Below are 57,671 nucleotides of genomic sequence, written 5' to 3' on the forward strand. Positions count from 1 at the left end.
TGGGATCGGTATTGCTGTTTTAATACTTTCAATGGTGGTTCTTTACTTTCCAACATGGACTCCGAAAATAAAAGGGGAAAATAGTATTAGTGTACTGGAACAAGTAGAGATCAATGGAACAGGTCATGAAATCATGATCCGCGGTCAAAATGTAGAGAATCCGGTTATTCTGTATGTACACGGTGGGCCGAGCGCGTCTGAAATTCCGCACGCAAAGCAATATCAGGATGTATTGGAATCCAGATTTACCATTGTGAACTATGATCAAAGAGCAAGCGGAAAGTCTTATCATTTTTTTGAGGATTACTCCAATTTATCAACGGACTTGCTGGTTGATGATATACTGACCATCACGGATTATATATCTGAACGGCTTGGCAAGGAAAAGGTGATCCTGATCGGCCATTCCTTCGGTACTTACATTGGTTCTTTGGCTGCCCATAAAGCACCGGAGAAATATGAAGCCTACATCGGAATTGGTCAGGTAGGAGATACCAAGCAGAGTGAGATAGACGGTTGGAATTATGTAATGAAACAAGCTCAGCTTGCAGGTAATGATGATGACATAGCAAGACTTAATCAGGTTTCTGAAGCCATTAATCAAGGGCAGACATTTACACCGAGAGACATTGTTACACGATACAAAGGTGCCGCGAGATTGATGGATAACCCTGATGACAGTTTTCTTGGAATGGCGTTCAGCAGTGAATACAACATGCTCGATGTCATACGTTATCATAAAGGAATGACTTATTCACAAGGAATTCTAATTGGTGAAGTGATGAGTCGTCCATTGCCTTCCTTAATTAAGAAGCTGGATCTGCCATTTTATTTTGTAATGGGAGATTATGACTTTATGACTTCGTCCCATGCTGCCAAACAGTTTTTTGACGGAATTAAAGCTAACAAGAAAGAATTTATTTCTTATAAAGAATCGGCTCACTACCCACACTATGAAGAAAAGGAAAGATTCTTCAATTGGATGACAGATACGTTCACTCCATAACATTTGTTAGAAATTAAAAAGAGAAGTGTGCGTAAATAAAAAGTAATCCGCTGCTGTTTTCAAATAGAGACTGACATTAGGAATCGTTGCAGAAATGCTGACGATTTTTTTGTATACATTTACAGAGCATTATAGAGCTAAAGCCCATAATATTTGATACATTTTTAAACAAATCTTAAACGCAACGTGCATTGGTTTTAAACTCCAGATGTTAGGCTGATATACATAAAAACAGAGGAGTGTCAGCCTAATGAATCAGTTGGTTAGAAAAGTGTTATTGTCTACAGTGGTGTGCAGTTTCAGTGTGATGTCCATTGGTCCGGTGGCATATATGTCTGGATCAACTTTAGTAGACAAGAAGAATACAATATCTTCAGAATTAATTTGGAAAGAGAGCGTTCGCTCAAATGCAAATACGATTACATCCGTTAACGCAGAAAAAAATGATCAGTACTCTGATTTGATGTTTCTAAAGTCTATTTTAGCGGATAAACGAATCGTTAGCTTGGGAGAAGCATCGCATGGAACATCAGAATACAATTCAATGAAAGTAAGACTCGTAAAATTTTTGCATGAAGAACTAGGATATGATGTCATTGCATTTGAATCCAATCTAGCCGATACTACTACTGCATATGCTCAAATACATAATACAACGCCAGAGGAATTGATGAAGAGCTCCGTCTATGGCGTGTGGCAGGTTGAAGAGAACTTACCTTTATTTGAATACATTGCACAACAAAGCTACACGGATCATCCTCTTATATTAACTGGATTTGATTCACAAGGCACGTCGGAGTCTTTTATTCAATTCGTTGAGGCGTGGTTTGCTAAGGTCGACAAGAATAAAGCAACAGCATTTGCGCAAACGGAACGCTGGTATTTAAAGCTTAACATGGTTAACAAAGTAGACGATTTTAATATTCAAAAGAAGAAAATAAAAGAAAAATATATTACTCTCCAAAAGTTTGTAAGAGACAACAAAGCTGAATTAAGCAGGAATCAGAAAGAGCAACTCAATCTGATATCTCTGGTAGATCGCGTCTTACAAAATAGGTTAGACATGTTGGATAACTACCATCCTCATATTGTAAATCTGCTAGCAGGAGTAGACCCTGAGAAGCATTTGAAATTGGGAAGTTATGAACGAGATCGCGTGATGGCTGATAATGTAGAATGGCTTGCAGAAACAGTCTATCCTGAGGAGAAAATTATTTTATGGGGACACAATTATCATATACGTAAGAATAATTCCACAATGATCACAGAGCATAACGGATACGATTATGATAATAATCCATATCCAACCATGGGTGAGATGCTTCCATACTCACTCAAGCAAGCTGGTTATGTTATAGGTTTGTATGCATATGAGGGAAGCGCATATAAAAACAATGGAGAGGAAGAGCAAGTCCTGCCTCACAAAAAAGGAAGTCTTGAAGATATTGCAGGAATTGAAATGGGTCCAGCCCGGTTCATCAACATGAAGGACAAGGAGTTAAGTCCAACAACGGAATGGATGTACACACCTCGAATTGCCAAAGCATGGGGAGTTTTAGATGAAAAGATGATACCTCGCGATCAGTATGATGGAATATTACTTATTCATAAAATCCATCCCTCTAATCACTAGGAAAGAGCGTACTCAAATTTCGAAGTGAGGGTAAGGGCTAAAAATCGATTGTACTTGGTGGTAAACAGTGTTACTCTAAAAGTCTGTGTTCGACAATATATTCAATACTAGCCACCAATTTAGTTGTAAAGAAAGGTAACACTATGATAAAAGTTGAAAACTTATCCTTCTCATTTCCACAAAAGGAACTATATAAAAACATTTCATTTACGTTTGAAGAGGCACAACATTGTGCTTTTATCGGAACAAGCGGAAGTGGAAAGAGTACACTGATCGATATCCTGATGGATCCGGAACGATATTTGTTCGAGGGCAGGTTAGAGATAGACCCTGATTGCAGAATCGGGTATGTGAGTCAGTTTTTGCAAGTAGACAAAACAAAAGAAATGACCGTTTTTGAATATATCGCAGAAGAATTCATCAAGATACAAGATGAAATTACAGCGATTTATGCGGAGATGGCCACCACATCGGATATGGATTCCCTGATGGAAAAGCTTCAATTGGCTTTGGATGCCTTCGAAGCGATGGATGGGGACAATTTCGAAAAAAACATCAATAAACAGTTAAACCTTGCCAACCTCATGAAGCTCAAAGATCTTAGTATATCCGCCATAAGTGGCGGGGAATTCAAACTTATTCAAGTGATGAAGGAAATGCTGAATCGTCCAGACTTCATGATTATGGACGAACCCGATGTATTTCTAGACTTTGAAAACCTGAACGCGCTTAAAAAATTGATTAACTCCCACAAGGGAATGCTGCTGGTCGTTACACACAACCGGTATCTGTTGAATCATTGTTTCAACAAAATCATACACCTAGAAAACACAGAGCTCCAGGAGTTTGACGGGCGATATATCGATTATAACTTCTCACTGCTTCAGTCTAAGATCGAACTGCAAGAAATCGCGGTTGCAGAAGCTGAAGAAATTGAGAGATACGATCACATCATCGACAATCTTAGAGAGATCGCCACATATAATTCGGAAGCCTCGAGAGGCAGAGCGTTAAAAGCCAGAGTCAAGTTTCAAGAGAGATTGGAAGCACGTCGAATAAAAGAACCCTTTGTCGATATCAAACAGCCAAATATCCGTTTTGGGATCGATAAGGAAATGGAAGACACCGTTGTAGTTAACGTCAATAACTATAGCGTTTCCTTTGACGAGTTGCTTTTGGAAAATGTGAACTTTGAGATCAAATCGATAGATAAAGTAGCCCTGATCGGTCCTAACGGTACCGGGAAAACGACTTTACTCCGAGAAATCTTTAAAAATAATCAGGATTCCATTGAAATAGATACCGATGTTAAAGTGGCCTATTTATCTCAGGTTCAAGGCGAAATGTTAAAGGATTCGAATACCATCCTAAATGAATTCATAGATTCCGGGTTTCAAACGTATGATGAAATTAGATCGTATCTTCCAAACTATGGCTTTGATGGAGAAATCCTTGATCAAAAGATTGAATCATTGTCTGGCGGTGAAAAAAACATGCTTCAATTGGCTAAAGTTTCTGCCAGTCAAGCCAACGTATTGCTCCTGGATGAACCAACAAGCCATTTGGATATCTATACACAAATCGCATTGGAGAAAGCCATTGAAGACTACAAAGGTGCGATTATCATGATTTCTCATGATTTTTATTCGGTTGTAAATGGTATGGATTATGTTTTAATTATTGAGGACAGAACGATTAGTAAAATGAGTATAGAAGAATTCAGACAGATGATTTATGCGAGTCATTTTGATGAAAACTATCTAGAAAATGAACAAAAGAAAAAGTCTGTTGAAATGAAAATTGAATTGGCTTTAAAAGATACTAATTTTGAACTTGCAAAAAGTTTGGTTGATGAGCTAGAAAAGCTGATTAAGTTGCTTTAGACAAGGTGAATATTCCATAAATCTAAATCCCCCTGTATGTGGATTAATCCGCATACAGGGGGATTTACTTCTAGAAACAGCTAAACGAGCTGATTCGCTGCAGATCAATGCCGGTGTATAGCCAGAAGAAGCCATTCCAGCGGAAGCCAGCCACCGAATTTCTACCGACAAATACCGGGTACATCCAGAAGCCGGGACCACGATCCGGCCAAATATATGTGTAGCGAAACAAACAGCCGGATATGGCTCTTGGATCTACCGCATATAACGAAGCGGGTTGCTGTGGAATGAATGATGGTGGCGGTCCGGTAGGTGCCTGCACGCCTTGTGGTCCGCCGCCTCCACCCCCGGGGAACGATGGCGGACCAGGAAATCCGCCGGGTCCTCCTGGTCCTCCGGGACCCCCAGGTCCGCCAAATCCTCCACCAGGTCCAAAAGGAGGTAAAAATGTCATATCACATCACTCCTGTTCATTAGTCTAATGTATTGTATGTAGGCAGTTGAGCAGGGGAATGGGTGAAAGCCTATAAAAGGCTGCTAATTTGGTCATGGTCTTGTCAGGCGGATATTCAAAATAAAGACAAGCTCAAGCTGCGACCGTTTATCCTTGGCCATGTGGAGTAGTGAGTTTCTTTCATGTTTTGGGAAAATTGGACAAAACTACGGTGAAGCCATAATAGATTTATACGAACTGCAAAAATGCACTGGGAGCAATCCCGGTGCATTCTCCTTTTAAAATGAGCGATAGGCCAAGACCTTTTTTTTCCATTCATTTCGTTAACGAGTGCGAAAGTCCTGTGGTGTGCAACCATAATGCTTTTTGAATATTTTTATAAAATGCGGCGGAGCCAAAAAGCCAAGCGCCTTGCTGACATCTGCAATTTTGAGGTCTGAGTTCAATAACAGGTAAGATGCTCTGTTCATACGTAAGCTGTACAAATAATCACCAATCGTTTCTCCAGTGACCGTTTTGTACACCTTGGACAGGTAAACGGGGTGCAGGCCGATATAATCGGCAATGACCTGAAGGGAGATACCTTCTGCCAAATGCTCCTGAATGTATGTTCTCACTTTAGACGTAATTTGTTCGTGCGCATTCATCAGCTGATTGGAGGCCTGCTTGCGTCGCTGATTAATCATTTTCTCTGCCCAGCTATATATGCGTTGGCCGGATAACTGGCTTTTTTTCCGAAGCAAAAATTCGAACTCCTCCCCAAGCATTTCCTCAACCGTCGTGTCCTGCGATTTTAGTGAAATCGAGAATGTGGAAGACAGGTAGAGTAGTACTGTAAACAATTGATCGTGGGACAGTTCTTTGCCAACTTCGTTCAAGAAAAGAATTCTGGAAATTTTGCTTATGGCCTCATCCCAATTACCTGATTCCAGCAAGTTAGGGAGCAAGGGTGGCTCATACAAATTAATGAGGTTTTGCTGTTCATGGGAATCCGCATCCTTTTTGTCCAGCGTAATAAAATAGCTTTTGTTGCTGCCCACATTCCGATTGATGGCTGACACGGAGGCTAAATATAGATCGGAGAGGTGGTCAGGGAAGAATTGCTCTTTACTCAGACAAATGGAGATGGCTCCCTTTAAAAATTTTTGCACATTGTTTTGCAGTCTGACCGCGTGGGAGTCGACTGAATCGAGTGCATGTAGATCACTGTTTTTGATCAGAAATACCAGATATCCCTGCTCTGTAATGCAATGCCACAGCTTGAACGGATGCTGAAACACTTCTTCGGCTATATTGGTTACAGCATATTCGAGCAAGGATAATGACCGAAGATCATAACCGGAAAATTCTTCCTCCATCCGAATGACCATCATAATAAAGGGGTCAGAGGACGCAAAGGGAATCTCCAGCATGCTGAGACGCCCGGCCAAAATCTGATGGCTCATGGCTTTGTTCTGAAGAAGTTCCTTGAGCAGCTGATTGCGCAACAAGGGCATATTGGCGTGAAGAGCATGCTGAATTTGCTGAAATGAACTGATGCGTTCCCATTCGTGCTCAATATTGGCGATAGCCTTTGTTACAGCTTGGATGAGCTCATCGGTATTTATCGGCTTCAGCAGATAATTAGCAGCCTGATACTGAATTGCTTTTTGGGCATATTCAAACTCATCGTGACCAGACAAAATAATACATCTAATTTTACTGGAGAATCGCCGAATCTCCAAAATAAGCTCCAAACCATCCATCTCGGGCATACGAATATCGGTAATCATGATATCAACAGCGTATTTGGAAGCGATATCGAGAGCCTCCGCAGCCGAGTAAGCTCTATGCACTTCCTGGATGCCATAATCTTCCCAGGGAATTGTCAGCGCGAGACTATCAACAACCGATTTCTCGTCATCCACTATTAATAAACCGTACAAGCTAATTCCCCCTCTATAGACAAGCTGTTACAACACTTATTGTATTGTATGATGGCCGAACTATCATTTCAATGGATGCCGCCTTGGCTCACCTCAAATCTTAAGAAAACGATACAGATGTTCAGAAATACCTATGCGGATTACCGCTGCAAATGGCTTGCGAGGCATGAAAGCTTTCTTTGTATTCAGATTGCGTTATATCACATTAAGAAAGCGCTATTTCATGTCATTCAACGAGACAGTATTATTAAAAAGAGAACTAAAACAATATTATGCGGGACCTTACATAACCGTTTTGCATGTCAAGGATACCTGCCGATAGATGAAGGAGTGTCTGGATGATGAATCGTGATATCAAGCAAATCGTGAAACAGTTAACTTTAAACGAAAAGGCAACACTATGCTCAGGTAGCAGCTTTTGGACAACGCATGCTATAGAACGTTTGGATATTCCATCCATTATGATGACTGATGGTCCTCATGGATTACGCAAGCAAGCAGGTGATGCCGACCATTTGGGACTGAATGGAAGTGTTCCCTCCACTTGTTTTCCATCGGCGGTTGGGTTGGCCAGCTCCTGGAACCGGGATCTCGTTCAACTTGTCGGAGAAACAATTGGTAAAGAGGCGCAAGCGGAGGATGTCGCCATTCTGCTCGGCCCAGGGGCGAACATCAAGCGTTCCCCGTTATGCGGGCGCAACTTCGAATATTTCTCAGAGGACCCTTACCTGACGGGTGAACTGGCAGCATCTCATATTTCAGGTGTGCAAAGCCAGGGTGTGGGAACCTCACTTAAGCATTTTGCAGTGAACAATCAGGAGCATCGCCGAATGACTACCGATGCGGTGGTCGACGAGCGGACGTTAAGAGAAATCTATCTTACCGGGTTTGAGAAGGCGGTCAAGCAAGCGCAGCCATGGACAGTAATGTCTTCTTACAATAGAGTGAATGGAACGTATGCGTCGGAGAATGAATATTTGCTGAATACCATTCTGAAGGAAGAATGGGGACATGAGGGCTTTGTTGTGACAGACTGGTCCGCAGTGAATGAGATCGCAGCCAGCATCGCCGCGGGACTTGGACTGGAAATGCCTTCTTCCAACGGAGAAGGACCACGTAAAATTGTGGAGGCGGTGAATGGCGGCGAGTTATCCGAAGAAAAGCTTGATCAATCCGTGGAGAGGTTGTTAGCTGTTATTTTCAAGACGGCAGAGCATAAACGTCCAGAAGCAACCTTTGATTCTGAGCAGCATCATCAGATTGCCAGAGAGGTAGCAGGAGAAACAATGGTTTTGTTGAAAAACGAGGACGATATTCTTCCGCTGAGCAAGAATAGCCGCATTGCCGTTATCGGAGAGCTAGCTCAGAAGGTCAGATATCAGGGCGGCGGCAGTTCGCATATCCATCCTACTCAACTGGATAACCCTTATGAACAGATAGTTTTACTTGCTGAAGCGGATGCATCGGTGACTTATGCTGAGGGCTACAAGCTTGCTTCAGATGAAAGTGACCCGCTATTGATGGAGGAAGCCGTCGAGGCGGCCAAGGCAGCGGAAGTCGCTGTGCTGTTCATTGGTCTGCCTGACCGCTATGAATCGGAAGGATATGACCGGTCTCACATGGACATCCCCGCTAACCAATCGGCGCTAATCAAAGCCGTTGCCTCAGAGCAGCCTAACCTTGTTGTCGTATTAAGCAATGGATCACCAATTGTGATGCCATGGCTTGATGATGTGAAGGCAGTACTGGAGGCGTATCTGGGCGGTCAGGCAACTGGAGGAGCCATGGCGGATCTGTTGTTCGGAGAAACCAACCCAAGCGGTAAGCTGGCGGAAACGTTCCCGCAATCGGTGCATCATAACCCTTCGGCTCTGTTTTTCCCCGGGGACGGAGATCGTGTGGAATACCGTGAAGGCATATATGTTGGTTATCGTTACTATGATCGTAAGGGTATTGAACCGTTGTTCCCGTTTGGTTACGGATTGAGCTATACACAGTTTGAATATACCGGTCTGAATCTGAACGATACACAGTTCAAGGATACGGATCGGGTTACGGTAACTGTTACGATTCGAAACACAGGCACTCGTTACGGTCAAGAGGTTGTGCAATTGTATGTGCGGGATCAGCAAACCGTAGTAAGTCGTCCGGACAAGGAATTGAAGGGATTTGCCAAAATCGGACTGGAGCCGGACGCTGAGGGCAGCGTTTCCTTCACACTGGATAAACGCAGCTTTGCCTATTATAATGTTGATTTGAAGGACTGGCATGTAGAGAGCGGTTCCTATGATATTTTGATTGGCTCATCCTCTCGTTCCATTCTCCTGCAACAGACGGTCAACGTGGAGTCCACAACAACCGGGCCAGTACCTACCTTTGACCGTAATACAACGCTGGGTGAGCTGCTCGCCAATCCAAAAACGATGGCTGTCATGAGTCAATTACAGGGACTGGTTCCAGAGGGAACGGAAGAGGCACAATCCGATGCGATATCCTCCGAAATGATTCAGGCAACCATGAAATACATGCCGCTTCGTTCGTTGATTCCGTTTACGGGAGGGGCTTTCACGGAGGAAACTCTTTCCCAGTTGCTTGCTGGATTAAATGCGGCTGTTCGTCAGTAAAATCAAACTTCTGCTTCAACTATAAAACGCTCAAAAACGCCTATAAGTCATGACTTATAGGCGTTTTCCATCTAAGGATGTTATAAGATGTATTCAGGATGTACACATCATCGAGAGGGCTGCTCCATCTGATCTCACAGCGGTCCTCATAGCACAGCTATCAGTTATATCTTAAAATCGGAACCGCTATTCAGGACTTGAGATGATCCAAAAATATGTTCTTGAGGATATTAAATTGCTCGGCTTCGTCCACTTTTGTTTGGAAGGCTTCAATGCCATTGAGCATCGCTGTTTTTTTGGAGAAGTTGCCAAAGACATTAATCATCGTGTTAATCGTTTCAACCACATTGGCATCGTTACGAACAGATCCATCCTTTTGACCAAGCTCAGCCAGCTCTGCACAAAGCATAATAATCTGTTGATAGTTAGAATGATACATCTCGATATCCTCCAACGGGGACTTGGACATTGCGACGTAACACTCAAACGCTTCTATTAATTTGGAGCTTTGCTGGCTTTCTACCTGCTGGAAAAAAACTAGCGAGTCGAAAAGGCGGCCAAGCTTGTCGTAGCAGGTGCCTTCACCTCTGATAATATCGGAGAATACCAGAACCTCGGACTGAACAATATCTGATGCTACGGCAACAATAAGCTGCTCTTTCCGCGGAAAGTAGCGGAAGATTGTTGCCACCCCCAGTATTGCCTCGTCCGCAATATCCTGCATGGTCGCTTGCTCGAAGCCTTTATTCAAAAAAGCAATTTTAGCTGCTTCAATTATAGCTGCTCGTCTTCTTGTTTTGAGGTCACTGCGCTCTTGTTGAAGCCTTTGACGGGGTTCTATTGTAAAAACCTCCTTGTTGGAATGAACTCAAACTATGCTATCAAACTAGACTCTTTTCTGTCAACGTAAGGATTCATTCTGCCAATTGGCGAGCGACCAGTTTAATCGGACACGCATGCCTCCAAGGGGACTCTGTTCAAACTGGATACCCGAATGGGTAGCGTCCTGAATGCGCAGACGCTCCGCAATATTCCAGAGTGCACATCCCATCGTGTCCACAGGCGGCTCGGATATTCTGGCCTTAAGTGCATTAATTTCTTCCTCCGTCATGCCTTTCCCGTCGTCGTCAACCACAATACAGAGCCCGTGTTCCGTGCGCTCAACGGTGATATGAATGGAACCGGAATCCCACTTGGCTTCTATGCCATGGATGATGCTGTTTTCCACCAAAGGCTGAATGAGTAGTTTGGGAATCGGGACAGATCTTAGCTCGTCCGGTAGCTCAATCTGATAAGAGAGACGGTCCATGCGTAAGCTCTGTATCTCAAGGTAATTGCGAACGATACCCAACTCTTTTTCCAAACAGGTCATCGGCTCGTCAAGGCGTGTGGTGTACCTGAAATATTCAGCCAAGTTCTGGGTCATGGCAGTAACCGCTTCCTCATTGCCCAATCTTGTCATATTATTAATGAAAAAGAGACAATTATATAAAAAGTGAGGATTAATCTGGGCTTGTAGCTGTTTCAGCACCGCTTCACGAGCTACGATTTTTTCCTTGTATACCTTTTCAATCAAATCCTCAATCTGTCCGGCCATGTCGTTGAATTGACCATATAAGTAATCAAATTCATTACCGCTCTGCCGCTGAATACGATAAGAGAAGTCGCCATGCTTCAAAAGACGAACACCTTTTAACAGAGCAAGTATGGGGATCTGTACCTTGCGGAAAAGAACAACAATAATCGTGACCCCCGCCATAAACAGCATGACACAGGCAGAGTAAAACCAGAATTGGGTCATTCGTATAGGCTGTAACGCTTTATCAAGAGGCATAAAATCAATTAAATACCAACCGAGCTGATGAGAGTACACATAATTGACAATGTACTGGGCTCCGTTAACCGAAACGGTTTCTGTACCGGAGGATGGTTGTAGATGACCGGTTAGCTCCTTCATGATGAGAGGGGTAATGGAATTAGCCTCTTTGCGAGTAATCAATTGCTCGTCCGGTTTATAGAATAACGTCTCATTCTCGCTCTGATGTGAGTTCTCAACTATATCCTCCAGATTGCTGCGCGGGAACTCCAACCGAATAATGATCTGTGGACTGACCTTGTATTTATAATATTTAGCTGTAGCTGCATCATAGTTCCAGCCTGATTTCAGTGAATCTACAGAGGGAGTCTTCATATCTAACTCCGAAGAAATGATCCATTGATTCAACAGAACCGAGTAGACCGATATTTTGTTATTCCATCCCTCGGACAAACTTTGCAAATTGACTCTCACAGCAACATTTTGAATCAACTGTACCTGCTCAAAGGAACTCATCACGTCAATGGATCGCAGCAGTGCAATAGAATTGTCCGTTTCCATGGAGATGGATAACATATTCAGCCGATTTATGCTCTGATCGAGTGAGTTAACGACAAACTGCACTCGATTGAGATTGTTGGTTTCAATATCCTTTTGAACGGTATCCAGACTGGATTGAACCGAGAAGGTATACATGACCAGGACGGCGACAAGCATAATCAGCGTGATGGCCACTATGTTCATAAAGGTCCTGTATTTCTTTTTCAACCCTTAACGCCTCCTGCCAACGATGTAAATTCACCTTATTGTAGGCTGGCATTGGATGAAATACAAGTGATTTGGAATGTAATATAGATGAAGGTTAAGAATGAATTATCTAATGTTGAAAAAGCGTTATTTCGACTGTATAACTGGCACGATATGATGAAGATGAATTAGATGAAGGAGTGCATTTCGCACATGAGTAGCAAAATATACCTGTTTCTTTCTGTTGCTTGTTTGATTCTGTTTACCGCCGCATGCAGTGGTAAAGCACAAGAGCCTATGCCTGTAAAAACAGGTGTGATCGTAACAACAGTCAAAATGAATGATCCAACCACCATCTACAAAAATGGCGAAACTGCTACCGATAATGTACATATCCGTTGGGCCAGAGAAACGCTTGGCGTGGATATTCGGACCCAATGGAGTGCTCCTGTCGATGACTATGATATGAAGCTTCGATTAATGCTCTCTGCTGACAATACGTTACCTGACGTGTTCTCATCCAATGTCATGGACACAGTCAATGGATTTATGATCTCAGGCAAACTGTTGGACGCTGGACAAGCCTTTGATCGATATGCATCATCCACTTGGAAAGCGGCTATGGCTGAAGTGCCAGAAGCATGGAAGCCTTTTGAGATTGACGGGAAACGGATGGCGATTCCGATCATTACGGAGCAAGCCTCGCAGTCCGTACTTTGGATTCGCAAGGATTGGCTAGATTATCTGAACCTGAAGGCACCAAGCAATCTTGACGAACTGGAAAGTGTAATGAAGGCCTTTACCTATGATGATCCAGACGGTGATGGCGTACAGAATACCTACGGTATTGATTTTGCAATCAAGGACCAGTATCTGGCCTCGCCTATCGGAGACATATCCTGGGTATTTGGTGCGTATGGAGCGATTCCAAGTATATGGAGCAAGAATGTACAGGGCAATCTCGTGTACGGAAGTATCCAGCCTCAGATCAAAACCGCACTGGCAAAACTGCAAGACTGGAAGAAAAAAGGATATGTGAGCAATAACATAGCTCTGCAGGACTTCAATCAGGTCAATAAAAATATCTTTGATGGCAAAGTTGGCATGGTAGCTGGTCCACGCTGGTTTGGAGATTATCCGCTGCAACAACTTAATGAAAAGGATCCGAAGGCTGAGTTTGTGCCTTATCCGATTCCTGCAGGAATGGACGGAACCACAGCGAGATTCAAAGGAAACTCTTACAGCGGGGCTTTAATGATCAGCGCAAACATTTCTGAAGAAGCCTTGCAGGCTTTTTTTAAGTATCAGAACTATCTGTATGAGGCTACGGTGACGAATAATCCGTTGTATCTGAGTGCCTATCAGAATGGATATGATTATGTACTGAACCCGGATGGTTCGGTGGATAGTGACAGCCGCGATATTCCCGGGGGGAAAGTGATAACGTTCAAATATACCCTCATGGGACAATATGCGAGTTACCCTTCCCGATTCAGAGCAGCTCTTCTGAAAATGGGCAAGCGAGAAGGGCTCAGCTCTCATGATCGCGCCATTTTGTTCAGTATGGGAATTGACCCTAAGGATGAGAAGCAGTATCCCATTATGAAGGCAAATGTTGTAGAGACCAGGCAGCGGCAGATTGATCGAGTCAATCTGTTTCAGGGGCCCCCGACAAAAACAATGCAAGCTCGAAACACTTATTTGCAAAAAATGGAACTGGACACCTTCAACTCCATTATTTATGGAGAGGAGCCACTCACCATTTTTGATGAGTTCGTGAAAAAATGGATGGATTCAGGCGGAAGAAAAATCACGGAAGAAGTGAATGAATGGTACCAATTGGCGCAGACTCGGCCTTAAAGCAGGATGGTTAAACGTTCCGAAAGGTAATCGACAAGGGGAGGTTTCATCGATGAACATTACTCATATGAAAACAAATCACATCACTAATCCGCTCGGTTTTGCGGTAACCAAGCCAACCTTTTCTTATACCGTTACGGATACGACAGCGACAACGCAGATCGCCGCACAGGTAGAAATTGCACTGGATGAATCTTTTACAGAACTTGTATTTGATAGTGGAATAACAGAGGATATTGATTCGCTCGCGTATTCTCCGGATCTGGAACTGGCTGCACGGACGCGTTACTTCTGGAGAGTTCGATTATGGAATGAGCTTGGGGAAAAGGCGACCAGTGAAACGGCCTGGTTTGAAACGGCTAAGCAGGATGAACCATGGACAGCAAAGTGGATTACACCTGAACTGGAACCGACGATTCATCCAGTCCTCCAGAAAACGTTCGAAGTCAAAGGTCCCATCGCCAAAGCACGGGCGTACATCTGTGGTTTGGGAGTATACGAATTGGAACTAAACGGAGTCAAGGCTGGGGATGAGTACTTGGCCCCTCATTATAATGCCTATCACAAATGGCTTCAGTATCAAACTTACGATATTACCGACCTGCTGCAAGAAGGGTCCAACGCGATAGATGTCCGTTTGGGGAATGGCTGGTATAAGGGACGGTTTGGTTTTGAAGGAGATACCACTGCCAATTTGTATGGTGATCATTTTGCATTGCTGTCCGAGCTGGTGATTACGTATACGGATGGAACAGAAGTTGTTGTCCCTTCAGATCTGTCCTGGCATGCCACCCGCTCGAATGTTGTGGATGGTAACATCTATGACGGAGAAATCTATGATGCCACGCTGGACGTGACTGAGATTTATCCAGTTCGGGAAAGTGAAATGGGGTATGAGCTTTTACAAGCAAGAAAAAGTCTTCCGGTCGTGATCAAGGAAACCTTGAAGCCGATCGAAATTTTGACCACGCCTGCGGGAGAAACGGTCATTGATATGGGCCAGAATATGGTAGGCTGGCTGCAATTCCGTACTACGGCACCAAGCGGAACGGTCATCCATTTGCAATATGGCGAAGTGTTGCAGAAAGGCAATTTCTACCGGGAGAACCTTCGCTCGGCTAAGGCGGAGTACATCTATACAGCAAACGGTGAAGAAGCTATTGTGCGTCCGTATTTCACATTTTACGGTTTCCGATATGTTAAGGTTGAAGGCTGGGCAGGCGAACTGGATCTGAATGACTTCACAGGCTGTGTGGTTTACTCGGATATGGAACGTACCGGGTATTTAGAAACCAGTCATGCTGGCGTGAATCGTTTGTTCGAAAATGCACTCTGGGGGCAAAAGGGAAACTTCCTAGATACCCCTACCGATTGTCCACAGCGCGATGAGCGCATGGGCTGGACAGGGGATGCACAGGTATTCTCCGGTACAGCAAATTACAATATGGATACGTATGCCTTTTTTAACAAGTATGGATATGATCTGTGGATGGAACAAGAGGATCGGAACGGTATGGTTCCGATGGTCATTCCGGTTGGACGTGTGCAGGGCGGAGGGTCCAGCGCCTGGGGAGATGCGGCAACCATTATTCCGTGGAACACGTATCTGCATTCCGGGGACCCATCCATTCTGGAGCAGCAGTTTGACAGCATGAAGACATGGGTAGATTACATCAAGCGTTCGGATGACGAATCCGGTAGTACACGTTTATGGGCGATAGGTTTTCACTTTGGTGACTGGCTTGCGCTAGATGGGGATGATCCGAACTCTCCAATGGGGGGAACAGATAATTACTTTATTGCCTCAGCCTACTATGCCTATTCTTCAGATATCGTAGCCAAGGCTGCCAAAGTACTTGGACATCATGATCTTGCCGCATCCTATGACCAGTTGGCGCAAGAGGTTAGAGCTGCAATTGTGAAGGAATACTTTACTGCGAATGGACGTCTGGCAGTAGATACACAGACCGCATACGCTATAGCGTTGTATATGGATCTCGTTCCTGAGCAACATAAAGCACGGATTGCAGAAGCTATTCGCTTGCGTGTACGCAAGGATCAGAACCACTTGAGAACTGGCTTTGTAGGTACGCCGTATTTGAACCGGGTTCTATCAGCATATGGAAGCAATGATATCGCCTATACGCTTCTGCTCAATGATGATTACCCAAGCTGGCTGTATGCGGTCAATATGGGAGCAACAACAATCTGGGAGCGTTGGAACTCCATTTTGCCAGATGGTACAATCAGTGAAAATGGTATGAACTCGCTTAATCACTATGCCTATGGTGCCGTTGTTGAATGGATGTATCGTCATATGGCGGGGATCAATCCAGTAGAGGATCGACCTGGCTTCCGCCATGCACTGCTGGCACCGATGCCTGATTTCAGAATCCAGTGGACTAAAGGTCGCATTGACACCGCTGCAGGAACTTATTGCAGTGAATGGAGGTTTGATGAAGCAGGTAAGCTGTATTTAAGCTTCTCTGTTCCATTTAATGCAACAGCAACGATCAAGCTGCCACGCGCCGTGGTTGATCAGGTGATGATGAACGGAATTACACTTTCGGATACAGGCCTGATTGTCGTTCAGGTTGAAGATGAAGTGATCATCGAAGTGGTGAGTGGCACGTATGATTTTATTTATGTACCATCCGTGCCATACAAACAAACGTTAAGCACCCGTACACCTCTGAATGTACTGCTTCGTAACGAGCATAGCCGGAGTATGCTGCACGAGCTTTCACCGGTGCTGGCTTCGCTGGACCCGGGGACAATTGGCCCGATGGGGGAAGCAAGCTTGCGTGATCTATCCACCTATCCTTCGTTCAGTACGCCAGAGGAAGAACTTGACCAGCTCGATCTCAAGCTGGAGACCATTCAAATCGTATAGAATAAATCATTGCTCGTAGATACGACGAAAACGAAACACGATGACGTTTCTTTAAATGCAAATCATCTCAAACCGATGGCCTGCTGAGGTGAGTAATATTCGCTGGGCTACCGAGGATGTCGAATTCGGTGGCAAGCACATCCGTAAGGGCGACATGCTCTTTGTTCCTCAGTCAACCGGGATGAGAATCAGTTCGCTGACCCGGATGCATTTGATATCACACGGAAGGCCAATAATCATAATACGAGAGGATAGCCCTACTTAACCGCGATTTCGCGGTTTTTTCTTTGTCTTTGACTAGCAATGGGCTTGAATTACGCTACACGATCTTTGTATCGCGTTATAGTCGATCGTCTCACTTGAAATCTACAATAGAAGTATCCTTTTGGCCATGTCAATCCACTCTACCTGTTGGATTCTTCACCCGAGCTGGCAAATACCAAAAAGCGGCCAGCGGTACTTGTGCTTCCAGGTGGAGGATATAGAGCTTGTTCTGATCGAGAAGCTGAACCCGTTTGCTACGGCATTTTTGGCTGAAGGTTATCAAGTCTTTATCCTGTGAAATTCACTCAATCAGCATGCTGTATTTCCAAAACCATTGAATGATACGGAGGAAGCGTTGACACTCAAGCGGGCCAACAGTGCGGACTGGATCCTCAAAAAGTAGCGGTATGCGGCTTCTCCGCAGGGGGCCATCTTGCTGCAGCTTTGGGGACGATGGGTTCCACTCGGCCTAATGCAATGATTCTTGGTTATCCTTGTATTCTGGAGGAGATGAGTGATATTTTTCCTGCGCCCGTTCCAGGCGTGGAACCTGTTAACCGAGGAAGAGCAGAAGCAGCTTAACGATGGGCTAAAGACTATTTCGGTGACATAACACTGGAGGAAACACAGCATAAACAGAATAAGTCCTTTAGCCATTTTCGGGCTCGTTCCTAATCTATTAAAATGACGAATTGCAAAAAAAGACACAAAATGATAGTATTTATATCAATATAATAGTAAAACTATCAAAATGAAATTTGGAGGAAACAACTATGACAACTTACAATGAAAACATTAAAATTTCGGAACTATTGAATAATGATGAAGCAACAACATTGCTTACCAAACATCTACCTGAATTCATTAACGAGCCATCATTCAAAATGGCTTCCCATTTTACGCTGGATCAACTCGCAGCCGTTCCACAGGTCGATCTGCCAGAAGACATTTTGTCCGCACTGAAAGCGGATCTTGCTAACGTAACCTTCGAATCTGCAGAGGCTCCTAAAGCGAGCAAAGCTGTGAATACCAACTCCGATTCGTTTGCAGGCAAAGTGATTACCATCACAGGCGCTGGTAGCGGTATTGGCCGAGCTAGTGCAGTGTTGATGGCATCGAGAGGAGCCAAGCTCGTTCTGGTGGATTACAATGTAACAACAGGGGAAGAGACACTTGCGCTTGTGAAGGAGCAGGATGGCGAGGGCATCTTTGTTCAAGCTGATGTATCCAAGGAAGAGGATGTAGAAAACTATATTCAAAAAGCAATTGAAACATTTGGTAAAATCGATGTCGCGTTCAACAATGCAGGAATCATTCAGAAGTTCCAGCCTTTCCATGAAACATCCCTGAACGATTTCTCCCGTATCATTGACGTCAACTTGAAGGGGATCTTCCTGGGGATGAAGCACGCTCTCAACGTGATGGTTCAACAAGGTTACGGTCATGTGATAAATACAGCATCAACCACGGCGCTTCGAGCTGAGCACAGTCTGGCCGCTTATACAGCGAGTAAACACGGTGTTGCCGGATTGACAAAAGCAGCAGCGATTGAGTACGTCAGAAAGGGCATTCGGGTAAATGCTATCTGCCCTGGGGGTGTAGCCACTTCGCTGACCGCAGCTGTTCCGCAAATGTTACAAGAAAGCGATTATATGCCCGAAGAATTCCCAAATATGAGAATTGGGCGTTTTGCGGAGCCAGAGGAGCTGGCTGAACTCGTAGCATTCCTGGCATCGGACGGCTCCAGTTATATGACAGGCTCTATCCTTGTAGCAGACGGTGGATTGACACTTTAAGGAGTAACAGCAAGTCTTTCGAACATGGTTCTAGCGATTTTAAAGCCGATTCCTGATCTATTTCGGTTCATTTTATTCATAAGAATCGTGCATAAAACAGATGGACCAAAAACTGATTCAGTATACCTGAGTCAGTTTTTTTGTCGTTCAAACAGCAGGAATACCTTCTGTTTGGATTGCGTTATTTGATCTTAACAATGCGCTATATCTGTTATATATGCCAGGACATAAAATGAAAGTATAGAAGAGGAAGAGAAATTCAACATGAAGAGTAACGGAGGCGAGTGTTATGGGAGTTGCAGTGAACGAGCAGCATATTAAAGTAGATAATACGCCGGCTCAGCCACCCCGGGAAATACCAACGAAAAAGTTAATTGGCGATTCAATGGGACAGTTCGGGTTAAACATTTCAAGTGGATTGTTGGGTTTGATCACGTATTATTATACGGATGTCGTTGGCGTGTCTGCCGCTGTAGTCGGTACGGTAATGCTGCTTACCAAAGTTTTGGATGCGTTTGCAGACATCGGTATGGGTGTACTGGTGGATCGGACCAAAACCAAGTATGGGCAAGCTCGTCCCTGGTTGTTATGGATGACCATTCCAATGTTCATCTCATTATTCTTAATGTTTTCCGTGCCGGATATAAGTTCTACAGGCAAAATTATATATGCGATTATTACGAATCTTGTATTCTACATTTTGGTGTTTACTCCAACCTCGATTCCATATAACAGTTTGATGGCGTTAACAACGCGTAACAGTTACGAGCGTTCCTTAATGGGTATTATCCGTTCAAGCAGCGGGTATCTGGCAGGTATGGTTGTTGCCGTTGCATTTGTTCCAATCGTTACAGCCATGGGCAATAGCAGAAGTGACTGGACGTTGCTCGCATCAATTTTTGCTGGTGTTGCAGCAATCGGGATTTTCATTTCATTCCTGTCCAATAGGGAAAAGTACAACAATGTTCAATTGGATGAGCTTGGCATGTTTCAGGATAAAACGCCGATTCGTGAAGGACTGAAATTACTCTTTGCCAATAAATACTGGGTATATATGTTCTTCGTAATGGCTCTCGCTAGCATTTTGTTTGCTCTGGGCGTGGCAGCAGGAAGTTATTATGCCAAATATATTTGGGGCAATGTAAGCCTGATCGGCATTATGGGTGCTATTGGTTTGATTCCGGTTATTATCGGATTTGCCTTGTCCGGACCATTCATCAAACGTTATGGCAAGCGAAATACAGCCCTCGGCGGTATATTAATCGGACTCCTCGGAGCAGCCGTTCGGTTAGTCGCTCCCGAGAGCATTACATTGGGTCTGATCTGTTCTATCTTCCAAACGCTTGGTACAATTCCGCTAATGGCAGTAGGTGGAGCAATGGTCACAGACACGATTGAATACGGCGAATGGAAATTTAACAAAAGACTTGTTGGTTTAACGAATAGTGTCATCGGTTTCGGTTCAAAAGTAGGCACAGCCATTGGCACAGCAATGATTGGATGGTTCCTCGCGCTAGGAGGATATGTCGAACAAGCTACAACCCAAGGAGAAGGAGCAAAGCAGGCCATCATCGCGTTGAATATATACGTCCCCATTGTTGTATTCATTCTTCTTGTAGTATTCCTTTACAAAAACAAGCTGGACAAGGAATATCCAACGATTATTAGAGAGCTTGAAGGTAGAAGAAAGGCATAACAAGATTTAAGTGTCCTTACACACAGCCAATCGCTTGTGTGTAAGGGCACTTTTAATTTGATGAAATTAGTTCAAAAAAGCTTGGTTGTTACGATGGCTGGCAGGTTTTGAAGAGTCTGTGTACCCGGGTAGAGCTGGCTTGCCGCTTCAAATTTGATTTTTGCAGTAATATTGGAAAAGTGATTCGTGAACCCTCTCAGCACCAGTTGGCCCTCTAGCCTGGCTAATGGAGCGCCCAGACAAAAGTGAGGTCCTTTGCCAAACGAGAGATGACGATTGCTGTTGGGACGGTAGATATCAAAGCGGGAAGGTTCGGGAAAATGTCTAGGGTCATTGTTGGCTGCACCCAGCCAGGTTAATATAACATCTCCTTTTTTCATAGGCACGCCAAGGATGTCTGTATCCTCTACTACCACACGATCAAGTGTCGTGGGAAAACGATACCTTAACGATTCTTCAACAGTATTCTCTATCAGTTCTGGATCTGCGGCAATATCCTGATAGATTCCGGGTTGATCATACATAAAACTGTAGAACAGGCTGTTTATCATGTTAGTCGTTGTTTCGTTCCCAGCAGCAAGGAGGCCCAAGCTAAAGGTAACAACCTCTTCATCGGTTAGTTGATCCCCATCCAGCTCGGCAAGTGTGAGATCGGAAATAATGTCCTCGGCAGGATGCTTTCTCTTCTGCTGAACAATGGGGAGCAAAAATTCGTTAAATTCTTGCATAGCCGCATACTTCGCATTCATCTGCTCCTGCTCATTACCTGTGGCATTGGGGAAAAATAACATGTCAGACCAGGCTTTGATCTGTGCCCGGTGTTGCCTCTCTACCCCAAGTAGATCGGCAATGACAGTAACAGGAAGTGGAACCCCTAGGTCTCGAACAATGTCCACATCATCTTTCGTCTTCATCTCAAGCATTAACTCATCAACGATAGCCGCGATTTGAGGCTCCCAGGTTTTTAACTGACGTGGGGTGAAGGCACTAGAGACTAACTTTCTAATATCACGTTGAACAGGGGGATCAACAGAATTGATGTTCACTCGGGTAATTACCGGTGGAACCGGGGATACACTCCGTTTACGAACACTGGAGAACCGTTTCCAGTCTGTTAGAACGGAATTGACATCATCATAACGATACAGATTCCATACTTGCTGCTTCTCGTCAAAATAGATGGGATGATTCTCCAGCATGTACTCATAATAAGCATATGGATTCCAAAGTTCTTCAGGTGTCTCTAAATTAGATACCTGATGAATAACGATCGATCTGTTATCAGTCTGCATGTCTCCTCGCCATCCTTTAATGTAGTTTGTGGAAATCTCCAAATAATGATAGCCAAACTATCATTATTTGTTTTAAAGGTACCATAAATCACACTTATTTAGAAATTAAATGAAATGTTTTACTGAATATCAATTATTTAGAGATACTCTTAGGGTCACAGATGAAGAAACATTTTCATATCAAAATGCAGAAAAATGTCGAATAAAGTGATTGCTAACAAATTTATTGTGTGATATTATGATCCAGTAAACGTTTACATCTACAACGAATTAAATATTAGCAGTGTTTGGCTGTTACTGGTAAAGCAGGCATGACCAAAATGATTTGCATTTTCCTTATGTGAGTAGGGGAAGGCATATCGTTTTGGTCTTTTTTATATCCAAATTCAGAAATGAGGCATTGGTATGGATTATCGCAAGTTGGGACAAGAGATTACGGAATTGGTTGGGAAGAAGGATAATATCGCTCGGCTTACGCACTGCGCAACCCGACTACGATTCGAACTGCACGATATCTCCAAAGCGGAGACAGAAAAACTCAAAGCACTTCCAGGTGTCATTACCGTTGTGAACAATGGTGGACAATATCAGGTCGTTGTGGGCAATGAGGTGCAGCAGGTCTACCGAGTTATCACTCAGCAGATGGGTTCTGCTACCCGAAGTGCGGAATCCAAATCGGATTCTGGCAAAAATAACGGACCAAAACAAAAACAGAGCTGGATCTCCAGATTCATCAGCGTGATCTCAACAACATTTACTCCGGTAATTCCGGCAATCATTGGCGCGGGTATGATCAAAGCGATATTAGCCGTACTTGTGCTGACAGGCCTTGTAACGACGGAAAGCCAAAACTACTATATTCTTAATACCATTGCGGACGCGGCTTTTTATTTCATGCCTATTCTGCTGGCTTATGGAGCTTCCATTAAATTTGAAACTAGTCCCATTCTGGCGATGACAGTTGCCGGCGTGTTGTTACACCCGGGATGGAGCGCCATGATGGCGGAAGGAAAAGATGTGTTTTTCATCGGTGTTCCAGTTCGACTAACCGATTACGCGGGCTCCGTGCTGCCGATTATTATCGTCGTTTGGCTCATGTCCTATATTGAACGTTTCGCGGATCGGGTATCGCCTTCAATGATCAAATTTTTCACGAAACCAATGCTTGTACTATTGATTACAGCACCACTTGCATTGGTGGCGATTGGACCTTTCGGAACGTACCTGAATGATCTGGTTGCCATGGGTGCAGAAGCGATTAATGCCAGAGCCAGTTGGCTGATTCCTTTGTTAATGGGAACTTTGCAACCATTCCTGATCGTAACAGGCACTGCATGGGCGATGACACCGATTGCAACTAGCCAACTAACCAAAAATGGATATGAAATGATCAACGGCCCGGGAATGCTCGCGTCCAATATTGCTCAAGGTGGGGCCACCCTTGCTGTAGCATTAAAAACAAAAAACAAAAAACTGAAACAGCTCGCTGCTTCATCCGGTTTCACCGCCGTACTGGGCATCACGGAACCATCCTTGTACGGAGTAACTTTGAAACTGAAGAAACCCTTAATTGCCGCAATGATTGGTGGTGGTGTAGCAGGGATATATGCTGGTCTGACCGGATTAGTACGTTATGCCTTCGTTTCTCCGGGTCTTGCCGCGTTACCTGCCTTCATTGGAAGCAATCCGATGAACATCGTTCATGCCATTGTGACTTGTCTGATCGCTTTTATCGTTACTTTTGCTCTGACATGGATCATTGGTTTTGAGGATCCAGTGGATGATGAAGAAGAAGGCAATACCAACGTTAACGATGACAAGACACTTTCCGGGCTGTCTTTTCAAGACAACACTCTAAGCACGCAGTCAGTTGCAACAACAAATGCGAATGGACCAACCCAAAATGAATTACGCCCACTTACGATCGCAAGTCCGATGCAAGGGGAATTAGTCCATCTAGACCGTGTACCAGACGATGTCTTCTCTTTGGGATTACTGGGTAAGGGCGCTGCTATCATTCCTGCCAAAGGAGAACTGTATGCTCCGATCGCAGGTGAAGTTACGGCTTTCATGGACTCCAAACATGCGGTGAAATTAAATGGTTACGATGGAGAAGAGGTGCTCATTCATATTGGAGTGGATACCGTAAACCTGAAGGGGCGACACTTCGACTCTTCCATTAAAGTAGGGGATCGCGTAAAACGGGGGGACTTGTTGATCCGCTTTGATATCGACGCCATCAAGGCAGAAGGCTACGAAGTCATAACCCCGATCATTATCGCCAATTCGGATCGTTTCCCGGACATTAAGCTGGAGAAGCAGAGTCCTGTGGAGGTTGGAGCGACGATTATCCACCTTTCGTAACAAGCTTAATATGGTCCGTCATATATCTTAATCAACATTAAAATGAAGGAGTGTTTGAGATGTTATATCAACACACCAAACCATTCCCCAATGAATTTCTGTGGGGAGGCTCTACCTCGGCCTACCAAGTCGAGGGAGCCTGGAACGAAGATGGCAAAGGCCTGTCCGTCATCGATATGTGTGATCATCCGGCTGGAACCGCCGATTTCACGGTTGCGAGCGATCACTATCACCGATTCAGAGAAGACGTGAAGCTTTTTGCAGAGCTGGGCCTCAAAGCATATCGTTTTTCGATTGCATGGACTCGAATCTTGCCTTCAGGCACAGGGCCTGTTAATGAAAAGGGACTCGATTTTTATCACCAATTAATTGACGAATTGCTGCTCCATGGTATTGAGCCCATTGTGACCATGTATCATTTCGACTTACCCTACGAGCTTGAGAAAACCGGAGGATGGAACAACCGGGGGACGATTGATGCCTTTGTGGAGTACGGGCGTATCTTGTTTGAGCATTACGGGCATAAAGTGAAATATTGGTTGACCATTAATGAGCAGAATACAATGATTCTCCATCCCGGTGCTATTGGTACACCAAAAGGCGGACGTCTGCCTTCCAGTAAGGAACTGTATCAGCAAAATCATCACATGTTTGTGGCTCAAGGCAGAACGATGCGACTATTTCATGATATGCTCCCGCAAGGCAAGATTGGTCCTGCATTAAACATGACCTCCATGTACCAGGCAACCTCCAGACCAGCAGATGCAATCGCTGCACATAACTGGGAGACAATTCGTGGATGGGGTTTTCTCGACTTATCGGTGTGGGGACGGTATAATCCATTATTCTGGAGTTATGTACAGGAACGCGGCATCGAGCCGGTTATTGAGCAGGGTGACATGGAAGATATCCAGTCTGGCAGCCCCGATCTGGTAGCAATCAACTACTACTCGACGGCAACCATTGCCGCCAGTATGGGAGATGCGTCGGATGTTACAGCTCGTGCGGGTGATCAGCAAATTATGCTTGGTGAGCAGGGAGTCTACCGAGCCGCGGAGAATCCTTATACCGAAAAAACAAAATATGGCTGGGTCATCGATCCGATTGGCCTAAGGTTAACATTGCGTAAGGTATGTGAACGATATGGTCTCCCGATTCTAATTACGGAAAATGGTATAGGAGCCCCAGATATACTCGAGGCAGATTACACGATTAACGACACGTACCGGATTGATTTTATTGAGAAACATCTGGAACAGATCAGACTGGCTCTGACGGATGGTGTGGATGTGATTGGTTATTGCCCTTGGTCCGTTATTGACGTGGTAAGCACCCATCAGGGTTATGGGAAACGCTACGGCATGATCTATGTAAACCGTGGTGAACAGGATCTGAAAGACTTGAAGCGTTTGAAGAAGAAAAGCTTCTCGTGGTATCAAGAGGTCATTAAACAAAATGGCAGATGTATCGGAAATTCGGATCAGGCGGTCACGAAAGAATAAAGGATCGTGATGAATGCATGAAAGTAATCAAAATATTAAATAACAGCTTGCTTCTGACCAAAGATGAACAGGGGCAAGAGATGATTGTCATGGGAAAAGGGTTGGCGTTCAAAGGCAAAGTTGGCGAGCGACTGGATGAAGAACACATCCAAAAACGATTCATTCTGCAAAATAATCCGTCTGCGCAGGCTTACGTACGAACCATCGAAAACATGCCGGAAAAACATGTGAATGTCATAAATAAACTGATTACCAATGCAAAAGAAAAGTTGTCTCTTGACGACCAAATCTTCTTTACGCTTATGGATCACTTGTCATTTGCCATTGAACGATGGAAAAAAGGTGTAGCACTACAGAATCGCATGTTATGGGAGATCCAGAGGTTTCACCCTGTTGAATTCGAACTTGGCCTTGAAGCCGTTCAGTTGCTGAATCTAGAACTGGGGGTTGAACTGCCGGAAGAAGAAGCAGGGAATATCGCTTTTCATTTCGTGAATGCCCAAACGCATGAACAGAATATGGAGCGCACGATGCAATCCGTTAAGATGTTAAAAGATATTTTTAATCTGATACAATACACCCTTGATATGCAATTGAACAAAAATTCCATCCATTATGTGAGACTTGTCACACACCTGCAATTCTTCATCCAGCGTTTACAAGAAGGGCGTCTGGGCAATTCGGCGAAAGATTTTATATTTCAGCACATGGTGAAGGAGCATCCGCTTGAATACAAATGCGCGGAGATGATCAAAACCTACGTGCAGAATATGCTGGACATCTCCATATCGAACGAGGAATTATTATATTTGATGATTCACATTGCTCGAATTGTCCAGGAGGAACAGGGTGATGATGGACGATTATAAAGCAAAGTTAAAGTTGTATTCCCTTAACTCTTTTTCGGGAAAGATATTTTCTAACTATGACCGTTTTCTCGTATTTTATCGGGAAACGGTCTTTTATTTTTGCAAATATGTAGCGGCTTTTTGATATTCCATGATTAACGAACTTCTGATTCCTAAAATCATAATTACCAATTGATAACATTTTATTATAATTATTGTAAATTCGTTATATGTAAGCGCTATCTAAAGAGCTATAATCTATTTATCTGGATGTTAATCCGTTCAGAAATACTTAGACCAGATCAAGAGGAGGAATTGTATGAAACGGTTAGGTCAATGGAATATAACAGCCTTGGTTCTTGTGCTCGTACTTGCCATGCTTCCATTTTCGAATGTCTCACATGCAGCCAAGGCAGTTACGGAAGTGGAAGGAGGCCATTTGAGTACAAACTTTGAAGACGGTACACTTCAGGGATGGACTCCACGTACAGGTAACGAAAGGCTGACAGTGACACAGCAGGAGGCACACGAAGGTCAGTCCAGTATGCTGATCGCCAACCGTGAGCGTTCCTATCATGGACCGATGTTATCCATGAAGGATCTGCTTGAGCGTAACCAAGAGTACGAAATTACGGCATATGTAAGACTTACCCAGGAGCCCATCACGGATCAAACACTACAGCTCACCACATATAAAAAAACAACTGCTGAAAGCTGGAACCCGATCGGTAGCGTGAAAATTGCCAAAGCAGAGTGGAATACATGGCACAAGATCACCGGAAAATTTCAGTATAGCGATGATCCCACTGAATTGAATTTGTTCATCGAAACACCCTACATCTCTGAAGGTAGCGTAGATACGTTATCGTTCTATGTGGATGATGTATCATTTACTCTGGCCGAGCAACTGGAGATTGAAGAAGGTATTCGGTCTCTGGAGGACCTGTATCAAGATGATTTCCCCATTGGTGCAGCGGTGTATCGCTGGCAGTTGGAAGGCGCATATGGACAACTTCTCACAAAGCACTTTAACAGCTTGACCGCAACCTATGAGATGAAACCGAAGTACATGTCTCCTTCCGAGGGTGTTTATGAGTTCGAGGCAGCCGATCAATATGTTCAGTTCGCCGAGGAGCATGGTATGGGCGTACGCGCACATGCGTTGTTGTGGCATATTGATGCAGCAGAGTGGATGTTCAAAGATCCTCAGGGTAACCCTGCGAGTCGAGAATTACTGCTTGCCCGGATTCAGGATTACGTTGAAACCGTCATGACCCGATACAAAGGTAAGATCTATGCCTGGGATGTGGTAAACGAGGCGATTGCGGATAGCAATGGTGATGCCAACGGTTTACGTAAAAGTCCCTTTTATGAACTAATCGGTCCGGATTACATTGAGAAAACCTATGAATTCGCTCGTGCAGCAGATCCGAATGCCAAATTATATTACAACGAATACTTCACGGAAGTCCCTGAGAAAAGAGAGCATATGTTTCAGTTGGTCAAACGACTGAAAGATAAGGGGCTTATCGATGGTGTGGGTTTGCAATCCCACTATAACCTGGAATCCCCTCCCATCAAGGAAATTGAAAAAACGATCAACATGTTCGCCGAACTTGGATTGGATATTCAGATCACGGAACTGGATGTGGATAGCGGAATTCCATTTGGTGAAGAGATGTCGGATGAAGTTGCGGTAAAACAGGCGTATCGATATAAGGAACTGTTGGATTTGTACCAAAAACACAAAGATCACATCTCTTCAGTTACCTTATGGGGACTCCAAGATGAGAAGTCTTACAACAACCAGGCTATGCTGTTTGATTCAGCCCTGAAGGCCAAAAAAGCATACTGGGGGCTCGTGGATGAATCAGGCTTGCCTGTTTTGACACAGAGAGCCGTCTCACTTTCGGGTAAACCGGATATCAAAAAACATTCACAAGATCCACTCTGGAACAAAGCGGTGTCTACTCCACTGAAGGGCGACTCTTCGGGATCAGCCAGTTTCCGCACCTTATGGGATCAAAGTAACCTGTATATCCTTGTGGATGTTCAGGATGCGAAGGCAGATGTGAACGACAGAGTAGATATCTTTGTTGATCTCAATAATGGCAAGACCACTTCATATGAAGCAGATGACCGACACGTAATCATTAAGCGGTCGGGCAAAGCTGAGGGCGTGGAGCAGCGTTCATATCGTGTACGCGAGACCAAAGCAGGATATCAGGTTGAATTGTCCATTCCGTGGGGTGGTATCCAAGTCGGATCAGAATATGAAGCCGGATTGGATATCCGTGTGACTGATGGCGGTTCAAGTGGGACACAACCTTATAATCCAATGTACTGGAATGATCGAACACAATCTCAGGAACAGGATACAAGCAAATACGGCGTGATTCAGCTTGCCCCTATGCCCAAATCTGCACAAGCTGTACAAGGGATTGTTCAGATTGATGGGAAGAAAGACACATCATGGAATAAGGCTGTACCATTTGAAGTAAAACGGTTGAATGAGAACGAAGGTGCAGAGGCAGTCGCTCGGGCAATGTGGACAGGTGAGTATCTATACCTGCTGATCGACGTCACTGATCCAAACATCATCACAGATAACATCAACCCATGGGATCAGGATTCGGTTGAGATTTTCCTGGACGAGAATCACCAGCGCACACCGTATTTTCAATATGATGATGCCCAGTTCAGAATCAGTGCAGACAATGTGGGAACCTTTGCAGGGGGTGCCTCACCCGGACGCCTTGTAAGTGCTGTGAAGAAAACAAATAAAGGATATCTCGTAGAAGCCAGAATCCAGTTGCAATCACTGACGCCCAAAGCAGGAAATGTTCTCGGTTTCGATCTTCAAATTAACGACAACCAGGGCGGAGGTAAACAGAACGTAGCCAAATGGAATGATACGACCAATGAGAGCTGGAGAAACACTTCGCAGTACGGAATACTCACTTTTGTCGGAAAGAACAAGCTCGGTCATTAAACCATCGACAATAATTGTAAGAATAGAAACCATCATAACAGTGGATAAAACTCAACCATTGTTGTGATGGTTTTCATCATTTAAAGACGTCACTCAAGCTGATGAGGCGTGATACAATCTGTCTTGACTGTATTAAACAGCCCTTGATATACTAAATGGATGTTATTTTATTCTTTTATGCGGATAAGAAAGTAATCAACTACATACAACCGTTTGCGAGGGAGCCTTAACCGGCTGAGAGGGTGTTAAACCGACCTTACCTGATTTGGATAATGCCAACGTAGGGATGCAACGATGAAACACTGTACTTGGGTAGCTCATGCGAACCCTCTTGTTTTAGTGTATTTGTCTGCGAAACATCCTATGGATGTTTCGTTTTTTTGTTTTTAAATACGTACATTATGAATTGGAGGAACATATGTTGACTATTTCAGAGAGACTATATCGGGCGGCACAGCCTGTGTGGAAGGAATGTCTTGAGCATCCCTTTGTGAAAGGGATCGGAGATGGTTCCTTACCGGTTGAACAATTTCGTTATTATTTGTTGCAAGACTACTTGTACCTGTTCGATTATGCCCGCGTATTTGCACTAGGTATCGTCAAGTCGCACGACCCCAAATTGATGCAGTTTTTTAGTAAAAATGTAGATAACATCCTGAATGGCGAAATGAAAATTCATCGATCTTATATGGAACGACTAGAGATTACAGAGGATCATGTTTTTCAGGTAAAACCTGCACTGAAAAATGCAGCCTATACTAACTATATGCTCTCTGTTTCCCATGCGGGTGGTATAGCAGAAGTACTTGTATCCATTCTGGCCTGTTCATGGAGCTATGCAGAGATTGGTCAAGTCCTTGCTCAAAAGCCAGGTGCAGCTGATCATCCTTTTTATGGAGATTGGATCACAGGATATGCTTCCTCTGAATACAACAGCAACAATCAATCCCTTGTGACGTTAACGGATAAGTTATTAGAAGGCTGTAGCGAGGGAACGTACCAACGGATGGAAGATATTTTCGTGATGTGCAGTCGCTTTGAGCTTGATTTTTGGGAGATGTCATGGAGGCTGGAGCTTTGAGTTCAATGGTAGTTAATTCAATTTAGAGAGCAGCGTCCATAAACAATAAGAGGGCATAAAAGTTCGTATTGAAGAGGGAGGTTATCCCCCCTTGCTTCATACGAGCTTTCGTTTGTTACCTTTTGTTTCTCTCGTGGAGCTGCAACGATACCGAAAAAAGGGCGTCAGGACGGAATGTTCATAGCAGTTTGAATATTTTTCAGATCGAGCTGAATTTGCTCTGCAATATGGTAAGGGTGGTATAAGCCATGCTGCACCATGTAATTTGATATCTTTTCATGAGAGTCTATGGCTTCATCGAGCTGTTTCATCAAAATTTGTTTGATTTCGGGGGTGGCACATTCGGTCACAGCCATGGCGTAGTTTCTGACGCTGCTCTTGGCGTTCATCAAAAAATCCATTGCAATCACGTCATCGGTCAGCGTATTAAGACCAGTCATGTGTTCTAATATTGGGTTCATTTTTTTATCTCCTATACAGTCGCTTTAGACAGCACTCCACCGAGCTCCTGAAGCTGCTGTTGTGATAATATCGCATCTTGTTTCAAAATTTGTTTGAGCTCCGGGTCGGTTACCAGAGCTTGCATCGTCTTACATTTAGTCATGCAAACCGTCTTGAACGCAGCTATTTCATGCACCTCGAGCATCTCATGCAAAGCGTAAGTGGAATTCATTCAGATTGTCCTCCCGTGTATCTACTCATATTTAAGGCTTTAAGATGACTTTAATGCAATCGTCCGTTTTTGTATCGAACACTTCATAGCCCCGCTTGGCCTCGCTGAGCGGAATGACGTGCGTAACAATGTCCCCAGGGTTCACTTTGCCAGACGTCACCAACTCGTACATGTATGGCATGTAGTGAATGACCGGAGCTTGTCCGGAACGGATATTCACGTTTCGCTGCATGATGTCACCGAGTGGGAATCCGTTATAACGTCCGCCGTATACCCCAGTGACTTGAATGGTACCACCTTTGCGGACAGCCTGAGATGCAATGATAAATGCGCTCATGGTGCCGCCTTGCAGTTTCATACCGCTGGCTAGAAATTCAAGATCGCTCATCTTGCCGTCCATTCCTACCGCATCAATCACAACATCGGCGCCGCCTTTGGTCATTTCTTTGAGAGTGTTCCCAATATTCTTATCCTGTTCGAAGTTTACGATTTCCACATTGTTCGTTCGCTTTGCATGCTTTAAGCGGTAATCGACATAGTCGACGGCTATGACCCGCTTAGCACCTTTCAGCCAGCAGAACTTCTGGGCCAGGAGTCCGACCGGACCGCAGCCGAGCACGATGACTGTATCACCATTCTTAACGCCGGCGTTATCTACGCTCCAGAATGCTGTCGTCATGGCATCGGCGATCAAACTTAGCTTTTCGTCCGGTTGTTCGCAGTTCTCAGGGATCTTAAAATGGGTAAAATTAGCAAATGGGACCCGTAAATACTCGGCTTGCCCGCCGGGATATCCGCCGGTCGTTCCGGAGTAGCCGAAATAAGCGCCCATATCCCCGTGCTCGTTGGAATTGTCACATTGGCTTTCCAGCTGATTTTTGCAAAAAAAGCATTCTCCGCATGCGATGTTAAACGGAATGATCACACGGTCGCCTTTTTTTACCTTGGTCACGCCAGGACCTACTTCTTCTACGATCCCCATCGGCTCATGTCCGATGACATAGTTCTCCTGAAGGTTAGGGATCATCCCGTGAATCAGATGAAGGTCAGAACCGCAAATGGCGGTACTGGTGATCTTTACGATCATATCGTCCGGTTTCACAATCTTCGCATCCGGCACCTCTTTGACCACAACATTTTTAACCCCTTGATACGTTACCGCCTTCATGCTTTATGTCCTCCAATATGCTCATCTGGGGTCCGATCAAACATCCCTTTACGTGACGTATCTCCCGGGAACAGATTCATCTGCCCGATCATCACCGTATTTTTCGCCGAAAGCTGATCGAGTTGGTACTGTTCGTTCAGCTCATAAGGATGAAACCATTTTTTGCGAATCATGAGCTCCGAGATTTCTTGGTGCATTGCAATCCCCTGCTTAAGATGAGTATGCAGCAGGGCTCTTACATCCGGTGAAGCCGTTTCCGTCAGGGCGATGGACATATTACGTACCCCCTCCTTGGCACGAAGAAGGAAGTCCATGGCAAAAGTCATATCTGCCATTTCCGGCATATTCAATGAATTAATCGGATCTAAATAATCGGTATTCATCTGAGTTCCCCTTAATGTGTTATAGGTGTCGGATTATTCGGAACGGGTGCTTGAAAAGGAGCTCTTGCGTAGATTGCTTGCAGCTCAGCGATCTGTTGTATGGATTGAATTACGTCTTTCTGCATTAATGCTTTTAGCTCTTGGTCAAAGACCAGGCCTTGCATAAGTTTCGACTTAGCGATGCAGAGCGTTTTGAAGTTTAACGCTTCATGCAGTTCCATCGATTCGTGCGGCGCTAGCGTTGGATTAGCCATTCAGAAATGATCCCCTCCTTTTTCATCAAGATTAGATTTTCCAATGCATCGGATCTTATACTAATATGGATCACCGGAGAGGTAAGTTCCGAATATTCCCATCAGTCGCAGGGATATAAACAAAATCTCAATCCCATACTTATTTCTGTCTAAATGAATGATTTTACTGAAGGAAGGAGAAGTCACGGTGCCCAATAAAAACAAAATTGATCTAGCAACCGAAAACGCAAGAAAACCGGCAGAAGATGCACTTAACTCGAGTGGTAGTAATACGCTAGAGCAGCATGCATCTAACGCGGTTTCTGAGGTGCAGACGGCTTTAAATCAGGCAATAAGCTTGTTAAGTGAATCTAATGCAACAAATTCACAAGCGTTGGAGATCGCCAGGCAGCAATTGACCCGAGCAGAGGAATTTTTAGATCAAGCGCTAACTTCAGCAAACGCATTACGTCTGCCGGACCAACAATAAAACGGTTTTGGTACAGATAAGCTTGGCAGAGTTTTGGAAGCATTTTTCCTAGAACACATATAGTTAACGTCAACATGCTTCGGCTTACGCCGAAGTTTTTTAGTATTTTTAGATGTATCGGACAATTTCAAAATCGAGGTTAAAAAAGAATGATTAAGGGCCAGGCATTAGAAAAAGTCTTGAACATAGTTATAGGTAATATCTATTCAACTATGTTGAGGAGGACATCATACAGCCTATGTTACCTATGGAAGAATATTTTGGTAAGTTGGAACTCGTTCATTCCTTTTACGGGGCTATGCCTACAGGCGTTAGTGTATCCGAAACCGGGCGTATCTTTATTTGCTTTCCGAAATGGGGAGATGACGTAAGATTTACGGTAGCGGAAATTGTTGAGGGTGAGATGCAACCTTATCCTAATGTAGAAACAAATTTGATCAACCCATTAAATATTGTTATGTCCTTCATCAGTGTTCAAAGTGTTGTTGCAGATGGAAGGGGGACCCTGTGGGTACTGGACACGGCTGCACCAAATTTTTCTGAGCCAATTAAAGGAGGGGCAAAATTAGTCGCGGTAGATTTAGAAACAAATACAATAAGAAAAGTATATACATTTGCAGATGATGTCGTCTTGCCGACAACGTATCTGAATGATGTCCGATTTGACTTTCGTGTAGGAGAAGCAGGTTACGCATATATAACGGATTCTTCTTCCAATGGTCCAGGTGCTATTATCGTCGTAAATTTAGAAAACGGAAATGCGTATAGACGGTTGCATGGAGCAAGCTCAACCTCACCCGATCCATATTTTGTGCCAAAAGTGGAAGGTAAAATTTTGATGAATCGAAACGCGGATGGTTCGACATCTCCGTTTCGATTGGCCTCTGATGGTATAGCCATTTCCCCAGATGGAAAAATGTTATTCTATTGTCCATTAACCAGTCGCCAGCTATACTCGATCTCAACAGAATCGTTAAGAGACAGAACGATACCGGATTTTAAGTTAAGTGATCTTGTGCAGTATTGGGGAGAGAAGGGTGCATCTGATGGGATGATCACGGACGCAAAAGGAAACGTTTATGCTGGAGATTATGAAAACGATAGTATTCGAAAGATATTGCCAAATGGAATCATGGAAACCATCGCTCATGATCCCCGAGTTTTATGGCCAGATACGTTTTCTATTGGTCCGGATCAATACTTATATGTAATTGTGAACCAATTACATAGGCAGGCGAGATTTCATTATGGAAGAGACCTGCGACAAAAACCTTATAGTTTACTACGTATAAAAGTTGATGAATTACCGGCTCCTACCTTTTGATATACATCCCACTTTACGCGTACAATCGTGTCAGCCCCAAAAGACATAATTAAACAATTTAACAACAAGCCCTGATATAATAAGCAAATAGCAACTATCTATTTTCTATGGAGGTGAGGCTATTGAAAACAATCGGGGTAGGATTCTTACATGCACGGCTCTATGCAAAGCCAGTGAAGGATATGGCAATGCTTTGCATAGAGCCCAGGAATAATCACATTGCCAACGACGAATCGTAATATTCTACGAACTGGCTTTGCACCTTATTGATCTATTAAATAAGGAGTGAGGCCCATGAAATATTCAAAAGCCGAGTCTATTTTTCCGGAAGAATTGTTACGGATCATTCAAAAATACGTTCAAGGGGAATTGGTTTATATCCCAAAGCCCAAAGAGGCACACCTAAAATGGGGCGAGAAAACAGAGAGCAAGAGCAGGGTCTCTGCTCGAAACGCTGAGATTAAATCCTTATTCCACAATGGAGTCAGAATAGAGGAGTTGGCGGGTCGGTATTTCTTGTCCTGCGAAAGCATAAAGAAAATAGTCTATACAAAGAACTAATGAAATCCGCTAACTCGTCGTTTCGACGGTTTAGCGGATTTTGTGCAAAGATGACTTAAATCAACTTATGCATAGTAACCGTACCTCTAAGTCGATAGACTCAAGTTAAGGTTGTTGTGATGAAGGACGGCCGGATCATACAAAGAGGTGTAACGAATGAACGAAATCATAAAGAAGAAGCTGCTGGACAAAAATGAACTGCTCATTAACATGGTGATTGAACGCGTAAAAAGAGATTTTCTAGAGGATATCGCCATTATTGGGCTTACTGGTTCATTTAGCACCGGTGACTTTCACGAGAAGAGCGATCTTGATTTAATTATCATTAATAATACAGAAAAGGGATGGGAAATATCCGACTGCTTCATCTTGGACGACGTTGGATATGACATCTATTGCACGCCATGGGATTCAAGACTGCAAGAGCAATCCACCTTGGAGAGTCCCAACGTATCAAGCCTAACCGAGCTCAAAGTACTCTACTATGCTAAGCCTGAGGATTTGGAGAAATTGAACAACTTCCAGCAAAAAGCTCTTGATGCACTTGCAAAACCGATAGGAGAAGCGTGTCTTAATCGAGCAAATAAATGGATCGACCTGGCTAAGCAAGCATACAGCGATACGATGCTTAGTGAAGATATCGGTTCAGTGCGATATGCATCTGCTGAGGTTCTGTATAATCTAGTCAATGCCTTGGTGAGTATGAATAACACGTGCATCAAACGAGGGATCAAGCGATATTTGGAAGAGATACGTTCGTTTCGCTATGTTCCGGATAATCTCGAATCCTTATACATGTCAATCATCGAAGCTCATACCATTGAAGATATTCGAATAACATCTTTTAATATGTTGAATAGCGTTACGAGGTTACATAGCACAATGTGTGATAACTTCATTGTTAAACCGGCTCCGACCTTTGATAATCTGAGGGGAACATATGAAGAATTGTGGTGCAACTACCGCAATAAAATTTTGAACAGTGTTATAACGAACAATGCTTCCTACGTCTTTCTTTCGGCCTTTGGAGCACATGGGTATCTTGATGAAATGGCTGTAGAGAAAGGAACTCAGAAATTTGATCTTATGCAGTACTTTGATGCAAGCAATCTACCAGTTATAAAAGAGAAGTTCCTTGAAGTGATGGACGAATATCTAGACGAGTATAATAAGGTCGGCAGAGAAGTCGAACGTTTTACAACCTACGAGCAACTATATGCCCATTATATGAATCACTGACCTTACATTCATTTATAAGTCCGCGGAGACGGGACTGTAATTGAAGGTAAAACAACGTTAGAGGTTGCGAAGTCAGCAGGGGATAAAGAGGTTGAAATTATTAAATGAAGAAGTTAGGTGCAACTCTAGTAGTTCCAATCAGGGTATTCGAAGCACCTAATGCGAAAGCCAACAGAATTAAAACCAACAGTTGTAGCAACTAAAAAAATATTAATCGTTAATTTATTGACCTCAGCTCGCTTTACCGGCTGAGGTTTTTTCATATGCATTGAAAAAAAAACAGATTACCACATGCATTCTCACCGAATAAAAGAATCCCGATCCCGATTTACCCTCATTCTCAAACATGATGAGGCTTAGTATACACATTGCCGGTCGTATGATTTTTCGATTACAGGACAAGATATTAACCTTATCACCATTTTATTACTTTGATAAAGGAGAAGACCATGGTTGAAAAATACGAGCCTCAAATGAAAAATCATCAAAAGTCTACATGGCTTGATGATTTAAAACAGATATTAAACCATATGGAAGATGCCGAAATCATTGAGCACAAAATAGGTACGAGTGCTTCAGTCCATCTTTTATTTATAAAAACGTTAATAGATCAAGAGCGTTTAAACGAGGCGATTATTCAGCCACTTCATCAATCAGGCGGAAATTCGCTTTCTTCATGCATAATCAATTCTGATGTTTCAGAAGTTATATCGATCGAAGATGCTGGGCAAAAAATAATGCAAGGATATATTCTTCTATACGATTCAGTCAACGATCAATGGCTAGGCATACAGTTGGAAAATCCTCTTGGCCGGGCAATTGAACCTTCCCAAACGGAAACTGTTATATATGGAGCGAAAGATAGCTTCAGCGAACAAATCGATAATAACATTACAATGTTGCGCAGACGTTTGCCTATAACGACATTAAAAACGGAAAGCTTCACTATCGGATCACTGAGTAAAACAAAAGTTGTGTTAATGTACATAGACGGAATAATTAATCCGGAATTTGTTTCGATTGCAAGAGAGAAAATTGAAAGTGTGGATTTCGATCAGTTTTTAGACTCCGCACAGCTTGCAGCTTTTATTGAAGATCATAACCATACGGTCTTTCCCCAGTTTCTACAAACGGATCGGCCGGATGCCTGCGCCTTCGCCTTAGGTGAGGGTAAGCTGACTTTATTAGTCTCCAATTCACCGTTTGCTTTAATTTGTCCCATTACATTATTCCATCTATTCCAATCACCAGAAGACTACTTCCTTCGTTGGCCGGTAGCCAGTTTTTTACGTTTAATGAGGTATGGAAGTTTTATTATTTCTTTGACGATGATTCCTTTTTATGTTGCGTTAACGACATTTCATTACCAAATGGTTCCGCTGCCGATTCTCTTCGTATTATTGGAATCGAGAAGCAAATTGCCCTTTACTCCGTTTGTGGAAGGAATTTTCATGATCGTAACGCTGGAAATCATCAAAGAAGCAAGTTTGCGAATGCCGACCAAAACCAGTCAAACTCTAGGGGTTATCGGTGGTATTGTCATTGGACAAGCGGCTGTAGAGGCAGGCTTTGCAAGTAAAGTATTAATTGTTTTGATGGGTATATCCGCTATTGCTTTCTTTTTAGTTCCCAACTATCAAATGACAAAATCCATGGTTCTGTTGCAAGTGTTTCTTCTTATCCTTGCATCGGTTCTTGGGCTGCCAGGAATCGTGGTCGGGCTAATCGGGATTCTTGCGCATCTCCATGCACTAACGTCATTAGGTCAACCTTATCTGGCACCTCTTTCTCCTTTTTACGGGAAGGATTGGATTGACCTCTTTATTCGCGGGCCTTTGATTTGGATGAAAACGCGTCCGAGTAATCTAAAACCATTACAGAAATGGCGACAGGAGAAGATGAAGAAATGAAGACTCTATCCTTATTCAAGCAAACCTCCACCCTTGGTAGCATCCATTTCCTTTTATTGGTTAATCGTACGCAAATGCATTATTTTGTTCTAATCATGCCCGTTTATTTGGTCCATTCCTATATGGTTTGGGGTATTGTCGCCTTGGGGCTGCTGTCTCAACTTAATTTGATGATGCTGTCCAGATGGTTTTCTTCCAGTTATGCAGCCAAAGGCTATCAAGGATTTGTACAGCTTTTTGGAAAACGAACGGTTCACATTTTCGCGATACTTGGTTTTTTGATAATACTGTTGAAAATTTCAATCATCACTCTGGGTTACGTTGAAATGCTCCATAGTTTTATTTATCCATCAATGAATAAAACGTGGCTGATCCTCGTTATTCTATCAATCAGTTTATTTGTGGCTTCACATGGCATGGAGAAAACATTGCGTTTTGTCGTTATCGCCTTTCTATGCGGGGCGTGGATCTTACTCATGTTTATTCCTTTTTTCTTTTCATCGATTTCAGATTACCGCGATTTGTATCCTCTAATCCCCACCGAATGGTCAGGGCAATCATGGCAGAGTTTGTTGTTTATATGGTCGGCATTTTCCGGTCCAGTGTATTTGGCCTTTATTGTTCCATGGATAAGCTCCAACACAAAAATAACCAAATATCTTGTCATGGGCAACATGCTGACGATTTTGGAATTTTCATTATTGTTCATAGCTTCGGTATTGTTCTATGGTTCCAACTTCTTAAGCAAGATCAACTTTCCGGTAGCATACATGGGGAGCTATCTTCAAACGAGCGGTTTAGAACGAATCGAGTACATTCTTATCTCTTTCCATATGTTTAATTACGTATTTGACATTTCAATTCTGTTGTTGTGTTTTTATGGAGCTGGAAGAGTTTTTATGAAAAAAATGAATTCAAGTACAACCCTGACTGGATTATTGTCGAGTTGGTTCGTCATTTTGATAAGTATCATCATAATGGATCAATGGTTATGGCAAACGGTTCCGGGTCAAACGATGTTACTGAACCTTCAAATCTGGCTAGGAGCATTCATTTATTTGCTTGTTCCTGCGATCCTTTTCACTGTGGTTAAACGAAAGGAGAGTATGCAGGCATGATACCATACAAGTATTATGGTTTATTGGCAATTGTAAGCCTTATGTGGATAACCGGCTGCTCTGCTCCATATGTCGAAAACAATCTGATCGAAGAGATCGCTCCGGTCGTTTTCTGGTCGGTTGACAAGGGGACGGAGGGAAAGTTTAAAATCAGCACTTTAGTACCACCACTCATCAAAGAAAAAAAACGATTTCTCTCCAAGGAAGTTGATCTGATAAAGCAGGGAGGCAAGGAGTTTAATTTAATTTATTATCGGGAACTAAAACAGGGGCAGCTGCGAATATTATTAATCAATGAGAAACTGGCAAAAGAAGAAGGTATTGAAAAGCTGATCAATACGATATTGGTAGATCCCGATATTTCAATGCGTGTCTATTTAGTGGTTGTTAGAGGGGATTTTGATGAATACATAAAAAATCAATTGACGAAGCAAGAAAACCAAGATTATTTTCTTTATCGGATGTTAAGGCATTACGAGAAGCATAACCAGGGTGAAATGAGCATTGTCAATATTCATCAATTTATGAAGAAGTTATATTCTCCTCTTAAGGATCCGATTCTTCCCGTTTTTCAAGCGGATAAGAACAATTTCAATTACGTTGGAACGGCCTTGTTCCGAAATGACAAAGAAACAATGGTCACTCAAGACGTAAGCGATGAAATTTTTCAACTTCTGGATAACGATCATTTCTTAAAAGTCTTGGCCATTCCAAAGTTATCGATCAGTTTAGGACGTGTTCGATCCAATATTCGCATGAAACTATCGAGTGACTATTCATCCTTGTCTTTACATGTGGGACTGAAAGGAAGAATTGAGGAATATCAGGGAGATAAGAATATTCAAAACGAGGAAGAATTGGAACATTTAATTCATGAGATTGAGGTATACCTTGAGGAACAAACGTCAGAATTATTAAAAAGTATGCAACGGTTGAAAGTGGATCCCTTAGAGGTCGGAACACATTCACTTAAGCCTTTTTCTAAACCAATAACGGAAGAGCAATGGTTGAAATATTGGGAAAATATGAAGATTAATGTTGACTTCGACATCAAAATACAGCCTTTGATTAATGTTGAACGGCTGTCGTGATTCAAAAGATGCCCCCCAGATGATCAAATACATCATTGTGGGGGCATCTTTTTTGTTCAAATCATGTACAAAGAGAGCTTATTACTGCAGCCCGTGGCGGACAAGCCATTTGGATATCTTTAGAAAATGGAAAGTCTGACGATTTTATCGTCAACAATAACAAAATGATAATTCAATAATAGTGGATCGGGTAGACCAGTCTTATCGTAGGTACCATCCAACTCGCATGTTAACACAATTTCATCACCTATTTTTTTGGCTTTTGTTGGCTTTAACGTTACATTCGCCGCGAAATGGTTTTGATCACTCCATTCCCGAATCGCCTGTTTCCCATTTCGCTTTTTCCCTTCATCCAACACGACAGCATTTTCTGAGAAACAATCTATAAATACTACCGGGTCTGGCTTGTTAGATGCAGTAATGTATTTGCCAATTACAGACGGTAAATGATTGAGGTCCATATTGTTCTCTCCCTTTATTCATTAATTTTTAGACGGTAGGGATAGTTCCCCCATCAATGACATATTCACTACCTGTAATAGATGCTGCTCGGTCTGAGACCAGAAATGCGAGCAGTTCAGCGACTTCTTCAGGAAATCCTGGCCGGCCAATTGGAATACCTCCGAGTGAAGTCATAAGTTGTTCGAGCGCACTTTCTCGACTTCCGGTTTCCATTGCGATCCGATCAATTAATGCGTCAGCTGCTTCTGTCTGAATAAACCCGGGAGACAATGTATTGATGCGAATTCCTTGAGGGGAAAATTCATTCGATAATCCCTTGCTATAATTAGTCAGCGCGGCTTTGGCAGATGCATAAGCCAGTGTAGTTTCATATAAAGGCAAACGTCTCTGAATGGAAGTAAAATGAAGAATAACGCCTGAATTATTTTCTAACATAAGTGGAATTAAACCACGATCTAGTCGAACTGCTGCGAGTAAATTCCAATTTAATGTATGAAGCCAATCCTCATCACTCAATACAAGTGCGCCTCCTGGTGGTGTCGTTGATCCACCTACGCAATGGACAATAATATCGATACCTCCAAGTTGCTCTTTTACTGCTGTAATTATGTGCTCTACACCTTCAGGTGTGGCGACATCTGCTTGAACAAATTTGACCGAATTGGGTAAGTCAGCAGATAGGGAACGGGCAGTAGTAAGAACTGTAGCTCCGCCGTTTGCAAGTCTTTTTACAACTGCTTGCCCCATTCCCTTTGTTCCTCCGGTTACAAGCACCCTTTTACCTTTAAATTCTGATAGAGAGAACTCAAATTCTTTATGCATAACTATTCCTCCTAGTGATGGTATTTAATGATTAATTTGAAATTGCTCTGTCTCTAAACCATAATGTGTTGTTCGAGAGGAGCTAGAACTAATACTACACTTGCTACTTTCATAACGTCCAATTTATTATAATAATAAAAATGATGAATATTATTTATATATAGAGGGGTGTCTCAATGGAACTTACACAATTAGAATACTTTATGACCGTTGCACGGCTTGAACATATGACCTTGGCTTCCAAAAAACTCGGTATCACTCAGCCCGCTTTAAGTCATGCAATTGCCAAGCTTGAAAACGAAATAGGAGCTCCTTTATTTGAACGAAATGGACGAAATATTAAGCTGAACCGAAACGGTACTATGTTCTCTAAATGGATTGGTAGAGCCCTACATAATATTGAAAATGGTCTAAAGGAAATCGAAGAGTGGTCCAACCCGGATACTGGTGTGATTACGTTGTCTTATCTAAACATTCTCGGTGTTGAATTAATCCCTAGCCTAATTCGAAGTTATCAATTGAAGTATCCCAAAGTTCGGTTCGAATTGACACAAGGGAACTTAGGAGATATTGATGCACATCTGGAGCAAGGATTTTCGGATATTATGATTACATCGAGGGAATCTACTTTGGATAATCATCACTGGAAGACGATTCAAAATGTTCCTTTATACATTGTTGTTCCCTCTCAACATCGTTATGCAGATTGTAGCGCTCTTAGTTTGGCAGAGCTATCTGGCGAGCCTTTTATTGGATTGAAAAACAACTGTGGATTAAAAGCAACGATTTTATCCCGGTTCCAACATACCGGATTTTTTCTTGCTTCTGCTTATGAAGCGGAGGACCTAATCACTGTAGCCGGTTTTATTAAGTCAGGTCTAGGTGTATCAGTACTGCCTAAGACGCTGGGGTTGATGTTAGATGAATTGGTCTGGATCCCTATCATTGATGAAGGATGGTACTGGGAAATAGGATTAAAGTGGAGAGATGATCATAATATTTCCCCAGCTGCGAAAAGGTTTATTGAATATGTGGATACTTTATATCAAGGAGAATGACCGCCAAATTTTTTAGTTTTGAAAAGAAATTCTTCTGAGAAAACAATCATACTTTATTGTATTTGAACACAAGGAAAAATGATTGGCAGTACGTTATAATACAATCAACAGGTAGATTACCCAACAAAAAAGTGAAATATTGTAATATCTAGTCACACTCGGCTCATCATAGTTCTTTGAGCCGCTTATTACAACATAATAGATATCGGAGGTATGATTATGGTTAAGAAGAAAATTTCCACAGCCCTCAGCGCAGCTTTAATCGTTTCTATGCTGGCTACCGGCGTAATAATCACTATCCAAAGTAACACAACGTTAGAGGTGGCGAAGTCAGCAGGGGATAAAAAGGTTGAAGTTGTTAAAGCATAAAGAGACGTTAAATTTATTTAGAACATGTCATGAATAAAAATATACTCCTATTGAAGTCGCTATTTTAGCGGCTTTTTTGTTTTATCGGTAAAATTGGGTTTAATACTAACGATATTTTGTTGAACAAGTAAAGAGAAGTTTAGATATAACCATTTTTACATTTGTAAACCATTAGGTTTAAAGCATTAAAAAAATGATTAGATCAACTTAAATAAAAATTTTTATTTTCTATAATCAGTCATAAATTGTGCAAATGTAAACTAAAACAGATATATACATAAAAAATAGTGTTCATTTAAACAAAAATACTTTGACAAATGAAAACGAGTGGATTATTTTGTTAATAAGGAATGCATATTTCTTCTTTTAGATTCTAAGTAGCTTAAGGGAGCGTGAATAAAATTAAAAAAGTACATCTATCAGGTGAAAATAGTATCAGCAAAGATCCAGAACACTTTATTTATAAAAATGAATACAGACCGCAAATACATTATTCCCCTAAGGGAAATTGGATTAACGATCCTAACGGAATGGTTTATTACGAAGGAGAATATCACCTTTTCTACCAATATACTCCTCATGATACGCAGCCTGACTTCGGCAGAATGCATTGGGGGCATGCAGTAAGTAATGATTTAATACATTGGGATGAACTTCCACCAGCCATCTCGCCTGGGGAAGATGGCGCGATCTTTTCGGGAAGTGCGGTAGTCGATAAGAACAATACCAGTGGATTCTTCAACGAAGCAGGATCAGGATTGGTAGCTATTTATACTAATAACGATAACAGCGCTCAACCCGGTAAACCGCAGGTTCAAAGCATCGCTTACAGCAAGGACAAAGGTAGAACCTGGACAAAATATGAAGGTAACCCTGTTTTATTCCCCACGGATACGCTAGACTTTCGAGACCCAAAAGTATTCTGGCATGAAGAATCTTCAAACTGGGTAATGGTTCTGGCTGTAAGCGACCGTGTAGAATTTTACACATCTTCAAATCTTAAGGATTGGTCTTTTGCAAGCGGTTTCGGTTCTGATATTCCTGGCATCCATCGTGGAATATTTGAATGTCCTGATGTTTTTAAAATCCAAGTGGATGAGAACCCCAATACCACGAAATGGATTCTGACACTAAGTGTCGGAGATAGAAATGGCGTAAATCCAAACGATTCAGAACCACCCGCAGGCGGTTCTGGCATGATGTATTTTATAGGTCACTTTGATGGTAAGGTTTTTACACTAGATGAAACATTGGAATCATTCGAAACAATCCAATGGATAGATTACGGATCTGACTTTTACGCGGCCGTGACCTGGGATGGTATCCCGAATGAGGATGGGCGAAAGATTTGGGTCGGCTGGATGAATAATTGGCGTTACGCTTCCACTCTTCCTTCTAAAGAATGGCGTGGCCATATGTCAATTCCAAGAGAGATTCAACTTAGGACGTATTCGGAAGGACTTCGCTTAATTCAAGCACCCATAACTGAGTTAAATCAACTTAGAAGATCAATTCTGTCTCTACAAGACATTACAATTAAACCGGATATGAACGTTTTGTCTGCTGTTTCTGCTGCAAAGATGGAAATTATTGCGGAATTCGAAATTGGTAATGCAATAGAATTTGGGTTCAAGGTGCGAAAGTCTACCTCTTCCAACCAAGAGACAGTCATCGGATATAATGTCTTGAATGAGGAGTTGTTTGTCGATCGGACGAAGTCAAACACTGTTGATTTTCATCCCGATTTTGCTGCAAAACACAAGGCCCTCATGAAGCCAGAGCATAAACGGATACGATTGAGCATCTATGTTGATTGGTCAAGCATAGAGATCTTTGGCAACAACGGGACAACTATCATTTCAGACACGATTTTCCCCGACTTGGAAAGTAGAGGACTGGAACTCTATGCCATTGGTGGAGAACTAAAAGTCATGTCGCTTCAAATCAATGATCTCGTAAGCATTTGGGAAAATCAACCGGACTGAACTGGGTGTCCAAAACCAATTTAGGGCTAAGTGGACTTTTACCCGTTTCCGCGGGGCAATAACTTTACAATATTATTAGAAAAGAGGGTATGGAATGAACGATAAATCTAAATTCGCAATATGTCTTCTGATGGCAACCGGATTGGCTCTGACTTCAAACGGTATTTTTACATCTAAATCAATTGCGGCTAGTGCTGTACTCGCTGATCAGGAAACAAATAAACAGGCAAAGGAGGAGCTTGATATTTTTGAAAGCGCATCCAAATTAAATACCAATCTGATAGGCTGGCAAGTGAAAGGAAAAGGGGGATTAGAGGATACTTCAGAAGGAATCCTGCTAACTTCACAGCCTAAAGAAAATGTAATGGCCATCTCAGAGACGGTGTCCGATGATTTTATCTATGAAGCTGATGTCATGATCAGGGATACGAAGGCAGACGCAACATTGTTGTTTCGTTCTAATGAGGATGGCTTTAGCTCGTACATGCTGCAAATCGTTCCGGACGCAGGTCTGATTCGGTTAAGAGATGCAAGAAATGGAGATGGGAAATTAAAGGAGGAGCGTAAAGTTTCTGTTGAAATGGGGCAAATCTATCATCTCAAAGTGAAGGCAGTGGGTTCCTCGCTAAAAGTATATTGGGGCAATCAATATAAACCATTAATTGATGTTCAAGACATTTCGTATCAAAGTGGAAAGCTTGGACTTCATGTATGGGATGGATCCGCCTTGTTTTCGAACATCGTGGTGAGCGATCTGAAAGGTAATCTGGGTACGGTGCTTTCTAGCAAGGGAAAATGGCAGCCTGATATCAACGGAAAAAGAGGGACGGTAGAACAGGAGAGCAAAGCACAGCAAATCTATAATAAAAATGCGACTGATATGGTCTATGAAGGGAATATTACCCTTCGTCCTGATTCTATTGCAGCTCTCGCATTTCGATCTTCAAGCGATGGAGCTGAAGGATATGAAGCTACTCTTACGAAGGAAGGAGATCAGGTCCGTGTAAGCTTGAATACAAAAGGAACCGTAATTGCAAGTTCGCAACGTACTTATCCGAGTCAGACGGGAGCCAAACATCACGTGGAAATCAAGGCAAAGGGAGATCGAATTCAGGTCTTCCTGAACGGGTACACTACGGCCGCGATTGACGTGAAAGATACAACCTACAGGAGTGGAAGTACTGGAATCGTCGTAAAAAAGGGGACGGCTTACTTTCAGGATACTTATGTGACGGAACTGAGCCAATATTACAATGAGATATATCGTCCACAATATCACTACACGCCAATACGTGGTTCAGCGAGTGATCCGAATGGACTTGTCTACTTCGAAGGAGAATATCATCTCTTCCATCAGGATGGAGGAACATGGGCGCATGCGGTAAGTAAAGATATGCTGAACTGGAAACGGCTTCCGATTGCACTTCCCTGGAATGATCACGGACATGTCTGGTCTGGGTCGGCTGTTGCGGATATGACAAATGCATCTGGTTTATTCGGAGATTCAGGAGGCAAGGGCCTTATTGCATACTATACTTCCTTTAAACCGGATAGCCCGAATGGGAACCAGCGTATAGGTCTGGCTTATAGCAAAGACCAAGGTCGTACTTGGGAGTATTCGAAGGAACGCCCGATTGTGATTGAGAACCCGGGTAAGAGCGGAAATGAAGCTGGGAATTGGGATTTCCGAGATCCGAAAGTGATCCGTGATGATGAGAATAACCGCTGGGTTATGGTTGTATCCGGAGGAGATCATATTCGTTTCTACACGTCAACGAATTTACTTGACTGGACATTGACAGATAATTGGGGATATGGGGATTACGTCCGCGGAGGAGTATGGGAATGCCCTGATCTGTTCCAGCTTCCGGTAGACGGAACGTCACAGAAGAAGTGGGTTATGATGATCAGTACAGGAGCAAATCCCAAAACAGGCGGATCAGATGCCGAGTATTTTATCGGTCATTTAACAGCTGATGGTAAATTCGTGAACGATAATCCGGCGGGTAAGGTGCTAAGAACAGATTTTGGTAAAGAATTTTACGCTTCGATGTCTTTCGCTAACATGCCTGATCATCGCACAGTGATGATGGCGTGGATGACGAATTGGGATTATCCGTTCGCTTTCCCAACGTCCAATTGGAAAGGTGAACTAACCATTCCGAGAGAAGTATCATTGGTAACAACCAAAGATGGAATTCGGATGGTGCAAAGTCCAATCAAAGAATTGGAATCACTTCGTAAACCTTTGTATTCTGCTTCCAACAAGTCGGTGAGTCCTTCTTCCGGGAATCTGCTAAAAGGTATTATTTCAGGTGCTTACGAAATTGAAGCTGAAATTGAAATCCCTGAAAATAGCACAGTGACCGAGTTTGGATTTAACATTCGTGAGGGTGCAAATCAGAAGACGGTCGTGGGTTATAAGGCAAGTGATAGTCGTATGTTTGTGGACCGAACTGCATCCGGTGAAACGGATTTTTCTAACCTTTTCAGTAAGAAACATGAAGCGCCTACGCAAATGGAGAATAACCGGATTAAGATGCGTATTCTTGTGGATGAATCTTCTGTTGAAGCCTTTGGTAACGACGGCAAAGTCGTCTTTTCAGATGTTATATTTCCGGATCCTGTTAGTAGAGCGATGAGTTTTTACGTAAAAGGCGGGAATGTGAATGTTGTTTCCTTGAAAGTGCATCAACTTCAATCTGTCTGGAATGCGGACATTCCTTCAAAAGCTCAAATAAAAATGGATACGAGGGTTCGGGAACTGGGGGTAGGCGAGTCGGATACACTGCAGGCGATGGTCGAGTACGGACCAGGTTTAGGCGTTCAACCACTGAAGTGGAATTCCAGTAATAACGAAGTAATAGCCATAGATTTGGTAGACAATTCACACGCAGTTATTAAGGCAAAAAAAGAAGGGGAGTCCACAGTCACCGTATCTACTCCGAATGGCAAAACTTCCACTAGTGTACTCGTTAAAGTCTCAGGTGGCGAGTTCCGGACAAACCTGAGTGGATGGACTAAAGATCTGACTGCTGCTTCATGGTTAGTTAGTGAAGATGGGATTCGGGGTAAACATTTTAGCGATGCAAATTATATTGCCAAAGAGAAGACTGGGAATTTTACGTATGAAGCAGACATGATGCTCAGTGAAACAGGAGGGGCAGGTTCTATTTTGTTCAGGGCTAGCGAGGATGGTCGCAGTGGATACTATCTGAATCTAGACCCTAACATGAAGGCAATTCGTCTGTTCTATAAAATCAACGGAGGATTTGAAGAACGGCAGGTTCTTGCGAAAGTACCAACTTTCATTCAGCCAGGTCAAACGTATAAGGTGAAAATAGAAGCGAATGGTCCGCATATTATAGTACACGTGGACAGTCAAAAAGTCATAGATATCATGGATGGTACTTTTGCAGAAGGCCACTTTGGACTCCATGTATTTGGCGGCTCCGCATCTTATCAGAACGTCAATGTGAGCAACGATGAACCTGCAAACCTCACCAAGTCCAGCCTTGTAAATGCCGCAACGCAGAAATCCATTTTCACAGCCAACCTTGTCAACGGGGAGCCGGTTACCTTACAAGATGCAAGTGCAGCCTCCACCCAGAAGTGGGTATTTGTTCCGACAGGCGACGAAGCAGGATCGTATTCGATTCGTACTACGGCCGGTCAGACGCTTGATCTGGATATAGGGCAAAACAAACTTCAGCTGTATCATTATTTAGGGTACAACAACCAGCGCTGGGTCCTTCGCCAGAACAAAGACGGATCAGTTCATATTACTTCAGCTCATCATCAAAAAGCATTAGAAGTATCGGAAGATGGGACCGAACTCTTCCTAAGTGAACTGAATCCATCACTTGATCGACAAAAATGGATATTAACGAAATAATAAATTTATTCCATGGGGCGCATCTCGTAGATATTCCAATTATATTGGTTGGGATAGAATCAAGGGGGGGCGGCAACTGGAGGTTTTTTTATCAAAGCATATACACGGCCATCCGACAAAGGATGGCCTTTCCCAATCTATACGTACAAAAAGATGTACTATGTTCATTTTAATTGCCCTCTTTGCAAACGAAACGATTACGCTTAAGATTGGCTCAACAACCAACTATTTTCACTCTTATAGTTAGCAAGCTAAATAATAAACTTAAGAGGGCAAGGAGTAACGGAGTGCTGACTTCTATCCAAATCAAGAGAGTCGGAAGAAAGGGCACAAGTTATCGGCTAAGGAATTAGGTGTTCTACAAGGAAAGTAAGTGAACTCGTGAAAAGGAGATCATTCTATTATGGAAGAAAGAAAGCTTAAACTAGGAGGAATTATTGATGGCGTGGGTTGGAATTACACGGGTTGGAGACACCCTCATATTCCAGCAGATGCCAGTGAAAATATTGAGTATTACGTACAGAAAGCCATACAACTTGAACAGGGAAAGTTCGATCTGATCTTTTTGGCAGACGTAAGTCATATCGGACCTGGCATGATCCCGCACTATCTAAGCATGTTTGAGGGTGTATCCATTCTATCTGCATTGAGTATGGTGACTCATTCCATTGGTTTAACCGCAACGATAGCGACTTCATACGCTGATCCCTTCACAGTTGCTAGGCAAATCGCTTCCCTTGATAAGATTAGCAAGGGCAGAGCAGGTTGGAATGCAATTACCTCCAATCCTGGAGGGTTAGCCAACTACAGTCGGTCCCATCTGAAGAAAGCAGATCTTTATCCCATGAAAAAAGAGTTTTTGGAGATTGTTGAAGGACTTTGGGACTCGTATGAAGATGATGCCTTTATACGTGATAAGGAACGTGGGATATTTTATGACCCGCGTAAAATGCATCCGCTAGATTATACCGGGAATTACTTTTCCGTGGAGGGTCCCTTAAACATCAGTCGATCGAGGCAAGGAAGACCAGTGGTCTTTCAAGCGGGCACCTCACCGGAGTTCATGGATATTGCTGCACAGCATGCCGAAGTCATCATGGCACCTGGACATGATTTGGAATATCTCAAGGCATCCACTAATGATCTTAAACATAAAGTTCAAAATCAAGGGCGCTCACCATATGACCTGTTGATGATGCCTTCTCACAACCCGATCGTTGGTAGAACGGAACAAGAAGCCCTGGAAAAGCTAAGGGAATTTGAATCATGGATGCCTAAAGGTTATCGAATGCCGAAACCTGGATTGATAGGATCGGCAGAGCAGGTTGCCGAACAAATCGAACATTGGTATCGAGAAGGCATCATGGATATCTTGCTGATTAGACAAGATCATCCGGCAGGATTTAAGGACTTTATCCAATTGGTTGTTCCTATCTTGCAAGATAGAGGCATATTCCGTAAGGAATATGAGGACGACACACTTCGGGGAAATTTAGGTCTACCTTACCCAGAAAATAAATACACGAAGTAATAATATAAAATTCGTTTAACAAGAGGAGAACAGATAAAATGACTAACAGAGTATGTGAAATATTAGATATTAAAAAGCCAATTATACAAGGACCAATGTCTTGGGTTACTAATGCCGAATTGGTTGCAGCAATAAGCAATGCAGGTGGATTAGGATTTCTAGGTCCAAATGCCGGTCAGGTTGATATAACCCGCTCACCCGAAATAAGTGCGGAAAGAATGAGAACTGAAATACAAAAAACCAAATCTTTAACGAATAAGCCATTTGGCATTCCATTGATCGTGAATCGTGATTTAGCTTACACATGGCCACTTATAGAAACAGTTATTGACGAGAAAGTTCCTGTTGTTCTGGTGAATGATATACTGGATGAAAGAATCTTTAAACCATTAAAAGAAAACAATATTAAAATTGTTTATAGACCCCTTACGCCTACTATTGAAAATGCAAAAGCTGCAGAAAAATTTGGAATCGATGTTTATGTAGCGACTGGATTTGATGAAGGTGGTACGGTTCCAGAACGAGTTATTGGAACATTTTCGATTGTTCCCATGATTGTAGATGCTATAAATATTCCTGTAATGGCAGCTGGTGGTATTGGAGACGTTAGAGGAGTGCGTGCCGCATTTGCTTTAGGCGCTGAAGGTGTGTTTGCTGGCAGTGTCTTTATTCCAACAAAAGAAAATCCAGCAGCAGAAAAGGTGAAACAAATGATTGTAGATGCTACAGCAGAAGATTTACTAATGTTCCGTACTTTACCAGCATACTATCGTTCTTTACCTACTAAATTGGCGAATAAACTAGTCGATATGGATAAACAAGGTGCCAGTCGTGAAGAAACAGCAAAATTGATGCGTGGATCAATTGGAATGCGGATCGGAATGCTAGAAGGCAATACAGACGATGGCTATATTACTGTCGGCACAGGAATTACACCAATTAAAGAGATTAGAACTGTAAAAGCAGTCATCGATGATTTAATGCAAGATTTTAAATAATTGCCTTGATAGACTTACCCTCACCAAGCAGCCGATCATATGATCGGTTGCTTGGTTTATTATTAGTTAGAAAAACTCGATATGAAATAACTCTGACTTACTACGAACCAATCGGACCCTCTCGATCCCATATAAAATGTTTCATTGACTATTCAAAAAGAGAAGAGTAGATTTGGCTTTATGTAAAAAGGAAATTTACAATATTAATCATTTGTGAATTTCATCCATCATTATCGGAACTACATATAGGAAAGAGGCCCGTGCTATGCGCTTTATCCGAATACTAAATGACATCAGACTTAAAAGTAAGCTATCATTGATTTTTATTACCGTGGCCGTACTCCCGCTTTTAATAAGTGGTATCTATCTAACAAGCAAGCTGAAGGAAGTCATGATCCTGAATGCCGCTGAACAAGCAACCAATAACGTGGAGCGTGTACAGAAAAGGACCGAGGAAGTTATCAATGTAGCTATTGATATTTCCTATCAACTCTCCAATGATAACCGAATGAAGTCCATAGCAAGCCACAATTATGAAAGTTATAACGAAGTTATCCAAACCTATCGTCAATATACTGACATTCGGGATTATATGCGGCTGTATAAGGAAATAAAATCAATTCGGTTATATACGCCTAATTCAACGATGCTCAATAACTGGGAATTTATGCAGCCAGACGACCAAACGAAACAGTCTGAGTGGTATAGAGCCGCCTTGAATCAAAAGGGCCTTGCAGGGTGGGACTATATTCAGGATGAGCGTGATCATAAACATTATCTAAGTCTGGTTCGAAAAATCAATCTGGATGAGTTGAAAAATGAAAGTGTTTTGGTGATTAATGTGAATTCTGATTTGCTAAACTCTATTCTATCCCAAGAGACTTTCTCAACGATGATCGTGGATGACAACAACAATATTGTGGCAGCCAACCGCCCTGATCTCTACGGTAAAAACCTTGCTGCTGTGCATGCTGGGAGTAATATGTTGTCTCAAACGGAGGGCAGCTACGAAGCTGTTATGGATGGGAAGAATTCGAAGGTGGTTATAGCAAACATAACTCCACAGAATAGTTGGAACGGACTACGTATCATTTCCGTTTTTACCGTGTCTGAGATTCTACATGATGCAAACGCTATCATACGATTGGCTACATTTGTTATAGGTGGATGTCTAATCATCGCAGTTTTGCTTGTTTATGTTTCGGCATCATTTATTGCGAGAAGATTGCTTCGACTTAGTAAGCACATGTCCCGAGTAGGTACGGTGTCCTGGGATACTTATCTTGACCTCGATGGAAAAGATGAAATCGGCCAACTCTCCAGACAATTCAATGATCTGGTTCATCGAATCAGTGAACTAATGTTGGAAGTGGAAGAAAGTAACCAGCAGAAACAGACACTATTGCAAAAACAAAATGATATTAAATTTAAGATGTTAGCGAGCCAGGTCAATCCCCACTTTTTGTTTAATACACTTGAGTCCATTCGAATGGAAGCACATCTTCGTGGGGAAGAGGGATTGGCCCAAGCTGTGTGGCAGCTTAGCGTGTTGATCCGAAATAGTTTAGAGGTCGGAAGTCGCCAGATTCCACTTTCAGATGAGTTAAACATGGTTCGGTGTTACTTGGAACTTCAAAAATTCCGGTACGAAGACCGACTTCAATACATTATGGAAATCGACCCAGCAAGTGAACACATTGAAATTCCTCCACTTATCATTCAACCTTTGGTTGAGAACTCGATACTCCATGGATTAGATCGCAAAGAGGGCCCAACGTTGATTACTGTTCGAACGAAGGTTAACGATCAGGGGATGTTATTTGTAGAAATCCAAGATGATGGTGCGGGTATTCCTCCAAAGAAAATGAATGAGTTAAAAAAACAGTTAATGAACTCCGATGAAGCCGGAAATCGTATTGGTCTTCGTAACGTGAACGACCGATTAGAACTTACCTACGGCATACGTTCAAGGCTTTCAATTGAAAGCACAGAGGGCAGAGGCACCTGCATCACATTTTGTATTCCGAAGAAGGGAGGGGGAACCTAATGTTCTCCGTGATCATTGTTGATGATGAACCCAAACTACGTTTGGGGTTACAAACGTTAATACCTTGGAGGGAATTGGGATTTGAAGTGATTGGAACGGCAGCTGGTGGAAATGAGGCTCTCCGAATATTCGAAGAAACGATTCCCGACGTATTGTTGGTTGATATACGTATGCCAGGCATGGACGGATTGGAACTCCTTCAGCAGATCCGTCACCGTGGCTGGATCAGTCATGTCATTATACTCAGTGGTTACGCCGATTTTGAGTACGCGCGGCAAGCTCTTCAATTCGGTGTTGAAGCATACCTGCTCAAACCTGTAAACAAGGAAGAACTTTCAGCATCACTTCGAAAGATTCATGAACAGCTCTCAAACGTGCAGAAAAAAAATATGTTACAAAAAACGAATACACCGGAATGGATACTTTATTCTCTACTAACCGGTAATCATGCTTCAGAGGATTCCATTTTGAGTAAGTGGTCAGACTCATTTGAAATCAGCTGGACTACGTATCAGATCGTTTTAATCGGGTTCTCAGGTTCAGATCCAGAAGAAAGCGAACAAATTCAGAATTTCAAAAATGTAGTCAGCAGAACCTACGCTTCGGAACGTCAAGGGTTCGTTTTATATTTTGCACCATACATTGTTTTATTGCTAAGTAACTCTCCTGTTAGCGAATTGGGATGGACCGAGCTTCACAAGAATCTCCAGCTCTTATCAGGTGAGCTTCGATTTGAAATGGACATAGCAGTAGGGCAGCCCGTGCGGTCTCTTGAGGAAGTTGTTCATTCGTTTAGAACAGCAAAATCCCTTTTGGAGCGTAGTTTTTTCTATGACAGAGGAAGGCTTCTCACTGAGGAAACACCAGAAAGCTATCGACAGGAAACTGTCCATTCTTCAGTATTATCTATGTCAAATAAGGAGGAAGAAGCTTTCAGGTTGCATTATCTGGTCGATGTTGGGCATGCAAGTGCAATCTCGTCATTTTTGAACGAAATAGCATTACAACAAGTAGCTAATCAGGCTGATGAAAAGGAGATCCGTGACCGTTTCTTCTATCTTGCTAATGAAACAGTTCGAAAAATTCATTCCCGTGTCTGGTCTTTAAGCGATTATCCAGGAGACCCGGCCCAATTCCTTGCTGAAGTATATCATTCCCGATATATTCAGGATCTCGTCGACCGTATTTCTGTTGTTATGGAGAGGCTCGCTCGATGCGCAGATTACAATAGTAAAGACAATGAAATGAAGCGATTGCTGGATTATATAGATCGGCACTATGGGGATAACCTAAGATTAGAAATGCTTGCCGTATTGTTTAACTACAGTAGTTCCTATCTGGGCCAACTCTTCAAAAGTTACACAGGGGAATATTTCAACGCCTATCTTGATCGGATACGGATTCAGAAAGCGAAAGAATTACTGGCTCAGGATATGAAGGTTTACGAAGTGGCTGAAAGGGTAGGATATTCAAACGTCAATTATTTCTACACCAAATTCAAGAAACTAGAAGGGGAGTCACCTTCTTTTTATCAAAAAAAAGAATAACCTTAAACCACGCTCCTCTACGAACGGAAGTAACGAACAGTAGGGGAGTTTTTTTGAAATCCATATGAAAAGAAATGTATTTTCTGAAAATACAAAGGATTTTAGAATGAAAGGATTTAAGATTTGTGATATGTCCGAGAGCCTCCTCAGCCAATATAGTTGATACGAAAGGAGGGGCCATAACAAATGAAAGCGATAACAGGAATGTAATGAACGGATGGGAGGCATAAAATGAAGACTAAATCAGGTTCAATGATAAGGTATGCAGCGTCAAATAAAACCTATTTCATGTTAGGATCGGCTTTTTTCTTTTTGGGCATCATCATGTCGAGTTTCACTCATTCCAGGGTGGAAGCAGCCATTACGGTACCTGGATTTGTTGTTGAACCTAATCAAACACAAGTATTAATAGTAACATTTAAAGATGCTCAGCTAGAAGGGTACGGGATTGAGAAACGTGATGAGAAAACTGCCAAAGCCAAGGACAAGTCATATGATGGCAAAGGTTACATTTCTTATTTTTTTGAAGAGGATAATTCAGCTAAAGGAAGCGCTGCATTCAAGGTTGAAGCACCGGAAGATGGCCTGTATGAGTTGAGCTTGGGATATTACATTCCAGAAGGGAATGGGGACAAAACGACCTCTATTCAAGTGAATGGTTCAGGTGCTGGTGAATTGATGCTTAATGCTCCCAACCCAGGGCAGGTCCGTGCTGAAAAAAAGGTGACCAAAGTGCTTCTGAACCAAGGCAGCAACTCCATCCAAATCTTACGGGGGTGGGGATACTATGGTATTGAGTACATCAAGCTCAAACGTATAGAGCCCAACGTATCCAAACAGGATATAAAGATGGATACCTTAAGTAATTCCAAAGCAACTCCCCAAGCCAAAGCACTCTTGGATTTTATGACCAGCCAATATGGAAAGAAGATAATTTCAGGACAGCAGACACTGGAAGATGCGAAGTGGATCTACAAGCAGACAGGAAAATCCCCTGCGCTGGTTTCCAGTGATTTGATGGATTATTCTCCATCCCGTGTTGAAAATGGAAGTACCTCAAACGAGGTGGAGAAGATGATTGAATGGTACGAACGCGGAGGAATAGTATCATTAAGCTGGCATTGGAATGCGCCGAAGGGAATAGGCGGCAACGAACCGGGCCACGAATGGTGGCGAGGTTTTAATACCGAGTTTACGACCTTCGATGTAGAATATGCCCTGAATCATCCGGAATCGGAAGATTACAAGCTTTTAATTCGAGACATTGATGCCATCGCTGTTCAGTTAAAGCGGCTACAGGATCATAACATTCCCGTACTTTGGAGACCACTGCACGAAGCAGAGGGCGGCTGGTTTTGGTGGGGAGCCAAAGGGCCCGAACCTGCCAAAAAATTATATAGACTAATGTACCAACGTTTAACCGATCACCATCAGTTAAACAATCTCATTTGGGTTTGGAACTCTGTGAAGGAGGAGTGGTACCCGGGCGATGATATGGTCGACATTGTAAGTATCGACGTTTACAATCCAGCGGGCGATCATAGCCCTAACATTGCCATGTATGATGAACTCTTGTTTTTGGGCAAGCACAAAAAGCTTGTAGCGCTTGCAGAAAACGGGCCTATTCCGGATCCTGATCTGCTCCCGACTTACGGCGCACATTGGAGTTTTTTCAATACCTGGACTGGAGATTATCTGCGCGACAGAAAAACGAATACAAAGGAATATTTGAAAAAGGTATACAATCATGACGACGTAATCACGCTAGATGAACTTCCCAAAGGATTGTATGGTAGTCCCTAAATCGAAAAGGGATACATTTTAGTATTGAGCAGGAACAATCTAGTTTAACAGGAGTGAATCATGTAATGGCTATTTATATTAACGAGTCACAGCATATTTTTCATCTGCAATCCCGCGTAACCAGTTATGTTATTCAAATCATAGACGGCTATCCTTTACTGGTATATTGGGGACAAAGATTGTCCGAGAAAGGAAACCTTGAAAAACTTGTACCAGGTCTGGAAAAAACGGAGCTAGGCTCCATGCCTCATGAATATCCACAATATGGAACAGGTGACTTCAGATCGC

General features: G+C 42.8%; 42 protein-coding genes, 1 pseudogene and 1 riboswitch (2 of these 44 running past the window's edge). Of the genes and pseudogenes, 31 read left to right on the forward strand and 12 right to left on the reverse strand.

What is annotated here, in order from left to right; genetic code table 11:
• The 3 genes from NST33_RS15740 to NST33_RS15750 all read left to right on the forward strand — a co-directional run.
• Window positions 1-1,006 carry the 3' portion of an alpha/beta hydrolase gene (locus NST33_RS15740; protein WP_221821343.1) on the forward strand. It extends 26 nt beyond the left edge of the window, so the window shows 1,006 of its 1,032 coding nt (coding positions 27-1,032); its start codon lies off the left edge, out of view; the stop codon is at window positions 1,004-1,006.
• 250 nt (window positions 1,007-1,256) lie between these two features.
• Window positions 1,257-2,639, forward strand: a complete 1,383-nt coding sequence (locus tag NST33_RS15745; RefSeq protein ID WP_221821345.1) for an erythromycin esterase family protein — start codon at window positions 1,257-1,259, stop codon at window positions 2,637-2,639.
• Between the two features lie 143 nt (window positions 2,640-2,782).
• Entirely contained in the window at window positions 2,783-4,522 is a 1,740-nt protein-coding gene (locus NST33_RS15750; protein ID WP_221821347.1) for an ATP-binding cassette domain-containing protein, read from the forward strand.
• A gap of 70 nt (window positions 4,523-4,592) precedes the next feature.
• Here the strand turns inward: NST33_RS15750 and NST33_RS15755 are convergent, their stop codons facing one another.
• On the reverse strand, window positions 4,593-4,976 hold the full coding sequence (locus NST33_RS15755; RefSeq protein WP_047843165.1) for a hypothetical protein: 384 nt from the start codon (window positions 4,974-4,976) through the stop codon (window positions 4,593-4,595).
• A gap of 323 nt (window positions 4,977-5,299) precedes the next feature.
• The gene (locus NST33_RS15760; protein ID WP_047843166.1) at window positions 5,300-6,901 is read right to left on the reverse strand and encodes a response regulator; all 1,602 of its coding nucleotides are present in this window, start codon (window positions 6,899-6,901) and stop codon (window positions 5,300-5,302) included.
• Between the two features lie 341 nt (window positions 6,902-7,242).
• Here NST33_RS15760 and NST33_RS15765 point away from each other — a divergent pair, with 341 nt between their 5' ends.
• Window positions 7,243-9,525: a glycoside hydrolase family 3 C-terminal domain-containing protein gene (locus NST33_RS15765; protein WP_221821750.1), complete on the forward strand. Its 2,283-nt coding sequence runs from the start codon at window positions 7,243-7,245 to the stop codon at window positions 9,523-9,525.
• 190 nt (window positions 9,526-9,715) lie between these two features.
• Here NST33_RS15765 and NST33_RS15770 read toward each other — a convergent pair whose 3' ends face one another.
• Together NST33_RS15770 and NST33_RS15775 are read right to left on the reverse strand one after the other, a co-directional pair.
• Window positions 9,716-10,366, reverse strand: a complete 651-nt coding sequence (locus NST33_RS15770) for a TetR/AcrR family transcriptional regulator (RefSeq protein ID WP_313771462.1) — start codon at window positions 10,364-10,366, stop codon at window positions 9,716-9,718.
• A gap of 60 nt (window positions 10,367-10,426) precedes the next feature.
• Window positions 10,427-12,109 (reverse strand): histidine kinase, encoded by a 1,683-nt coding sequence (locus NST33_RS15775; protein WP_047843168.1) that lies wholly within the window; start codon window positions 12,107-12,109, stop codon window positions 10,427-10,429.
• Between the two features lie 192 nt (window positions 12,110-12,301).
• Here NST33_RS15775 and NST33_RS15780 point away from each other — a divergent pair, with 192 nt between their 5' ends.
• From NST33_RS15780 to NST33_RS15800, 5 genes and pseudogenes are all read left to right on the forward strand, one after another.
• Entirely contained in the window at window positions 12,302-13,948 is a 1,647-nt protein-coding gene (locus NST33_RS15780) for an extracellular solute-binding protein (RefSeq protein WP_221821355.1), read from the forward strand.
• 52 nt (window positions 13,949-14,000) lie between these two features.
• Entirely contained in the window at window positions 14,001-16,841 is a 2,841-nt protein-coding gene (locus NST33_RS15785; RefSeq protein ID WP_221821356.1) for an alpha-L-rhamnosidase, read from the forward strand.
• Window positions 16,842-17,480: 639 nt separating this feature from the next.
• A pseudogene (locus NST33_RS15790) lies at window positions 17,481-17,594 on the forward strand (alpha/beta hydrolase); the annotation flags it as partial.
• Between the two features lie 533 nt (window positions 17,595-18,127).
• On the forward strand, window positions 18,128-18,901 hold the full coding sequence (locus NST33_RS15795) for a glucose 1-dehydrogenase (RefSeq protein ID WP_313771463.1): 774 nt from the start codon (window positions 18,128-18,130) through the stop codon (window positions 18,899-18,901).
• A gap of 289 nt (window positions 18,902-19,190) precedes the next feature.
• Window positions 19,191-20,597 (forward strand): glycoside-pentoside-hexuronide (GPH):cation symporter, encoded by a 1,407-nt coding sequence (locus NST33_RS15800; RefSeq protein WP_221821358.1) that lies wholly within the window; start codon window positions 19,191-19,193, stop codon window positions 20,595-20,597.
• Between the two features lie 71 nt (window positions 20,598-20,668).
• Here the strand turns inward: NST33_RS15800 and NST33_RS15805 are convergent, their stop codons facing one another.
• Entirely contained in the window at window positions 20,669-21,889 is a 1,221-nt protein-coding gene (locus tag NST33_RS15805; protein WP_221821359.1) for a cytochrome P450, read from the reverse strand.
• 405 nt (window positions 21,890-22,294) lie between these two features.
• On the opposite strand from NST33_RS15805, the gene NST33_RS15810 reads away from it, so the two are divergent.
• The 5 genes from NST33_RS15810 to tenA all read left to right on the forward strand — a co-directional run bounded on the left by NST33_RS15810 (window position 22,295) and on the right by tenA (window position 30,676).
• Entirely contained in the window at window positions 22,295-24,253 is a 1,959-nt protein-coding gene (locus tag NST33_RS15810) for a beta-glucoside-specific PTS transporter subunit IIABC (RefSeq protein WP_221821361.1), read from the forward strand.
• Window positions 24,254-24,312: 59 nt separating this feature from the next.
• Window positions 24,313-25,755: a glycoside hydrolase family 1 protein gene (locus tag NST33_RS15815; protein ID WP_221821362.1), complete on the forward strand. Its 1,443-nt coding sequence runs from the start codon at window positions 24,313-24,315 to the stop codon at window positions 25,753-25,755.
• Window positions 25,756-25,772: 17 nt separating this feature from the next.
• Entirely contained in the window at window positions 25,773-26,624 is an 852-nt protein-coding gene (locus tag NST33_RS15820) for a PRD domain-containing protein (protein ID WP_221821364.1), read from the forward strand.
• Between the two features lie 298 nt (window positions 26,625-26,922).
• Entirely contained in the window at window positions 26,923-29,595 is a 2,673-nt protein-coding gene (locus NST33_RS15825) for an endo-1,4-beta-xylanase (protein WP_221821367.1), read from the forward strand.
• Between the two features lie 207 nt (window positions 29,596-29,802).
• Window positions 29,803-29,900, forward strand: a riboswitch (TPP riboswitch).
• A 113-nt stretch (window positions 29,901-30,013) separates the two neighbouring features.
• Complete coding sequence (tenA, locus tag NST33_RS15830) at window positions 30,014-30,676, forward strand: thiaminase II (RefSeq protein WP_221821368.1); 663 nt, start codon at window positions 30,014-30,016, stop codon at window positions 30,674-30,676.
• 164 nt (window positions 30,677-30,840) lie between these two features.
• Here tenA and NST33_RS15835 read toward each other — a convergent pair whose 3' ends face one another.
• From NST33_RS15835 to NST33_RS15855, 5 genes are read right to left on the reverse strand one after another with little or no spacing between them, the layout of a single operon-like run.
• Window positions 30,841-31,137, reverse strand: coding sequence for a spore coat protein (locus tag NST33_RS15835; protein WP_047843175.1), 297 nt, complete (start codon window positions 31,135-31,137; stop codon window positions 30,841-30,843).
• An 11-nt stretch (window positions 31,138-31,148) separates the two neighbouring features.
• Window positions 31,149-31,349, reverse strand: coding sequence for a hypothetical protein (locus NST33_RS15840; RefSeq protein ID WP_221821370.1), 201 nt, complete (start codon window positions 31,347-31,349; stop codon window positions 31,149-31,151).
• A gap of 31 nt (window positions 31,350-31,380) precedes the next feature.
• Window positions 31,381-32,517 (reverse strand): zinc-dependent alcohol dehydrogenase, encoded by a 1,137-nt coding sequence (locus NST33_RS15845; RefSeq protein WP_221821372.1) that lies wholly within the window; start codon window positions 32,515-32,517, stop codon window positions 31,381-31,383.
• Window positions 32,514-32,900: a spore coat protein gene (locus NST33_RS15850; RefSeq protein WP_221821374.1), complete on the reverse strand. Its 387-nt coding sequence runs from the start codon at window positions 32,898-32,900 to the stop codon at window positions 32,514-32,516. Before NST33_RS15850 ends, NST33_RS15845 begins: the two co-directional genes overlap by 4 nt.
• Before the next feature lie 11 nt (window positions 32,901-32,911).
• Window positions 32,912-33,154 (reverse strand): hypothetical protein, encoded by a 243-nt coding sequence (locus tag NST33_RS15855; protein ID WP_036615405.1) that lies wholly within the window; start codon window positions 33,152-33,154, stop codon window positions 32,912-32,914.
• A 157-nt stretch (window positions 33,155-33,311) separates the two neighbouring features.
• Between NST33_RS15855 and NST33_RS15860 the strand changes: the two genes are divergently transcribed.
• The 7 genes from NST33_RS15860 to NST33_RS15890 all read left to right on the forward strand — a co-directional run bounded on the left by NST33_RS15860 (window position 33,312) and on the right by NST33_RS15890 (window position 40,866).
• Window positions 33,312-33,623 (forward strand): hypothetical protein, encoded by a 312-nt coding sequence (locus tag NST33_RS15860; protein WP_221821376.1) that lies wholly within the window; start codon window positions 33,312-33,314, stop codon window positions 33,621-33,623.
• Between the two features lie 238 nt (window positions 33,624-33,861).
• Window positions 33,862-34,947, forward strand: a complete 1,086-nt coding sequence (locus NST33_RS15865; protein ID WP_221821378.1) for an L-dopachrome tautomerase-related protein — start codon at window positions 33,862-33,864, stop codon at window positions 34,945-34,947.
• A 294-nt stretch (window positions 34,948-35,241) separates the two neighbouring features.
• A complete protein-coding gene (locus tag NST33_RS15870; protein WP_221821380.1) occupies window positions 35,242-35,508 on the forward strand; it encodes a CD3324 family protein in 267 nt (88 codons plus the stop codon).
• Between the two features lie 156 nt (window positions 35,509-35,664).
• Entirely contained in the window at window positions 35,665-36,747 is a 1,083-nt protein-coding gene (locus NST33_RS15875) for a nucleotidyltransferase domain-containing protein (RefSeq protein WP_221821382.1), read from the forward strand.
• A 449-nt stretch (window positions 36,748-37,196) separates the two neighbouring features.
• A complete protein-coding gene (locus tag NST33_RS15880) occupies window positions 37,197-38,657 on the forward strand; it encodes a spore germination protein (RefSeq protein ID WP_221821383.1) in 1,461 nt (486 codons plus the stop codon).
• Window positions 38,630-39,775 carry a spore germination protein gene (locus NST33_RS15885; protein WP_260632757.1) on the forward strand — a complete coding sequence of 382 codons (1,146 nt, stop codon included), beginning with the start codon at window positions 38,630-38,632 and terminating at the stop codon, window positions 39,773-39,775. The genes NST33_RS15880 and NST33_RS15885 overlap by 28 nt, the downstream gene beginning before the upstream one ends.
• Window positions 39,772-40,866: a Ger(x)C family spore germination protein gene (locus NST33_RS15890; protein ID WP_221821384.1), complete on the forward strand. Its 1,095-nt coding sequence runs from the start codon at window positions 39,772-39,774 to the stop codon at window positions 40,864-40,866. The genes NST33_RS15885 and NST33_RS15890 overlap by 4 nt, the downstream gene beginning before the upstream one ends.
• Before the next feature lie 119 nt (window positions 40,867-40,985).
• Here the strand turns inward: NST33_RS15890 and NST33_RS15895 are convergent, their stop codons facing one another.
• Window positions 40,986-41,327, reverse strand: coding sequence for a nuclear transport factor 2 family protein (locus NST33_RS15895; protein ID WP_221821385.1), 342 nt, complete (start codon window positions 41,325-41,327; stop codon window positions 40,986-40,988).
• A gap of 28 nt (window positions 41,328-41,355) precedes the next feature.
• On the reverse strand, window positions 41,356-42,150 hold the full coding sequence (locus tag NST33_RS15900; protein WP_221821386.1) for an SDR family oxidoreductase: 795 nt from the start codon (window positions 42,148-42,150) through the stop codon (window positions 41,356-41,358).
• Between the two features lie 176 nt (window positions 42,151-42,326).
• Between NST33_RS15900 and NST33_RS15905 the strand changes: the two genes are divergently transcribed.
• The 10 genes from NST33_RS15905 to NST33_RS15950 all read left to right on the forward strand — a co-directional run.
• Window positions 42,327-43,208, forward strand: coding sequence for a LysR family transcriptional regulator (locus NST33_RS15905; protein WP_221821387.1), 882 nt, complete (start codon window positions 42,327-42,329; stop codon window positions 43,206-43,208).
• Between the two features lie 219 nt (window positions 43,209-43,427).
• Window positions 43,428-43,577, forward strand: a complete 150-nt coding sequence (locus tag NST33_RS15910; RefSeq protein WP_221821389.1) for a hypothetical protein — start codon at window positions 43,428-43,430, stop codon at window positions 43,575-43,577.
• A 392-nt stretch (window positions 43,578-43,969) separates the two neighbouring features.
• Window positions 43,970-45,562 carry a glycoside hydrolase family 32 protein gene (locus tag NST33_RS15915; protein WP_221821392.1) on the forward strand — a complete coding sequence of 531 codons (1,593 nt, stop codon included), beginning with the start codon at window positions 43,970-43,972 and terminating at the stop codon, window positions 45,560-45,562.
• A 94-nt stretch (window positions 45,563-45,656) separates the two neighbouring features.
• Entirely contained in the window at window positions 45,657-49,457 is a 3,801-nt protein-coding gene (locus NST33_RS15920) for a GH32 C-terminal domain-containing protein (protein ID WP_339303954.1), read from the forward strand.
• 403 nt (window positions 49,458-49,860) lie between these two features.
• The gene (locus NST33_RS15925; protein ID WP_339303956.1) at window positions 49,861-50,988 is read left to right on the forward strand and encodes an NtaA/DmoA family FMN-dependent monooxygenase; all 1,128 of its coding nucleotides are present in this window, start codon (window positions 49,861-49,863) and stop codon (window positions 50,986-50,988) included.
• Between the two features lie 38 nt (window positions 50,989-51,026).
• Window positions 51,027-51,986 carry a nitronate monooxygenase gene (locus tag NST33_RS15930; RefSeq protein ID WP_339303958.1) on the forward strand — a complete coding sequence of 320 codons (960 nt, stop codon included), beginning with the start codon at window positions 51,027-51,029 and terminating at the stop codon, window positions 51,984-51,986.
• Window positions 51,987-52,251: 265 nt separating this feature from the next.
• Window positions 52,252-54,033: a sensor histidine kinase gene (locus NST33_RS15935; RefSeq protein WP_339303960.1), complete on the forward strand. Its 1,782-nt coding sequence runs from the start codon at window positions 52,252-52,254 to the stop codon at window positions 54,031-54,033.
• Window positions 54,033-55,580 carry a response regulator transcription factor gene (locus NST33_RS15940; protein ID WP_339303962.1) on the forward strand — a complete coding sequence of 516 codons (1,548 nt, stop codon included), beginning with the start codon at window positions 54,033-54,035 and terminating at the stop codon, window positions 55,578-55,580. The genes NST33_RS15935 and NST33_RS15940 overlap by 1 nt, the downstream gene beginning before the upstream one ends.
• A gap of 231 nt (window positions 55,581-55,811) precedes the next feature.
• Window positions 55,812-57,383: a glycosyl hydrolase gene (locus tag NST33_RS15945; RefSeq protein ID WP_339303964.1), complete on the forward strand. Its 1,572-nt coding sequence runs from the start codon at window positions 55,812-55,814 to the stop codon at window positions 57,381-57,383.
• A gap of 65 nt (window positions 57,384-57,448) precedes the next feature.
• Window positions 57,449-57,671: the start of an alpha-galactosidase gene (locus NST33_RS15950; RefSeq protein ID WP_339303966.1), read on the forward strand. Its footprint extends 1,940 nt past the window's final position; only the first 223 of its 2,163 coding nucleotides appear in the window; its start codon is at window positions 57,449-57,451; the stop codon falls past the right edge of the window.

This window comes from Paenibacillus sp. FSL L8-0435 (assembly GCF_037965655.1).
GTDB lineage: Bacteria > Bacillota > Bacilli > Paenibacillales > Paenibacillaceae > Paenibacillus.

Excerpts from the sequence above, each read along its gene's own strand:
- NST33_RS15745 (WP_221821345.1), top strand. The coding sequence starts at position 1,257 with ATGAATCAGTTGGTTAGAAAAGTGTTATTGTCTACAGTGGTGTGCAGT.
- NST33_RS15750 (WP_221821347.1), top strand. The coding sequence starts at position 2,783 with ATGATAAAAGTTGAAAACTTATCCTTCTCATTTCCACAAAAGGAACTA.
- NST33_RS15755 (WP_047843165.1), bottom strand. The coding sequence starts at position 4,976 with ATGACATTTTTACCTCCTTTTGGACCTGGTGGAGGATTTGGCGGACCT.
- NST33_RS15765 (WP_221821750.1), top strand. The coding sequence starts at position 7,243 with ATGAATCGTGATATCAAGCAAATCGTGAAACAGTTAACTTTAAACGAA.
- NST33_RS15780 (WP_221821355.1), top strand. The coding sequence starts at position 12,302 with ATGAGTAGCAAAATATACCTGTTTCTTTCTGTTGCTTGTTTGATTCTG.
- NST33_RS15785 (WP_221821356.1), top strand. The coding sequence starts at position 14,001 with ATGAACATTACTCATATGAAAACAAATCACATCACTAATCCGCTCGGT.
- NST33_RS15800 (WP_221821358.1), top strand. The coding sequence starts at position 19,191 with ATGGGAGTTGCAGTGAACGAGCAGCATATTAAAGTAGATAATACGCCG.
- NST33_RS15805 (WP_221821359.1), bottom strand. The coding sequence starts at position 21,889 with ATGCAGACTGATAACAGATCGATCGTTATTCATCAGGTATCTAATTTA.
- NST33_RS15810 (WP_221821361.1), top strand. The coding sequence starts at position 22,295 with ATGGATTATCGCAAGTTGGGACAAGAGATTACGGAATTGGTTGGGAAG.
- NST33_RS15815 (WP_221821362.1), top strand. The coding sequence starts at position 24,313 with ATGTTATATCAACACACCAAACCATTCCCCAATGAATTTCTGTGGGGA.
- NST33_RS15820 (WP_221821364.1), top strand. The coding sequence starts at position 25,773 with ATGAAAGTAATCAAAATATTAAATAACAGCTTGCTTCTGACCAAAGAT.
- NST33_RS15825 (WP_221821367.1), top strand. The coding sequence starts at position 26,923 with ATGAAACGGTTAGGTCAATGGAATATAACAGCCTTGGTTCTTGTGCTC.
- tenA (WP_221821368.1), top strand. The coding sequence starts at position 30,014 with ATGTTGACTATTTCAGAGAGACTATATCGGGCGGCACAGCCTGTGTGG.
- NST33_RS15835 (WP_047843175.1), bottom strand. The coding sequence starts at position 31,137 with ATGAACCCAATATTAGAACACATGACTGGTCTTAATACGCTGACCGAT.
- NST33_RS15840 (WP_221821370.1), bottom strand. The coding sequence starts at position 31,349 with ATGAATTCCACTTACGCTTTGCATGAGATGCTCGAGGTGCATGAAATA.
- NST33_RS15845 (WP_221821372.1), bottom strand. The coding sequence starts at position 32,517 with ATGAAGGCGGTAACGTATCAAGGGGTTAAAAATGTTGTGGTCAAAGAG.
- NST33_RS15850 (WP_221821374.1), bottom strand. The coding sequence starts at position 32,900 with ATGAATACCGATTATTTAGATCCGATTAATTCATTGAATATGCCGGAA.
- NST33_RS15855 (WP_036615405.1), bottom strand. The coding sequence starts at position 33,154 with ATGGCTAATCCAACGCTAGCGCCGCACGAATCGATGGAACTGCATGAA.
- NST33_RS15860 (WP_221821376.1), top strand. The coding sequence starts at position 33,312 with ATGATTTTACTGAAGGAAGGAGAAGTCACGGTGCCCAATAAAAACAAA.
- NST33_RS15865 (WP_221821378.1), top strand. The coding sequence starts at position 33,862 with ATGTTACCTATGGAAGAATATTTTGGTAAGTTGGAACTCGTTCATTCC.
- NST33_RS15870 (WP_221821380.1), top strand. The coding sequence starts at position 35,242 with ATGAAATATTCAAAAGCCGAGTCTATTTTTCCGGAAGAATTGTTACGG.
- NST33_RS15875 (WP_221821382.1), top strand. The coding sequence starts at position 35,665 with ATGAACGAAATCATAAAGAAGAAGCTGCTGGACAAAAATGAACTGCTC.
- NST33_RS15880 (WP_221821383.1), top strand. The coding sequence starts at position 37,197 with ATGGTTGAAAAATACGAGCCTCAAATGAAAAATCATCAAAAGTCTACA.
- NST33_RS15885 (WP_260632757.1), top strand. The coding sequence starts at position 38,630 with ATGGCGACAGGAGAAGATGAAGAAATGAAGACTCTATCCTTATTCAAG.
- NST33_RS15890 (WP_221821384.1), top strand. The coding sequence starts at position 39,772 with ATGATACCATACAAGTATTATGGTTTATTGGCAATTGTAAGCCTTATG.
- NST33_RS15895 (WP_221821385.1), bottom strand. The coding sequence starts at position 41,327 with ATGGACCTCAATCATTTACCGTCTGTAATTGGCAAATACATTACTGCA.
- NST33_RS15900 (WP_221821386.1), bottom strand. The coding sequence starts at position 42,150 with ATGCATAAAGAATTTGAGTTCTCTCTATCAGAATTTAAAGGTAAAAGG.
- NST33_RS15905 (WP_221821387.1), top strand. The coding sequence starts at position 42,327 with ATGGAACTTACACAATTAGAATACTTTATGACCGTTGCACGGCTTGAA.
- NST33_RS15910 (WP_221821389.1), top strand. The coding sequence starts at position 43,428 with ATGGTTAAGAAGAAAATTTCCACAGCCCTCAGCGCAGCTTTAATCGTT.
- NST33_RS15920 (WP_339303954.1), top strand. The coding sequence starts at position 45,657 with ATGAACGATAAATCTAAATTCGCAATATGTCTTCTGATGGCAACCGGA.
- NST33_RS15925 (WP_339303956.1), top strand. The coding sequence starts at position 49,861 with ATGGAAGAAAGAAAGCTTAAACTAGGAGGAATTATTGATGGCGTGGGT.
- NST33_RS15930 (WP_339303958.1), top strand. The coding sequence starts at position 51,027 with ATGACTAACAGAGTATGTGAAATATTAGATATTAAAAAGCCAATTATA.
- NST33_RS15935 (WP_339303960.1), top strand. The coding sequence starts at position 52,252 with ATGCGCTTTATCCGAATACTAAATGACATCAGACTTAAAAGTAAGCTA.
- NST33_RS15940 (WP_339303962.1), top strand. The coding sequence starts at position 54,033 with ATGTTCTCCGTGATCATTGTTGATGATGAACCCAAACTACGTTTGGGG.
- NST33_RS15945 (WP_339303964.1), top strand. The coding sequence starts at position 55,812 with ATGAAGACTAAATCAGGTTCAATGATAAGGTATGCAGCGTCAAATAAA.